A 54,711-nucleotide genomic window follows, 5' to 3' on the forward strand; every position below is an offset into this window, starting at 1 on the left:
CCAGCCTCCGGCCGGGGGGACCCCCAGAGCACGCACCTGACGCCGCGCGGCCGCCCTTCGGGCGACGACGCGAATTGTCAGACAGGCCCTAGCCGGAGCACCACCCGCACCCCGCTGCCGTTCCCCGGGCAGCGGGGTTCGCCATGTCCCGGCCACGACTGTCACAGACGTGCAACACGCGCGGCCGGCTCCGATCTTTTCCGCCGGGCCGCCCATCACACCCGACGACCACGCAGGAAGCGGCTCCACGAGGGGCCGGGACGACGGATCGGGGACGGACATGAGCGGCATCTCTCGCAGGCGGGTGCTGACGGCGGGCGCGACAGCCGGCGCCCTGGGCGCGCTGGGCGCCGTGTCGGGGTGCTCGAACGGCACGTGGACACTGGACGGCGACGGTTCCGGCGCCGGCAGCGGCGGCGGGGCGCCGACGAAACCGCTGAAGCTGATCGGGGACGGCTCCACCGCCGACACCGGCGCCCAGCCCCACCAGCCCAAGGCGACCCGCATGGCGCCCGGCACCAAGCCCCCGCAGTTCGTGGTGTTCTCCTGGGACGGCGCGGGCGAGCTCAGCAACCAGCTGTTCTCCCGCTTCCGCAAGGTGGCCGCCGACCACGGCGCGAAGATGACGTTCTTCCTCTCCGGCATCTACACGCTGCCCGAGTCCAAGAAGAACCTCTACCACCCGCCGCAGCACCAGGTCGGCGCCTCCGCGATCGGCTACCTCTCCGACCGGCACATCCACGCCACGCTCCAGCAGGTGCGCTCCGCCTGGCTGGAGGGCCACGAGATAGGCACCCACTTCAACGGCCACTTCTGCGGCAGTGACGGCGTGCGCAACTGGTCACCCGCCGAGTGGCGCAGCGAGATCGACCAGGCCGTGGACTTCGTCACCAAGTGGAAGACGAACACCGGCTTCACCGACCTGGAGCCGCTGCCCTTCGACTACCGCAAGGAACTGGTCGGCGGCCGCACCCCGTGCCTGGAGGGCCAGACCAACCTGCTGCCCACCGCGGCCGCGCTCGGCTGGAAGTACGACGCCAGCTCCCCCGGCGGCCTCCAGATCTGGCCCGGCAAGGTGCAGGGCAACCGCATCTGGGACTTCCCCCTGCAGTCCGTGCCGTTCCCCGGGCACTCCTTCCAGGTCCTGTCGATGGACTACAACATGATGTACAACCAGTCCGCCGGCAACCCGCTCGGCGACAAGACGCAGTACGACGCCTGGCGCACCCAGGCCCGGGACAGCTACCTGGCGGGGTTCGAGCGGGCCCACTCCACCAACCGGGCGCCGTTCTTCATCGGCAACCACTTCGAACGCTGGAACGGCGGCATCTACATGGACGCCGTCGAGGAGGCGATCGGCAGGATGGCCGAACACGACGACGTGCGCTTCGTGTCCTTCAAGCAGCTGGTGGCGTGGCTGGAGGCGCAGGACCCGGCGGTGCTGCGCACGTTGCGCACGCTGAATCCGGGGCAGGAGCCCACGGGCGGGTGGGCCGAGTTCCTCGGCCCGGCGGGTACCCCGTCCGCGTAACCGCGGTCTGCTTTCATGGGCGGACCGCATCTGATCACGTCCTGAGGAACACGCCCTGAACACCCCCCTCGCCGAGACCCTGTCCGTCGTCCTGCTCGCCGCCGTGCTCGCCTGGGCCGTCATCCGGCCGCACGGCTGGCCGGAGGCGGTCCTCGCCGTGCCGGCGGCGCTGGTGGTGATCGCCACCGGGGCGATCTCCCTCGACCACGCCCGGGCGGAGGCCGAACAGCTGGGCCCGGTCGTCGGCTTCCTCGCCGCCGTGCTGGTGCTCGCCCACTTCTGCGACGTCGAGGGCCTGTTCCAGGCCTGTGGGGCGTGGATGGCCCGCTGGTCGGCAGGGCGGCCGGTGCGGCTGCTGACCGCGGTGTTCGCGCTGGCGTCGGTGATCACCGCCGTACTGAGCCTGGACGCGACGGTGGTGCTGCTGACGCCGGTGGTGTTCGCGACGGCGGCCCGCTCCGGAGTCCGGGCGAAACCGCACGTCTACGCCTGCACGCACCTGTCGAACACCGCCTCGCTGCTGCTGCCGGTGTCCAACCTGACGAACCTGCTGGCGTTCGCGGCGAGCGGGCTGGGCTTCACCCGGTTCGCGGCGCTGATGGTGCTGCCCTGGCTGGTCGCGATCGGCGCCGAGTACCTGGTGTTCCGGCGGTTCTTCGCCCGTGACCTGTCCTCGGCGGCCCCGGGTTCGAAGGACACCGGCGAGCCGCCCGGGCTGCCGCTGTTCGCGCTGGTCACGGTCGGCTGCACACTCGCGGGGTTCGTGCTCACCTCGGCGGTGGGCGTCGACCCGGCGTGGGCCGCGTGCGCGGGCGCGCTGGTGCTGGCCGGGCGGGCGCTGGCACGGCGGCAGGCGACCCCGCTGACGGTCGTGAAAGCCGCGGCGCCCGCGTTCCTGGCGTTCGTGCTGGCGCTCGGGATCGTGGTGCGGGCGGTCGTCGACAACGGCCTCGCCGACGCGCTCGGGCACGTCCTGCCGAGCGGGACCGGGCTGCCGGCGCTGCTCGGGATCGCGGCGCTCGCCGCCGTACTGGCCAACCTGATCAACAACCTGCCGGCGGTGCTGGTGCTGCTGCCGCTGGCCACGGCCGACGGCCCCGGCGCGGTGCTCGCGGTGCTGCTCGGGGTGAACATCGGGCCGAACCTCACCTACGCCGGGTCGCTCGCGACGCTGCTGTGGCGCAGGATCGTGCACCAGCACGACCACGGCGTGGACATCGGCGAGTTCACCCGGCTGGGGCTGCTCGCCGTGCCGGTCGCGCTGGGCGGTGCGGTGGTGGCACTGTGGGGGGCGCTCCAGGTGATCGGCGTCTAGCCGGACTCGTCGGAGTCGTCGGATCTAGTCGGGAGCCGGTCGGAGCCTGGTCAGGACCGGTCGGTCGCTGGACGGGAGGCCATGGATGCGGGTGATCGTCTGGCTGGTCGAGGGGACCTGGCCCGCCTGTGTGGACGCGGTGCGCACGCATGCGCGGGAGGCGTCCGAGGTGACGCTGCTGCACGTGACCGAGCCGGGGACGGCCGGGCTCGCGCACGGCGCGTTCGCGGGGCTGCTGGGCCGGGCCGGCTCGGAACCGGACCCGGAGCGGCGACTGGTGGAACTCGGCGGCACGTCGGCGGCGGAGCTGCTCGACGCGGCCGGGGCGCGGCTGGGGCGGCCGTGCACCCTGCTGGAGCGGACCGGGCGGGTCGAGCGGGAGGTGGTGGCCGCCGCCGAGGGGGCCGGTCTGCTGATCGTCGCCCGGGACGGCGACCGGTCCCGGCTCGGACCGCACAGCCTGGGCCGGGCGGCGCGCTTCGTCGTCGACCACGCGCCCTGCCCGGTGCTCCTGGTGTGGCCGGAGGGGGCACCGGAGCTGACCACGATGCCGCCACCGCCACCGCACCGCCGCTGAGACCGTGGCGGCCTCAGCGGTGGTGGCCGCCGCCGTAACCGCCGCCGTAGCCGCCACCGCCACCCCAGCCGCCACCGTACTGGCCGCCGCCGTAGCAGTAGCCGGGGTACTCCTCGCACGGGTTGTAGCCGGGCGCGCCGCTCGACGGCGTCGGCTGGGCGGTCGTGGTCGACGCCGACGGGGTGGGCGCCGGCGTGGGGGTCCGCGCCGCCTTGACCGACGGGGCGGCGGTCGGGGTCGGGGTGGGCGACGGGGTGGTCTCGGCGTCCCAGTTGACGATCTGCATCTGGAGGTCGGGCTGGGAGGTGTCCATCACCCAGCGCTGCGCGCTGACGTCGGCCCGGTTCTTGACGACCAGGGAGCCGCCGCCGTCGGTCGCCGCCGGGGCGAGGGCCAGGTCCTGGTCCCAGCGGGGCACCAGGGCGCCCTGGAGGGTGAAGTCGTAGCGGATGCTCCGGCCGCCGGACCCGGTGGCCGAGCACGGCGCCAGCCGGACGGAGTAGCCGAGGTGCGAGTCCAGGCACAGGCCGGGGTCGGCGCCGTTGCGCAGCAGCCCGTCGGCGTCGTACGTCCACTGCTGGCCGGCGGCCGACGAGCACTCCGCGAGTTCGGTCTCGGCGCCCTTCACGGCCTTCTTGCCGACCACGCCGATGCACAGGCCCGAGGCGAGGTTGTGCAGGCGGCCGCGGAGGGTCCCCTGGGCGGTCTGGTTGCTGCCGGCCCAGGAGGGGCCCGAGGTGGCGCTGCCGGCGCCGGGCTTGGCGGAGGGCTTGGCGGCGGCCGTCCCGGCGTCGTCACCGGTGCCGAGCACCGCCCACAGCACCAGCGGCAGTACGACCAGACCGCTCACGGTGCCCACGGCCACCGTGAGGTTGCGGCGGCGCGCCCGGCGGGCGGCGCGCTGCTCGGCGCGCCGGGAGGCGACGGGGTGCACCACGAGGTCCTTGCCCGGCCCCGCCGGCGCGAAGGCCTCGCCGCCGGTGAACCCGCCGACGGGCACGGGCGCCGGTTCGACGGGCGCCTCGGTGAGACCGGCGCGGGACTCCAGGTAGCCGCGGGCACCCCAGCCGAGCACGGCCTCCGCCAGGGCGAGGCCGAGGCCGCCGTTGAACTGGTGGAGCTGGTCGGCGGTGAACCCGCAGTGCTTGCACCCGTTCAGGTGCTGCTGGAGGTCCCGGTCGATGTCGGAGCCGCCGCGCCGGAAGGTCACGTCGATCATCCGGACGTACCGCTGGCACTCGTCCTCGTGGGCGAGTTCACGGTGCACCTGGAGGCACTCCTCGCGCAGCCGCTCGCGAGACCGGCGCAGTTCGACCCGCGCGTCCTGCTCGTCGAGGCCCAGCAGCGCGGCGGGGGTCGACAGCGGCTCCGACTCGACCTCGATGTGCCAAAGGACGGCACGCGAGGACTGGGTCAGGCGCTGGAACGCACGGGAGAGCAGCCGTCGGTTCGCGGGCGGCAGCAGCCGGGCGGCGGCCCGTTCCCCGGTGCCGGCGCGCAGTTCGGGGTGCAGGAGTTCGCCCCGCCCGTCGTTGTCCCACTCGGCGGCGATGCGGCGGACCGTCACCAGCAGTTGGGGACGCCAGGCGGCGGTGGGGCCGGCCTGGCGCAGGGACTCGCCGAAGAGCCGGGTGAACGCGGCGGTGGTGAGCATGCCCGCGCCGCGCGTCCCGTCCGTGCACAGACGGGCATAGGCGAAGGCCGCTTCCCAGTGCCGGTCGAGCAGTTCACCGACCGGGTGCAGGGCGGGCGCGGTGCCCGTCCACTGCTTCAGCTCGGCGCTGAGCTGTTCGTCGGTGACGTCGAACGGCCGGGCGGGGGCAGGGGAATTCCCCAGGCCTGCGTCATTCACGACTGCATTCCTTCCAGACGCAACGCGGTATTCGGTCCGTACCAACGGGTATGCGACCGGCATGCGACCCGGCCGACAGCACGACCGGACGGGTCTGTTGGGGGTTCGGCGCGGAACGTCCGCCGTCGGCAGCTCTTTTGAAGCGTGGGGGGGGGCGAACGGGAGCGGCCTCGCGCATGCGGAGGGGTGAAAACAATGGCCCGCATGCCGACACGGCACACCTTTGCACAGGCCAGCAGAGCAGAACAAGGGATGCCGGGGTTTTGCGCAATACCCGTACGCGGCCTTTGTTTGACGAATCGTCAATGAGCGAGTTCGCGCTTTGTCGCCGTATCGACTTCGTAATTCCCGGGGAGATTCACAGCAGACCGCCGTGACCTCGACCCCAACCATTGAACCACGGCCCGACCTGCGCAGGTCGCCCGCCCGGCGGCGCGGGTGAACCAATGACGCCTGCTTTCAGGGGCGTTCACCGGAGCGGTAGGCACCGGGCGGGACGCCGTAGCTTTCGCGGAAAACCCGGTTGAAGTGGAACGGGCTGGGAAATCCGGACGCGGCGGCGACCCGTTCGACGGTCAGGTCGGTGCTCTCCAGCAGCCGGGCGGCGTGCCGCAGCCGTGCCTCGCGCAGCGCACGCATCGGGGGCACCCCGGTCTGGCGGGTGAAGAGGTGGGCGAACCTGGACGGCGACAGCGCGACACGCTCGGCGAGCGTGCCGACGGTGTGCGGGGCGCCCGGGTCGGCAGCGATCAGTTCCTCGGCGCGCCGCACCCGCTCGTCCCTGGCGTCCGGGCCGTCCGGGGCCCGGTGCGCGCCGGCCGCGGCGAGCAGGACGACCTCCTCCAGCGCACACAGGGCGAGTTCACGGGCCGCACTGACGTGTGCCACGGCCACCCGCTCCTCGCCCGGTACGGAGGGAGCCGCTTCGTGCGGTCCGGCTGCGGCGGTTCCGTCCGGTGCGCGGGTGGCAACTTCGTGCGCACCAGGCGTGGCGGGTTCTTCGGGCGGGGGCGGCGCGCCGGTGCCGGGCCAGCGGGAGTCGGCGAGTATGCGGTGGAAGGCCGCCTCGATCCGCGGGTGCGTGCCGTCCGGGGCACCGACGGCGTACATGCCGTCGCCCAGGGCGCACGGGCCCAGCCGGCGGACCCACGCGGGGCGGGCCTGGCAGTGGGTCCACCAGAAGCGCCAGCGGTCCAGGCCGGGTTCGACCGAGTAGCTGTGCGGGACCCCGGGACCGAGGACGACCAGGTCACCGGGGCGCGCCCGGGTCCGGGCGGCCCCCTGCCGGATCACGCCGCCGCCGTGCGTGGTCCAGATGAGCAGCCAACTGCCGGAGCCCTGGGACCGGTTGATCCGGTAGCCGGGCCCCTGGTCGTAGCGGCCGGTGACGACCATGCCCGGCGGCGGAGCCGGAACAGTGGTCTCGGGCAATCCCTCAGCGTTCATGGACATCCTCTCGGCCGGCCCGTCGGCCTAGCGTGACAGGTCCAGGACGACGGATCGAGGAGCGAGGGTATGACAGTCACAGGCATCGACGCCGGCCTGCTGCGGCGGTTCGAGGAGGACGGGTTCACCGTCGTACGCGGGTTGTTCGGGGACGACGAGATCGACCGCCTTTGTGCGGAGTTCGCGGCGCTGCACGCGGCCGGGCGGGCGGTGCCGGGGCACTTCGAGCCGGGGCCGACGGCGGATCCGCTGCACCGGTACCCGCGGGTGATGCAGCCGCACGAGATCAGCGCGCTCGCCCGGCGGTTCCTGCTGGACGCGCGGTTGCGGGTGGTCCTGGAGGGGCTGTTCGGGGAGGAGGTGCTGGCCGCGCAGAGCATGTTCTACTTCAAGCCGCCGGGCGCCCGGGGGCAGGCGCTGCATCAGGACAACTTCTATCTGCGGGTGGAGCCGGGGACCTGTGTCGCGGCGTGGATCGCCTGTGAGGCGATCGACCGGGAGAACGGCGGGCTGGAAGTGGTGCCGGGGACGCACCGGATGGACCTGTTCTGCCCGGAGGAGTCGGACGCGGACCTGTCGTTCGCCCGGGAGTACGTGGCACCGCCGCAGGGGCTCGCGGCGGTGCCGGTCGACATGGCCCCCGGGGACGTCCTGTTCTTCAACGGGAGCCTGGTGCACGGGTCACAGCCGAACAGCTCGGGTGAGCGGTTCCGGCGGTCGTTCATCGGGCACTACGTGGGGCGGTCGGCGGAGCGGATCGGCGCCTACTACCGGACGCTGACCATGAGCGGGGAGCGGGTCCCCCTGCTGGAGAGCGAGGGAGCCGGTCCCTGCGGTACCTCGCGGTTGTGACGCGCCCCGGGAACTCTCAGTGGCCGGAGATCGGATGGGGGCCGTAAGGCCGCTCCAGTTCCTCCAACTCCTTTTCGCTGAGGCGGAGTCCGACCGCGGCCACGGCGTCCTCGAGGTGGTTCGGCTTGGAGGCGCCGATGATCGGGGCCGTCACCGTGCTCTGGTGCAGGAGCCAGGACAGGGCCACCTGGGCGCGCGGGACGCCCCGGTCGTCCGCGATGCGGGTGACCGCCTCGACGATCGCGCGGTCGCCCTCCTGGTAGAGGGTGCTGCCGAAGTTGTCGGTGGAGCTGCGCCCGGTGACCGTCCCCCAGTCGCGGGTGAGGCGGCCCCGGGCCAGCGGACTCCAGGGCAGTACGCCCACGCCCTGGTCCGCGCAGAGCGGCAGCATCTCGCGCTCCTCCTCGCGGTAGAGGAGGTTGTAGTGGTCCTGCATGGAGACGAACTTGGTCCAGCCGCCCCGCTCGGCGGTGTACTGGGCCTTGGAGAACTCCCAGGCGTACATCGAACTCGCCCCGATGTAGCGGGCCTTGCCGGCCTTGACGACGTCGTGCAGGGCCTCCATCGTCTCCTCGACGGGGGTCCCGTGGTCGAAGCGGTGGATCTGGTAGAGGTCGACGTAGTCGGTGCCGAGGCGGCTGAGGCTGTGGTCGATCTCGGAGAGGATCGCCTTGCGGGACAGGCCGCCGCCGTTGGGGCCGGGGCGCATCCGGCCGTGCACCTTGGTGGCGAGGACGATCTCGTCGCGGCGTGCGAAGTCGCGCAGTGCCTTGCCGACGATCTCCTCACTGGTGCCGTCGGAGTAGACGTTCGCGGTGTCGAAGAAGTTGATGCCAGACTCCAGCGCCTGCCGGATGAGCGGGCGGGACGCCTCCTCGTCGAGGGTCCACTCGTGGTTGCCGCGGTCGGGACGGCCGTAGGTCATGCAGCCGAGGCAGATCCGGGACACGTCCAGACCGGTGCGGCCGAGCTTCACGTACTCCATCGTTGTCTCCCGCCGTCGAGATCACTCCGTACACAGGCGAGCGTACGTCGGCGGGCTGCCAGGACTCCTGCCGAGGCGGTCGGCCGGTCGCCGTCAGCCGTGCTCCAGCAGGTCGAGCACCCGCTCCCAGGCGAACTCGGGGCGCCCGCCGTCCGCTTCGGGCGCGCCGGTGTACGGATCGCCGAAGCGGACGCCCAGCCCGCGCAGCCGCGTCAGGCTTTCCTGGTAGGCGGGGTGCGCGGCCAGCGCGTCGGCGACGCACGGCAGGACCCCGATGGGCACGCCGAGGCCGAGCGCCTCGCACAGGGTGCCGACGGCGAGGGTGTCGGCGAACCCGGCGGCCCACTTGTTGACGGTGTTGAAGGTGGCGGGGGCGACGGCCACCGCGTCCGGCGGCGGGAAGGGCCGCGGGTCGGCGGGGCTGCGCCACGCCGAGCGGATCGGGCGGCCGGTGCGCGCCTCCGCCTCCGCGGTGTCGAAGAAGCCGTTCATGGCCACGGGCGTGGCGATGACACCGACCTCCCAGCCGCGCTCCCGGGCCGCGGTGATGAGCCCGCCGACGCCCGCGGCGACACCGGCGGCGCACACGACCAGGTAGAGGAAGGGCTTGCGGGGCTCGTCGGTCATCCGGGAACCCTATGCGGGGGCTACCGGAGCGGGAAGGACAGGCCCCGTTCGGCGGCCGGGCGCGGACCGTGGATGCGGCGCTCGTGCTCCTCGATCGGGACGTCGTTGATGCTCGCCTCGCGCCGGGTCATCAGCCCGTGCGCGTCGAACTCCCACAGCTCGTTGCCGTACGACCGCCACCAGCGGCCGTCCGCGTCGTGGCACTCGTACTGGAAGCGGACCGCGATGCGGTCGCCGTCGAAGGCCCACAGGTCCTTGCGGAGGGCGTAGTCGAGTTCCCTGGCCCATTTGGCGGTGAGGAACTCGACGATCTCGGCTCGGCCGGTGACGAAGGTGCCGCGGTTGCGCCAGACCGAGTCCTCGGAGTAGGCGAGCGCCACCCGCTCGGGGTCGCGGGTGTTCCAGGCGTCCTCGGCCGCCTGCACCTTCTGTACCGCGGTCTCGTGGGTGAACGGGGGCAGGGGTGGGCGGTCGGCCATGGTCTCCTCCTCAGATCGAGAACGTGCGTTCTCCGGGTCGCTGCTACCGTAGGAGAACGCTGGTTCTCACGTCAAGGAAAGGTGTGGTCCGGGAGTGGTCATGGACAGCGCGGTCGCCCGCGAGCAGGCCCTGGACGCCGCTGAGCTGCTGTTCTACGGGCGTGGGGTGCAGTCCGTCGGCATGGACGACATACGCGGCGCCTCCGGCGTCTCCCTGAAACGGCTCTACCAGCTCTTCCCGGCGAAGGAGCAGCTGGTGGTGGCCTACCTGGAGCGCCGGGACGTGCGCTGGCGGCAGCGGCTCGCCGAACACGTCGAGCGGCGGCGGGACCCGCGGGAGCGGCTGCTCGCCGTGTTCGACTGGCTGGAGACCTGGTTCGGCGAGCCGGACTTCCGGGGCTGCGCCTGGATCAACGCGTACGGCGAACTGGGCGCCACCTCGGAGCCGGTGGCGGCCCGGGTGCGGGACCACAAGCGGGCGTTCCGGGACTACCTCGCGGGGCTGGTGGCCGGCGCCGGACTGGACGCCGCACTCACCGGCCCGCTGTTCCTGCTGGCGGAGGGGGCGATGGTCACCGCCGGGATCACCGGGAGCGCGGCGCCCGCGGCCGAGGCCCGGGAGGCGGCCCGGATGCTGTTGCGGGCCGGCTGAGACCGCTCGCCCCGGACGTGCCCCGGCCGGCCGGTCCCGCGGCCCTGCCGCCGGGGATGGCGGCGGAGCCGCGGGGGCGACGGGTGGCGGCGTACGGGGTGATCGCCGGCCCGGCACGGCCACGGGGGCCGGAACCGGCGGTGCTGGACGCGCCGGTGGCTAGCCCGTCGGTTCCTTGACGGTGATGGCGTGCACCGGGCAGGCCCGGGCGGCCTCCTTGACCAGGGGGTCGCCGCCCCCGTCCTCCTTTCCGGGGAGCAGGGCGCTGAACCCGTCGTCATCCTGGGTGAACACGTTCGGGGCGGTCAACGCGCACTGGCCGGCGCCGATGCAGATGTCCGTGTCGATCTCGATGTGCATGGCAGGAGCCTCTTACCAGGTCACGGGGAGTTCCAGCATCCCCTGGATCGTGTCGCCGGGTTTGCAGGGGATCGTCTCCGGCGGCGCGGCGAGCCGCAGGCCGGGGAGCCGCTCCCACAGGGTGCGCAGGGCGATCTCCAGCTCGGTGCGGGCCAGGTTCTGGCCGAGGCACTGGTGGATGCCGAAGCCGAAGGCCACGTGGTGGCGGGCCGGGCGGTGCCAGTCGATGGTGTCGGGGTCGTCGTACACGGACTCGTCGCGGTTGATGACCGAGGTCGCGAAGAGCACGCCGTCGCCCTTGCGGATGGTGGCGCCGGCCACCTCGATGTCCTCCAGGGCGACGCGCAGCAGCCCGTCCGCGATGGACAGCATCCGCATCAGCTCCTCGACGGCGGCGGGCACCAGGGCGGGGTCGGCACGCAGTTCGGCCAGCCGCTCGGGCTGCTGGAGCAGGGTGAAGGTGCCGAGGGAGATCATGTTGGCGGTGGTCTCGTGCCCGGCGACCAGCAGGATGAGGGCCAGCGCGACCACCTCGTCGCGGTCCAGGGCGCCCTCGCGCAGCCGTTCGTGGACGAGGTCGTCGAGGACGCCGTCGCCGGGCGCCTCGTCCCGGCCCTTGCGGTCGACCAGGTCGCCCAGGTAGGCCTCCAGCCGGTCGCGCGCGTCCAGGGAGTCCGCGGGTGCCGGGCCGCGCAGCAGCCGCCTGGACTGGGCCTCGAAGAACTCGTGGTCGGCGTACGGGACGCCGAGCAGGTCGCAGATGACCATGGACGGCACGGGCAGGGCGAAGGCGCTCACCAGGTCGGCCGGCGGCCCCTGGGCGACCATCCGGTCCAGCAGACCGTCGACGATCCGTTGGATGGCCGGCCGCATCGCGGTGGCGCGTTTGAGGGTGAAGTCCGGGATCAGCATCCGGCGCTGGATCTGGTGCTCGGGGCCGTCGAGGCCGAGCAGGGCGACCCTGCGGCGCTCCCGGGCCGCCGCGAACCGCGCGTTCGGCATCGGGAAGTCGTCCCGGCGGCGGTCGCTGGAGAGCCGGGGGTCGGCGAGCAGCGTCCGGGCCGCGCCGTGGCCGGTGACCGCCCATACGGTGCGGCCGTCGTAGAGCGTGACACGGGACAGCGGGGCCCCGTCGCGCAGCGGATCGTAGCCGGTGGGTGGGTGGTAGGGGCACGTGCGGTCCTGCGGCCAGGCCACGGGTTCGGCCGGCGCCGGGGTCGTGGGTTCCGTCAGGTCCGTCAGTTCGTTCATGGAAGACCTCGCAGACGAATGTCGTACGTCGTGCCGATCTTCATTAGATGCCCGGGGCACCTATGGGGCGACCGCAAGTTCAGCCAGATCGGTGAATCCGGTGATCTGGCCGAACCGCACTGGGTCGGGGGACGGTTCCGCGCCGAAATTCGCTTGCCGGGACGACGGCGCGGGCCACAGGATCTGCGCATGAACTCTCCTGACGCCCGTATGCCGCTGACCGCCGCGACCGCCGGTGCGGTGCGGGTCCAGCAGCAGCCGCGGCGCCCCTGGAGGCCCGAGCCCGCACGCCCGTGACGGCCGCGCTCGTCGCCGGCCTGCTCGCCGGGTACGGGATCGCCGTCCCGGTCGGCGCGGTCGGCACATATCTAGTGTCCCTCACGGCCCGCACGTCACTGCGGACCGGCGCCTGCGCCGCGCTCGGCGTCGCCAGCGCGGACGGCCTGTACGCCCTGCTCGCCGCGGTCGGCGGCGCCGCGCTGACGGCCGCGCTGCTGCCGGTGCTCGGGCCGCTGCGCTGGGTCTCGGCGCTGGTCCTGGTGGCCCTCGCGGTGCGCGGGGCGGCCGTCGCCGTGCGCCAGTACCGGCAGCGGCACCTCGCGACCCGGGCCGAGCGGCCGGTACCCGGCCCCGGACGGGCGTATCTCGGCCTCCTCGGGATCACCCTGCTGAACCCCACCACGGTGATCTACTTCGCGGCCCTGGTGGTCGGCACCCGTTCGGCCGCCGCGGTACGGCCGCTCGAACAGGGCCTGTTCGTCCTCGCGGCCTTCGCCGCGTCCGCGAGCTGGCAGCTGCTGCTGGCGGGCGGCGGGGCCCTCCTCGGCAGGGGGCTGACGGGGCACCGGGGGCGGCTGGTCACGGCGCTCGTGTCGAGCTGCGTGATGCTCGGCCTCGCGGCCCGGGTGGTACTGGCGCCCGGCTGAGGAACCCGGCGCGGGTTCCCGTGGGGCGCGGGAACCCGGCGTGCGTTCCCATGGGGGCCGCGAACCCGGTGTCGTACGGATGAAACCTGGGCACTCCCGGTGTTGAATCATGACGTCAAGCGACGGAAGCGACGAGGGGACGGACCTCATGCCTCTTGAGGGCGAGTACGAGCCCAGCCCGACCGCCTGGGTGCGGGAGCAGGTCGAGTTGTACGAGAGCTCGGGCGGGAAGGAGGGCAACACGCTGATGGACACGGGCCTGCCCGTCATCGTGCTGACCACCCTGGGTGCGAAGAGCGGGAAGATCCGCAAGACCCCGCTGATGCGGGTCGAGCACGACGGGAAGTACGCCGTGGTCGCCTCGCAGGGCGGCGCGCCCAAGCACCCTGTCTGGTACTTCAACGTGAAGTCCGAGCCGCACGTCGAGCTCCAGGACGGGCAGACCAAGCAGGACATGACCGCGCGGGAGGTCACCGGCGCGGAGAAGGCCGAGTGGTGGGAGCGCGCCGTCGCGGCGTACCCGCCGTACGCGGACTACCAGGAGAAGACGGACCGGCAGATCCCGGTGTTCGTACTGGAACCGCGGTAGTCGGTCCGGGCGCCCGGCTCCCTGGCGGAGCCGGGCCGGGGAACTGACGGTTCCGGGAATCCTTTCCGGCCGGGGACCGTCGGAATTTAGAAAAATCTGTTTCCGGGAGGCATGATCCGGCTTCGGGCCGGGCAGCCGAATGTCAGGCCCCGCCGCGTTCCCCCGTCGCGGCGGGGCTTTCCCCTGCCTCCTGCGCCGAGCGGTCGGTGACGTCCAGGAAGACCTGGTCGGTCTCGGTGAACGTCTCGGCGAGCGATCCCTTGATGCGCACCAGGACCTCCTCCACCCGCTCGCTGTCCAGCCCCGGCATCAGGTCGATGCGGGCCGCGACCAGGGTGGAGTCCAGACCCAGTTGCATGGTGAAGAGGGCTTCCACGGTGTCGATCTCCGGCTCCCCCTCCAGCTGCTCCCTGATCCGGTCGCTCAGCTCCGGGTCGGCCGCCTCGCCGATCAGCCGGGCGCGGGCGTCGGCGCCGAGCCGGTAGGCCACGTACACCAGCAGGGCACCGATGGCCAGCGAGGCCGAGGCCTCCCAGGCGACCTGCCCGGTGACCATGTGCAGGACCATGCCGACGATCGCCAGGATGACGCCGATCACCGCGGTGCCGTCCTCGGCGACCACCGTGCGCAGCGCCGGGTCGCGCAGCCCGCGGTCCTCCCGGCGGGCCTGGTGCAGGGCCCGGACCAGGGACGCGCCCTCGGCGAGCAGCGCGACACCGAGCACGGTCAGGCCCGCCACATAGCCGCTCAGTTTCTCGTCGGCGCCGTCGCGCAGCGCCTCGATGCCCTGGAAGAAGGAGAAGCAGCCGCCCATGACGAAGATCCCGACGGCCGCGAGCAGGGACCAGAAGAAGCGCTCCTTGCCGTAGCCGAAGGGGTGCCGGGCGTCGGGCGGACGGCGGCTGCGCCGCAGGGCGGCCAGCAGGAACACCTCGTTGAGGCTGTCGGCGACGGAGTGCGCGGCCTCCGAGAGCAGCGCGGGCGAGCCGGCGGCCACCCCGCCCACGGCCTTGGCGGCGGCGATCACCAGGTTCGCGGCGAGCGCCACGAACACGGTCAGGCGCGTCTTGCGGTCGGACACCGGCTGCTGCTCCGACTTCTCCTGCCGACTCGGCTGATCCCGCCGACTCGGCCGATCCCGTTGACTCGACTCGTCCGGCTGACTTGACTGATCCCGCTGATTCGAATGTTCTTTCGACGAAGTCCCACTCACGACGGCCGACTGCCCCGGAGGGGGCTGATCACACCGCCCGGGCGGTGGAAAACGGGCCACAACGGGGAACGCGACCCAACGGGCTCATTCGGCCCTCGCCAGACCCCGCCGGCAAGGAGGATTCATGAGCGGTGACGGCAACAGCTCGCTCGGGCACAAGGCGTTCTCCCGGTCCCGCAGCCACTTCGCGGACCGGATCACCGCGGACGGCCGGGACGGCTGGCCGGTCGCGGCGGGACGCTACCGGCTGGTGGTCAGCCGCGCCTGCCCGTGGGCGAGCCGGTCCCTGGTGGTACGGCGGCTGCTCGGTCTCGAGGACGCCCTCTCGCTCGCCGTCGCCGACCCGATCCAGGACGACCGCAGCTGGCGCTTCACCCTCGACCCGGACGGCCGTGACCCGGTGCTCGGCATCCGGTACCTCAGCGAGGCCTACGACCGGCGGGAGACCGGCTACCCGGGCGGGGTGAGCGTGCCGGCGGTCGTGGACGTACCGAGCGGACAGCTGGTCACCAACGACTACCAGCAGCTGACCCTGGACCTGGCCACCGAGTGGACGGCGCTGCACCGGCCGGGGGCACCCGACCTGTACCCGGAGAAGCACCGGGACGAGATCGACACGGTGATGGCGGAGGTGTACGAGGACGTCAACAACGGCGTGTACCGGGCCGGGTTCGCGAACGGCCAGCAGGCCTACGAGGAGGCGTGCGCGGGGGTGTTCCGGCGGCTCGAAGTGCTCGCCGGGCGGCTGGCCCGACAGCGCTACCTGGTCGGGGACACCCTCACGGAGGCCGATGTCCGGCTGTTCACCACGCTGGTACGGTTCGACGCCGTCTACCACGGCCACTTCAAGTGCAACCGCTGGAAGCTGGCGGAGCAGCCGGTGCTCTGGGCGTACGCGAGGGACCTCTACCAGACGCCGGGATTCGGTGACACCGTCGACTTCGACCACATCAAACGGCACTACTACCAGGTCCACACCGGGATCAACCCGACCCGTGTCGTGCCGCTCGGCCCGGACACCGCCGGGTGGCTGACGCCCCATCACCGGGAGGAGCTCGGCGGCCGGCCCTTCGGGGACGGGACGCCGCCCGGCCCGGTGCCGGCGGGCGAGGAGATCCCGGTCGCGGGACGGCCCTGACAACGCGGAGGCAGACATGGCAAAGAGCAGGAAGAAGCTGAAACTCCCCCTCGTCTACGCCCCGCTCGGCTTCGTGCTGAGCTGGGCCGGCGGGGCACTGGGCGCGCTGGCCTTCCGGCGCACCTGGATGGCGGTGCGCGGCGAGGAGGACGCGCCGGACGCCCTGGACCGGGACCGCGGCTGGGGCGAGGTGCTGCTGGCCGCGGCGGTCCAGGGCGCTGTCTTCGCGGTGGTGCGCAGCGCCGTGGACCGGACCGGCGCGACGGCCATCGAGCGCTCCACCGGCGTGTGGCCGACCGCCGGCAAGGGCGGCCGGGACTGAGCGGGTTCAGCCCTGCTTGGGTGCCGCGGGGGGTACCAGGCGCAGGGTGAAGGAGTGACCGGCCGGGTCGGCGTACCCGCGTTCCTCGTACGGCCCGGCCGCGTCCTTCGTGTCGATGGGGCGGCCGCCCAGGCCGACCACCCGGAGTTCGGCCTCGTCGAGGTCCTCGACCAGGAAGTCGAGATGCGCCTGGAGCGAGTTCTCCGGTCGCGGCCAGCTCGGCGGGGTCGCGTTGACGTCACGCCGGAAGGCGATCCGAAAGCCGTCGGCGGCCCGGATCTCGACCAGGTTGGCCGAGACGTCACCGTCCTCGGCGTCGAGGAACTCCCGGTAGAACTGGGCGAGTTTCTCGGGTTCGGCGCAGTCGAGCACCACGACGGCCGCGGTCACCAGTGCCATGTTTCCTCCCTGGACGGGTCCTTGAGGTCCTTGGAGTGCGGATGTCCCCGCCCGCCGGTTTCAGTCCCCGGCGCGGAGCTCCGCGAGCCGGGTGGCGGCCGCGGTCAGCAGGAGGTCGAGGGCGGCCGGGTAGGAACTGCCGCGCATCGAGGCCACCAGGTGGCGGGCGGTGGCCGCGATGTGCGGGTGGGTGGCGGCGGACAGGCCCGCGTACGTCGTCCGCCAGACGTCCGCCTCGGCGTCGCGGGCGGGCCGGGGCAGGGCGGTGTTGGCGGAGTCGAGGGCGCCGTAGGCGAGGGCCTGGTCGACGAAGGCGTGGTAGACGCGCACCGCCTCGGCGTCCGGGAACCCGGCCCCGCGCAGCACCCCGAGGATGGTCTCCACGGCCTGGATCTCGTACGTCCGCCCGGTCACCCGGTGGGCGCTGAGCACCGCCGCCCGGGGGTGCGCGAGGGCGCCGGCGTGCATCCGCAGTCCCAGGTCGCGCAGGTCGGCGCGCCAGTGACCGGTGGGCCGCCAGGCCCGCAGGGTACGCCCGATCAGCTCGTCGGCGATGGCCAGCATCAGGTCGTCGGTGTGCCGGAAGTAGCGGTAGAGGGAGCTGGGGTCGGCGCCCAGGGCGCGGCCCAGCCGGCGCACGGACAGTGCCTCGGCGCCGTGCTCCTCGATCAGCCGGAGCGCGGTCCCGACGATCAGCTCCTCGGAGAGGACCACGCCCTCCTTGGTGGGGCGCCGGCGCCGGCGGGCGGCGGCCGGGACGACGCGTTCGCTCATGGGGACTCCTTCACGGTGTGCGGGCACCTTATGACAACACCGTTGACCTGTGAAGGCCACCGGCAGTTTCATGACCGGTCACCGGGGCCGGTCGGGCCGGCCCCCAGGTGTGAGCGGAGTGTGCCGGCCATGACCGAGCAGCCCTACCCGGCGGACCCCCCGGAGTTGCGCAGATCCCTGTCCGTCCTGGACGGCGTGGCGGTGGCCGCGTCCAGTACGGCCGCCACCACCAGCATCGGCATCGGCCTGGGCGTGACGGCCGGGGTGGTCGGGCTGCATCTGCCGGCCATCATGCTGCTGGCGTTCCTGCCCGTCCTGGGTATCGCGGGCGCCTACTCACGGCTGAACCGGGTGGAGCCGAACGCGGGCAACGGCTATGTGTGGGTGGGCCGTTCGCTCAACCCCTGGCTCGGCTTCACGGTCGGCTGGGTGAACATCGTGGCGACGGTCGCCTTCCTCGCGTACACCACCGCGGTGACCGGCTCCGCGATGCTGCAACTCGCCGGCGAGGCCGGGCTGCACCGCGTCGGCTCGCTCGCCCTCGACGCGGGTTCGACGGCGCAGACCACGGCGGTCGGCATCGTCGTCCTGGTCGCCGTCACCCTGACCGCCGTGACCGGCATCCGCACCGCCGCCCGCCTCCAGACGGGACTGCTGGTCTTCGAGTACGTGGTGCTGCTCGGGTTCTGCGGCTACGGCATCGTGGCCGGCCCGCACCCCTTCAGCCTGAGCTGGTTCGACCCGTTCGCGATCCCGTCGGCCTCCGCGCTGGCCCAGGGCCTGCTGCTCTCGGTGTTCTGCTACTGGGGCTTCGAGGCCGCGTTCAGCGTCAACGAGGAGGTGCGCGACCCCCGGGACGCCTCCCGGGCCGGGCTGATCACCCTGGTGACGATGCTGGGGCTGTTCCTGCTGGGCTCGGTGGCGTTCCAGCGGGTGCTGTCCGAGCGGGAGCTGGCCGGGCACGGGGCCGAGGGGCTGGCGTTCTTCGGCGACCGGCTCGCCGCCCAGCCGTGGGCGGCGCTGCCGCTGGTGGCGCTGATGTTCTCGGCGGTGGCCTCGCTCCAGGCGGGGGTGATCCCGACCGCCCGTGGCATGTTCGCGATGAGCCGGGACCGTACCCTCGGGCCGGTGTGGTCCAGGGTCAGCACCCGGTACGGCACCCCGGCGGCCGGCACCCTGCTGATCGGCGCCCTCGCCACGGTGGTCGCCGCGCTGGCCCTGGTGATCCCCAGGCTGGCCGACATGATCATGGCGACGGTGAACGCGGTGGGCATCGTCGTCGCCGTGTCGTACGCGCTCACCGCGCTCGCCGCCGCGGCCCGGTTCCGCTCCCTGCTGCGGAAGGACTGGCGGCAGGGCGTACGGGCCGTCGTGCTCCCGGCGCTGAGCGCCCTCGCGCTGCTGGGCCTCGGCGGCTACCTCGGCTGGTCCTTCTACACCTCCGCCGACCACTTCGAGGTCAGTGCGGACAACGGCTGGTTCCTGCTGACCACCCCGCTGGTGATGATCGCGTCCGGCTTCGTCGCGGCCGCCTGGGCGAAGTACGTGCGCCGGTCGCCGTACTTCCGCACCGGCGAGGGCACCGACGCCGACGCGCCCCAGCTGCTCACGACCCCCAACTGAGGAAAAGGAAACATGCACGCAGATCTGCTCTTCACCGGCGGGCCCGTCCTCACCCCGGAGGGCCCGACGGCGACCGCCGTGGCCGTCACCGGTGACCGCGTCACGGCCGTCGGGCACGACGAGGTGCGGGCGCTGGCGGGGCCCCGCACCGAGGTGGTCGACCTCGCCGGACGGCTGCTGCTGCCCGGGTTCCAGGACGCGCACGTCCATCCGGTGCCGGCCGGGCTGGAGCTGGCCCAGTGCGACCTCACCGGGCTGCGGACCGCCGAGGAGAGCGTGGCGGCCGTACGGGCCTATGCCGAGGCTCATCCGGAACGGGAGTGGATCCTCGGCGGCGGCTGGTCGATGGAGGCCTTCGAAGGCGGTACGCCGACGAGGGAGCTGCTGGACGCCGTCGTACCGGACCGGCCGGTGTACCTGCCCAACCGGGACCATCACGGCGCCTGGGTGAACAGCCGGGCGCTGGAGCTGGCCGGGATCGACCGCGACACGCCGGACCCGGCCGACGGGCGGATCGAGCGGGACGCCTCCGGCGCGCCGAGCGGCACCCTCCAGGAGGGGGCCATGCAGCTGGTCGGCCGCTTCGCCCCGGCGGCCACCGCGGCGGACCGGCTCGCGGCGCTGCTGCACGCCCAGCGGTATCTGCACGCGCTCGGCGTCACGGCCTGGCAGGACGCGCTGATCGGCGACTTCCTCGGCATGGACGACCCGGCCGGGGCGTATCTCGCGGCGGCCCGGGACGGTTCGCTGACCGCGCGGGTGGTCGGGGCGCTGTGGTGGGACCGGGAGCGTGGCGCCGAGCAGATTCCCGAACTCGTCGAGAAGCGGGACGCGTTCAGCCACGGCCGGTTCCGGGCGGGCACGGTGAAGCTGATGCTGGACGGGGTCGCGGAGAACGGCACGGCCGCACTGCTCGACCCCTACCTCGACGCGTGCGGCTGCGCCACCCGCAACCGGGGCAAGAGCTTCATCGATCCGAAGCGGCTTCCCGGGTACGTCACCGAGCTGGACGCGCTCGGCTTCCAGTGTCACTTCCATGCGCTGGGCGACCGGGCGGTTCGCGACGCGCTGGACGCCGTCGAGGCGGCGCGGACCGCCAACGGCCTCCGCGACACGCGGCCCCACCTGGCGCATCTCCAGGTCGTGCACCCGGCCGACGTACCGCGCTTCGCCCAACTCGGCGCCACCGCCAACATCCAGCCGCTGTGGGCCGCGCACGAGCCGCAGATGGACGAGCTGACCATTCCCTTCCTGGGCTCCGAACGGGCCGGGTGGCAGTACCCGTTCGGGTCGCTGCTGCGCTCCGGGGCGCGGCTCGCGGCCGGCAGCGACTGGCCGGTCAGCAGCCCCGACCCGCTCCAGGGCGTCCACGTGGCGGTGAACCGGGTCGAACCGGGCGGCGACGCGCCGGTGTTCCTGCCGGAGCAGCGGCTGAGCCTGGCGGCGGCGCTCACGGCGTACACGGCCGGATCGGCGTACGTGAACCACCTGGACGACACCGGCCGGGTGGTGGCCGGGGCGCTCGCGGACCTGGTGGTCCTGGACCGCGATCCGTTCGCCGGGCCCCCGGAGGACCTCGCGGACACACGTGTCGCGCACACATACGTCGGGGGCGCGCGAGTGTACTCGGCTCAGGAGGCGTGAGCAGTAACACACATCACGGTGGGGTCACGCGTAGATCATTTACGCTCTGGGCAGCCTCGTAGCGCTTCACGGCTCAACTTTCGAGCCACGAAGGCCAGTTCGAGTGCACGGGTGGCCGACAGGCCACCCGTACGCAGGGACGGGGGGACTCTGCGCTCTGTCTCCCGAAAGGAAACACATGCCTCAGGACGTCACCTTCGACCTGCCCTTCGACACCCCCGTGAGCGAGCATCTGGAGCACGCGCGCGCCCGTCACCTGCGCTGGATCTGGGACATGGACCTGGTGCGGAGCAAAGCCGGGTTCGAGGAGTACAAGTCGTGGGACCTGCCCCAGGCGGCCGCCCGGACCTATCCGCACGCCTCGGCCGAGGACATGGTCGTCCTGATGAACTGGTTCTCGCTGGCCTTCCTGTTCGACGACCAGTTCGACGCGAATCGGCCGGACCGCGCCGACCGGATCGCCGACGTCGCCCGTGAACTGATCGTCACCCCGCTGCGCCCGGCCGGGATCAGGCCCCGCGTGGTCTGCCCGATCACGCTGGCGTGGGCGGAGGTCTGGCAGCATCTCTCGGATGGCATGTCCTTGACATGGCGGACGCGGTTCGCGGCCTCCTGGGGCCGGTTCCTCGTCGCACACTGCGAGGAGGTCGACCTGGCGGCCCGCGGGCTGGCCGGAACGCTCGACCTGGACGAGTACGCGGCGTTCCGGCGCCGTACCGTCGGCATCCACCACAGCATCGACGCGGGCGAGCGCAGCCGCGGCTTCGAGGTGCCGGCCCAGGTGCAGGCGCACCCGCTGATGGAGCGGATGCGGGACCTGGCCGCGGACACCATCGGGTTCATGAACGACATCCACTCCTTCGAGCGGGAACGGCGCCGCGGCGACGGCCACAACCTGATAGCGGTGCTGCACCGGGAGCGGGGCGGCTCCTGGGAGGACGCCATGAAGGAGGCGTACCGGATGACCACCGCCTGCCTCGACGAGTACGTCGAACTGGAGGGGCGGGTGCCGCGCATGTGCGACGAACTCGGTCTCGACGAGAAGCAGCGGGACGACGTGCGGATGGGGGTGGAGGCCATCCAGCACTGGATCAACGGCAACTACGTCTGGGCGCTGACCTCGGGCCGGTACGCGGCGGCCAAGGAGGGCCCGGCGGTCGCGGCGGAGCGGGCCGGGCAGGGCTCGGTGGACGACCTGCTGGCCGTGTGAGACGCCGACGGCCTGCCGGCTTGCGAGGCGCCGAACGGCCTGGGGCCGCCGTCCCTGCGGACGGCGGCCCCGGGCCGTTCTGCTGCCGCTTCCTGACGCTCAGACCGGGAACTCCACCGGCAGGCTGTCCAGCCGGGACTCCCAGGTGGAGGCCGTCGAGGTGAGTTCGTCGGCGGGGACCGCGAGGCGCAGTCCGGGCAGCCGGTGCAGCAGGACGTCCACGGCCGTCTCGATGATGCCCTGGCCGATGTTCTGCCCCGGGCATTCGTGCGGTCCGGCGCTGAACGCCAGGTGCGACTGGTTGCCGGCCACGGAGGCCGCGAGGTCCGGACGGATCACCGGGTCCACGTTGCCGGCGGCGAGCCCGAGGAGCAGCATGTCGCCCTCCTTGATGGCCCGCCCGCCCAGCTCCAGGTCCGAGGTGGCGAACCGGCCCGGCAGCACGGCCAGCGGCGGGGTGTTCCACATGACCTCCTCCACCACGGAGGACATGTTCAGCTGGCCGCTGACCAGACCCGAGCGCAGGGCGTCGTCGGTCAGGACGATCTCCAGGACCCGGGCCAGCAGGTTGCTGGTGGTGGTGTGGGCGGTGATCAGCACCAGCCGCAGATGCTGGACGATCTCGTCGTCGTCCAGACCCGAGTGGTGGGCGATGAGCCCCGAGGCGAAGTCGGAGCCGGGCTCCGCGCGCTTGCGGGCGGCCAGTTCGGCGAGGATCGAGACGATCTTCTCGTTGTGCGCGAGGGCGTCCGCGCCGCCCTTGATGACCTGCGCGCTGGACTCGGCGAGCGTGCGCCCCTCGCTCTCGGCGAGTCCGAAGACCCGGGTGAGCACCAGCATCGGCAGGTACTCGGCGAAGTCCGTGACCAGGTCGGCCCGGCCGCTGTCGGCGAAGGCGTCGATCTGCTTGTTGGCGAAGTGCGTGACGTGGCGGCGGATGCCGCGGCCGGCCACCTTCAGCAGGTTGTCGGTGACCGCACCACGCAGCCGGCGGTGCGGTTCGCCGTCCTGGGAGACGCAGTCGGGGCGCCAGCCCACCATCTGGATCAGGGGCGAGGTCTCGGAGACCTTCCCGTCCAGCCAGTCCCGCCAGATCCGCGAGTCACGGCTGAACTGGAGCGGGTTGTCGAGGACGCGCCGGTTCTCCCGGTAGCCGAGCACCAGCCAGGCGGGCACGTCGCCCTCGACCAGGATGGGCGCGACGGCGCCGTACACGTCCCGCAGCCGCTCGTAGATGCCGTGCGGGTCCTTCTCCGCGTCGGGCCCGTACAGGCGGGTGACGCCGGTGCCGTGGGCCACCGGGCAGCCGCCCCCGGCGCCCGGATCGTGCGGCGCGCTCATCGGGACTCCAGGGCCACGGCCGAGCGCTCCTGAAGGTGCTGGATGAGCGCGACGAGCACGTCCCGGCTGGAGGCCCGGTCCCGGGCGTCGCAGGCCACGATCGGGGTGTGCGGGGAGATGTCGAGGGCGTCCCGGATCTCCTCGACGGGGTGCTGCGCGGAGTCCGGGAAGACGTTCAGGGCGATGACGAAGGGCACGTTCTGCCGCTCCATCTCCTCGATCGCCCGGAAGCTGGAGGCCAGCCGGCGGGTGTCCACCAGGACGATCGCGCCGAGCGCCCCCTTGAACAGCCCGTTCCACAGGAACCAGAACCGTTCCTGCCCGGGGGTGCCGAACAGGTACAGCATCAGGCTCTCGTTGAGGCTGATCTTGCCGAAGTCGAGGCTGACCGTGGTCTCGGCCTTGTCCGCGACACCGATGAGGTTGTCGACGCCGACGGTCGCCTGGGTGAGCGTCTCCTCGGTGGTGAGCGGCTTGATGTCGCTGACGGAGCGGACCATCGTGGTCTTCCCGGTGCCGAACCCCCCGGCGATCATCACCTTGACCGAACGGGTCCCCCCGGCACCGGGGTCGCCGGGATGGTCAAAGCCTTTCAAGTCCACTGAGTACCTCCTGGAGGAGCGCGAGGTCGGGCCCGCGTCCGGCGTGGTGCGCCGGAATGGGATCACGGGCTTCAATACGGCCTGCGTCCAGCAGATCCGCCAACAGCACCGCGAGAATGTTGAAGGGCAATCCGAGATGAGCGGTGAGTTCGGCCACCGAGAGCGGATCGCGGCAGCGCCGGACTATCTCCTCGTGCTCGTGCTGCATCCCCGGGACCGGGGCGGCGCGGGAGACGACGAGGGTGGCCACGTCGAGGCTCGACGCCGCCCCGCCCGGTCCGCTGCGCCCCCCGGTGAGGACGTAGTAACGCTCGAGACCGGAGGGGTCCGTGGGCCGGCGGGGAGCACTCATCCAGAGTGCTCCTCCAGGCGCGGAGAGGTGCCGAGCAGCTCGCCCATCCGCCGGGACAGGTCCCTCATCTGGTGGCCGAGCAGCCCCTGGTCGAGCCCTTCACGGGCGAGGACCCCGAGATACGTCTCCACACCGGCCCGCACGACGAAGAGGTGACCGCCGTCGACCTCGATCATCGCCAGCCGCAGCTGCCCCGCGTACTTGGGGAACTGCTCGGCGACCGGCTGCGCGAGCGCCTGCAGCCCTGCCACCACGGCCGCGAAGCGGTCCACGTCGTCGGGGTCCTCGGCGCCGAAGGAGGTGATGGCCTTGCCGTCGCTGGAGGCCACGAGGGCGAAGCGGATCTCCGGGATGCTCTCCACGAGATCGCGGAGCGCCCAGCTCACGTCGGTTCCCTGTTGCGTCATGTGGACTAGTCGCTCTCTTCAGTGCGGTGCTCCGTGGCCTCGCGTCCGGCGGCGGCGTCATCGGCGCCGGCCGGGGTCGCGGGTGCCACGACGTCTTGGTCTCCGGTCAACTCGGCCTCGCTGTCCGCCTCTTCGTCGGCCACGGGCGCCCGGCCCGCGGTGGCGAAGGCGGCCAGACCCGCGAAGGACTCCTCGGGCGGGACCGCGGTGAACGCGGCGCCCTCCGCACGGACCGTGCGCGCCTCGGGCTGCTCCTCCTCCGCGCGGCGCCGGCTGCGCCGCCGGGGCAGTCCGCCCGGGGTGGTGTCCAGGGCCTCGCCGGACTCCGGCTGGCTGACGGGTTCGACGACGACCGGGCCCTGTGCCTGCACCGGGGACGCGGCGGCGGGGGCGGCCGCCACGGGTGCCGGCGCGGCGGGGGCCACGGGCAGCGGGCTGAAGTACTTGTGCGGGACCACGACGACCACCGAGGTGCCGAGCCAGGGCGAGTCCGCGAAGGTGACCCGGATGCCGTAGCGGCGGGCGAGGATGCCGACGACCCGCAGGCCGATGTTGGCGTCCTCGGAGATGCCGCCGATACCGGGTCCGGCCGCGGTGCCGGCCAGGGAGTGCTCGGCCTCGCGCTTCTTCTCCTCGCTCAGGCCCTTGCCGGAGTCCTGGATCTCGATGCCGACACCGTTGGGCACCTCCTTGCCGGAGACGAGGACCGGCTCGGTGGGCGGCGAGTAGCGGGCCGCGTTGTCCAGGAGGTGCGAGAAGATCAGCGTGAGGTGGTCCACCAGACCGCCGTCGACGCCGAGTTCGGGCAGGTGCCGGACCTCGACGCGGTGGAAGTCCTTGATCCGGCCGATGCCGCCGCGCACCACGCTGAGCAGTCGCTGGGGCTCCTGCCACTGCCGTCCCGGACGGTCCGAGCCGCCGAGCACACCGATGCTCGCGGCGAGCGAGTCGGCGGGGCCGAGCTCCTGGTCGAGCTCCATGAGCCCGCGGGCCACGGCGGGCAGCCGGCCGTGCTCGCCCTGCATCTCGTGCAGCCGGCCGCGCAGCTTGCTGGTGAGGACGTGGATGCGGTTGCCGATGCTGATGACGGCCTGTTCGGCGGAGGTCGAGCGGTTGAACTCCTCCTCCACGCCGATCAGCGAGGTGCGCAGGATCCGGCGCAGGTCGGCCTGGAGGTCCTTGTCGACCTTGGCGCACTGCTCGGTCACCGGCAGCAGGTCGTCGATGGCGTCGCCGTCCCGCAGCCGCTTCAGCGCCTGGGGCAGCTGTTCGTCGGCGAGCCGGGAGATCGCGGCGCGCTGGTGCCCGGCCTGCTCCTGCCAGGCCTCGGCCTGGTCGGCGAGCCGGGCCTCGGCGGCCTTCAGCTGGTCGGCGAGCCGCTCCTCGTACCCCCGCGCCTGCTCGGCCAGTTGGGCGTCGTAGTGAGCGGTCTGCTCGCCGAGCCGGGACTCGAACGCGGCCGCCTGCTCGTTGAGCTGGCCCTCCAGCGTGGCGCGCTCGGCCGAGAACTTCCGTTCCAGACCGGAGACGTGCTGCTGCCACTGCTGGGAGTGCTCGGCCTGCGAGCTGCGGAACGACCCTTCCGCGCTGCGCAGTTGACGCTGCGAGCGGATCAGCAGTCGTACACACACGAAGCTGGCCGCGGTGGCCGCGGCGCCGGCGACGGCCGCGGTTATTCGCTCGGAGCTCATGAACGTGGCCGCGACCGTCCCTCCCCCTAAGGCCAGCGGCATCAGCCACCAGCTGTACCAGGCAACAGGGGCCCGCGCCGCCGGCGGCGGAGTGGCGAGTTCCATCTGCATCCTTCGAAGCAACACAATCGAACAACAGCGAACAAGGGCAGTGTGCGAAGGCCGCACTCATGAGCACACACAGCGGGACGGACCCTCCGTGGGGTGCGTCAACTCGCTGTGACGGAATGGAGCTTATCGGGTTTGAACCCGAAAGGATCAACCTCGGCAAGCAGAGGAAGTGAGGGTTCCGTCACGCTCCGACAGTTGGCGGCAAAGCAACAAATACCCATCCCCGCACGGGACTTGTCGACTTGTACACCCTCGGCCCCCTACTGCGGGCCCTCGGGATCCACTGGACACCTGTCCAGCTATAGTGGACACCCGTTCAAGAGTGGGGAGGGTCCGCCGATCATGGAAGTCCTGGCGAACGTGCTGGTCGGGCTGGTGGCCGCGTTGCACGCGTACATCCTGGTGATGGAGATGTTCCTGTGGCAGAAGACGCCCGGGATGCGTTTCCACGGCTTCGACGCGGAGCTGGCCCGGCGGACCGCGCCGCTGGCCGCCAACCAGGGGCTCTACAACGGCTTCCTGGCGGCCGGCCTGGTGTGGGGACTGGTGGCGGCCGACCCGACGGGCTTCGCGGCGCAGGTGTTCTTCCTGTCGTGCGTGGTGGTCGCGGGGGTGTACGGCGCGGCCACGGCCAGCCGGCGGATCCTGTTCGCGCAGGCGCTGCCCGGCGCGCTCGCCCTGGCCGCCGTGCTCGCCGCCCGGTGACCGGCCGGCCGGCCGCGGAGGACCCGCGGGCCGCCCGCACCCGGGCACGGCTGCGGGCGGCCCTCCTCGCGGAGTGCGCCGAACGGCCGCTCGCGGAGGTGGGCGTGGCCGCGCTGGTACGCCGGGCCGGCGTCGGGCGGGCCACGTTCTACGTCCACTACGACGGCCTGGAGGCGCTGGCGGTCGACGCCTGCGCCGACGTCGTACGGGAGGCCGTGGACGCGCTGCACGCCTGGCGGGGGCGGCCCGATCCGGTGCACGCTCCCCCGGCGCTGCGGGAGTTCTTCGCGGGACTGGTCCCGCACGCGGCGCTGTACCGGGAGCTGCTCGCGCCCGGTGGCGGCGGCCCGCTCGGCCGGGTGCTGCACCGGGACCTGCGGGCGCGCAGCCTGGCCGAGCGGGAACTGGTGGGGGCGGCGGACGCCCCGCTGGTGGCGTCGGCGGTGGCCGCCACCTTCGCCGGGGTGCTGGCCGACTGGCTGCACGGCCTGCTGGAGGCCGGTCCCGGCGAGGTGGCTGACCAGGTGTGGCAGTTGCTGGTGGCCCTGCACATGAGCCGTTGACCGGCACCGGGGCCCGCGGCCGGCTGGCCCCGGCGGCCCGTGGGACGGTGGACCGGGTCAGGACGGTGGAGCGGGTCGGTGGACCGGGTCGGTGGACCGGGTCAGAAGGTGAGCACGGGCTTGATCGCCTTGCCCGTGGTCATGTCCTGGACGGCCCGGTCGATCTCGGCGAACGGGTAGGTGCTGATCAGCCGGTGCAGCGGCAGCCGCCCCTCGCCGACCAGGCGGACCAGGGCCGGGATGAACGCCTGGGTCTCGCTGTCGCCCAGGGTCAGGCCGACGATCCGCTTGCCGGCCAGCAACCCGTTGACGTCCAGGGCCACTTCGGTGCCGAAGGGCGGGGCGCCCACGACGACCAGGGTGCCGCGGGCGGCGAGGGCGTCGACGCCCTGGCGGAGCACGCCGGTGTTGCCGGTGGTCTCCACGACGCCGTCGGCGCCCGCACCGTCCGAGATCCGCCGGACGGCGTCCGGGATGTCCTCCCGGGTGGCGTCGACGGTGTGGGTGGCGCCCAGCTCCCTCGCGAGTTCGAGCCGTTCGGCCACGCGGTCGACGGCGACGATCGTGGTGGCGGGGGTGAGCGCGGCCGCCATGACCGCCGAGAGGCCCACCGCCCCGGCGCCGAGTACGACGACCGTGCTGCCGGTGGCCGGCTCCAGCACGTTCCACACGGCGCCGACCCCGGTCTGCACCCCGCAGCCGAGCGGGGCGACCGACTCCAGCGGGACGTCCGGGTCGACCTTGACGAGGCTGCGCTCGTCCGCCAACGCCCGTTCGGCGAAGGAGGACTGGCCGAAGAAGTGGCCGCCGAGCGACTCGCCGTCCCGGCTGACGGTGGCGGTGCCGTCCGCACGCCGGCCGCCGATCAGGTTGAGCGGCAGCCAGGTGGCGCAGTAGGCGGGATGGCCGCCGCGACAGTTGCGGCAGTCGCCGCAGGAGGTGAAGGACAGCACCACGTGGTCGCCGGGGGCGACGGAGGTGACGGCCGAGCCGACGGCCTCCACGACACCGGCGCCCTCGTGACCGAGGACTCCCGGCAGCGGGAAGGGCAGTCCGCCGCTCGCCAGGCCGAGGTCGGTGTGGCACAGACCGGTGGCCACCATCCGGACCAGCGCCTCGCGGGGCCCGGGTGCGTCGAGTTCGACGTCGGTGAGGGTGAAGGGTGCGCCGCCGGACTCGACCACGGCGGCTCGGGTGGTGATGGGCATCGTACGAACTCCTGGTCCCCGGGGCTCAGTCGAGCGAGACGACGACGGACTTGACCTTGGTGTAGGCCGCCAGGGCCTCGGGGCCGTACTCACGGCCGAAGCCGGAGGCCTTGACGCCGCCGAAGGGGACGGCGGGGTCGAGCATCGCCCAGTCGTTCACCCAGACGATCCCGGCCTGGAGACGGGCGGCGACCCGGTGGGCGCGGCCGAGGCTGCCGGTCTGGATGCCCGAGGCCAGGCCGTACGGTGTGGAGTTGGCGAGGGCGACGGCCTCGTCCTCGGTGTCGAAGGGCTGCACCGTGAGGACCGGGCCGAAGATCTCGTCCTGGATCACCCTGGAGTCGTTCGGCAGGTCGGCGACGACGGTCGGCCGGTAGTAGAAACCGCCGTCCAGGTCGAGGCGTTCGCCGCCGCAGACGATCCGGCCGCCCTCCTTGCGGGCGAGTTCGACGTACTCCTCGACCTTGCGCAGGTGCTTCTCCCCCGCCATCGGGCCGACCACGGTGGCCGGGTCGCGCGGGTCGCCGACCGGGACGCCGGGGACGGCCTCGGCGAGGATGCCGAGCAGGGTGGCGTAGACCGGGCGGGCGACCAGGAGCCGGGGGCCGCCCATGCAGAACTGGCCGGTGTTGAAGACGAAGGCCTTGATCACCGCGCCGACGGCCTTCTCCAGGTCGGCGTCCTCGAAGACCAGGTGGGCCGCGTTGCCGCCGAGTTCCACGGTGACCGGCTTGAGGGCCTCGCCCGCCGTGCCCGCCACGTGCCGGCCGATGGCGGTGGAGCCGGTGAAGGCCACCTTGTCGACGCCCGGGTGGCGCAGCAGGGCCTCGCCCGCGACCGGTCCGGTGCCGGTGACGACGTTGACCACCCCGTCCGGGACGCCCGCCTCCTTGAACAGGCGGGCCATGTACAGGGCGCTCAGCGGGGTCTCGTCGGCCGGCTTGTGGACCACCGTGTTGCCGGCGGCGAGGGCCGGGCCGATCTTCGAACCGGCCAGGATCAGCGGGAAGTTGAAGGGGGTGATGGCCGCGACCACGCCGACCGGTTCGCGCCGGGTGTACGCGAGGGCGTTGAGCGGGACGTCGCGGACGGCGCCGTCGAGGGAGTGTGCGAGGGCCGCGAAGTGCTCGTAGTCGTTGGCCGCGTTGGTGACGTCGACGGCCCTGGCCAGGGTGATCGGCTTGCCGACGTCCAGGCTCTCCAGGGCCGCGATGTCCTCGGCGTTCTCCCGGATCAGCTCGGCGATCCGGTGCAGCACCCGGCCGCGCTCCCGGCCGCTGAGCCCCGGCCACTCCCCCGCGTCGAAGGTCTCCCGCGCGGCGCGCACGGCGGCGTCGACGTCGGCGGCGCCCGCCTCCGCGACCGTGGTGACCACGCGGCCGGTGGCGGGGTCGGTCACCTCCGTCCGGCCCCCGTCGGCGGCCTCCCGCCACTGTCCGCCGATGAACAGCCGCCCCGGTCCGGTCTCGAAGGTGGTCGTCATTGCCCACTCCCAGCGTTGATCGCTTAGCCTTCAACAAACAGGATTCCTGTTGGTCCGCAGTCTGATTACAGACAGGATTCCTGTCAATGGTCTAGGGTGCACGCATGGTCGGTACAAAGACACGCCCCTCGCTGCTGTACATGGTCAAGCAGGTGGAGCTGGTGGTGCGCTCACACCTCGACGAGCTGGTGCGGCCCGCCGGGATCACGGCGTTGCAGTACACGGCCCTGACCGTCCTGGAGCGTCATGACGGCCTCTCGGCCGCCCAGCTGGCCCGGGACTCCTTCGTGACCGCCCAGTCGATGGCCGACCTCGTACGGTCACTGGAGGGCCGGGGGCTCGTCCGGCGGGAACGCAATCCGCGCAACCGGCGGGAGCTGCTGATCCTGCTCACCGACGCCGGGCGCGAACTGCTCGCCGGGGTCGCCGGGCAGGTGCGGGAGCTGGAGGAGCGGATGGTCCGGGACCTCACCGCGCATCAGGAGGAGCAGTTCCGCCAGGCGCTCGGCAAGGCGTGGCACGCGCTCTCGTAGCCGAGGCGGCCGGACCGCACCGCCTCGCCCTGCGGTCCGCCGGCCCCGCGGTACCGCTCCCACGTGCGGGTTCTCCGACTGTCGCGCACGCCACAGAAAATGGCATGCCGAAGCGGCAGACATATGTCAATCGAACATGCTCAAATTCCCTCCATCGAGGGTAACTTGCAAGGCGGGGAACGGAATTGACCGGCAGGGGTGGGAGGTGATGCCGTCGTGCGCCAGGAACCCCGGCAGGATCCCGCGCCGCTCACCCGGCACCTGCGCGTCCACCAGGAGCACGGCCACACGGTGCTGGAGTTCCGGGGCGAGATCGACATCGCGGCGGCCACGGAGATCGCGCCCCACCTGGACCGGGTGACCGCGCGGAACGGTTCCCGGGTGGTGATCGACCTGCGGCACGTCGAGTTCTTCGACTGCTCCGGGCTGCGACTGCTGTACCGGGCCCGCAGCCGGGTGCTGGAGCGCGGCGGACAGCTCCGGCTGGTGTGCACGCACCCGCTGACCCTGCGGGTGCTGAAGGTGACGGGCCTGTCCGGGCTGCTGCCGCCGCTGGCGACGCTGGACGCGGCCCTGGGCCTGCCCGAGGCCACGTCCGGCACCCTGTGAGACCGCCTGCGGCCACTGCTGCCGGCGGCTGCTGCTACTTGAGGATCCTCTGCTACTGCTACTTGAGGATCCTCGTGACCTGACCGGCGCCGACCGTCCGGCCGCCCTCGCGGATCGCGAACTTCAGGCCCTCCTCCATGGCGATCGGCTGGATCAGCTGGACGTTCATGGTGGTGTTGTCACCCGGCATGACCATCTCGGTGCCCGGCGGCAGGGTGACGATCCCGGTCACGTCGGTGGTGCGGAAGTAGAACTGGGGGCGGTAGTTCTGGAAGAACGGGGTGTGCCGGCCGCCCTCATCCTTGGCGAGGATGTACGCCCGGGCCTCGAACTCCGTGTGCGGGGTGACCGACCCGGGTTTGATGACGACCTGCCCGCGCTCGACCTCGTCCCGCTTCACCCCGCGCAGCAGCAGCCCCACGTTCTCCCCGGCCCGGCCCTCGTCCAGCAGCTTGCGGAACATCTCGACGCCGGTGACCGTGGTCCTCGTCTTCTGCGGGTGGATGCCGATGATCTCGATCTCGCTGTTGACCCGCAGCACCCCGCGCTCGATCCGGCCGGTGACGACCGTGCCCCGGCCGGTGATGGTGAACACGTCCTCGATCGGCATCAGGAACGGCCGGTCCACGTCCCGCACCGGCTCCGGTACGAACTCGTCCACGGCGTCCAGGAGTTCGAGCAGGGCCGCGGTCCACTGCGGATCGCCCTCCAGGGCCCGGAGCGCGGAGACCTTGACCACCGGGACGTCGTCGCCGGGGAACTCGTACTCGGTGAGCAGTTCGCGCACCTCCAGCTCCACGAGCTCCAGGATCTCCTCGTCGTCCACCATGTCGGTCTTGTTCAGGGCGACGACGATGTACGGCACGCCCACCTGCCGGGCCAGCAGGACGTGTTCCTTGGTCTGGGGCATCGGCCCGTCGGTGGCCGCGACCACCAGGATCGCCCCGTCCATCTGGGCGGCCCCGGTGATCATGTTCTTGATGTAGTCGGCGTGGCCCGGGCAGTCGACGTGCGCGTAGTGCCGGCGCTCGGTCTGGTACTCGACGTGGGCGATGGAGATGGTGATGCCGCGCTGCCGCTCCTCGGGCGCCTTGTCGATCTGGTCGAACGGCGTGAACGGGTTGAGCTGGGGGTACTTGTCGTGCAGCACCTTGGTGATGGCCGCGGTGAGTGTGGTCTTGCCGTGGTCGATGTGCCCGATGGTGCCGATGTTCACATGCGGTTTGGTCCGCTCGAACCTGGCCTTCGCCACTGGGGGCCTCCTGATCGCCTCGGTGCCGCCGAGCGCGGGTCAGCGCTACAACTCCTCCTTCCTGTCTAGAGGCTGCGCGGCTCTTCGAACAGGGCGCTCACGGACTCGCCGTTGTGAATACGGCGTACGGCCTCGGCCAGCGCCGGGGCGATGGACAGGATCCGCAGCTTGTCGGTGTGCTCTTCGACGGGCACCGGCACCGTGTTGGTGCAGACGATCTCCAGCACGTCGGGCTGCTCGGTCAGCCGCTTCAGGGCGCCCGCCGCGAACAGCCCGTGCGTGCAGGCGATCCGGATCGACCGCGGCGGGCCCAGCTCCCGCAGCCGCTCCAGGAGTTCGATGACCGTGCTGCCCTTGGCGATCTCGTCGTCGAGCACGATCACGTCCCGGTCCGCGACCTCGCCGATGACCGAGCTGATGACGACCCGGTCGTCGGCGAACCGCTGCTTGGCGCCGGCCGCCACCTGCGCGCCGATCAGCCGGGCGAAGGCGGCGGCCTCCTTGGCGTTGCCGAGGTCCGGCGAGACGACGGTGGTGCGGGTGAGGTCGTACCGCCGGAAGTGCGCGGCCAGCTCCCGCAGCGCGTGCAGATGGTCGACCGGCACCGAGAAGAACCCGTGCACCTGCGGGGCGTGCAGGGTCATGGCGAGCACCCGGCTCGCACCCGCGGCCACCATCAGGTCGGCGACCAGCCGGCCGCCGAGCGAGATGCGCGGGGCGTCCTTCTTGTCGGAGCGGGCGTAGGAGTAGTGCGGCATGACGACGGTGATCCGGCCCGCCGAGGCGCCCCGGGCCGCGTCGCACATCAGCAGCAGCTCCACCAGGTGCTCCTGCACCGGCCGGACCAGGGGCTGGATCAGGAAGACGTCCCGCTCCCGGCAGTTGGCCTGGAGCTGTACCTCCAGACAGTCGTTGGCGAACCTGCTGACCCGGGTCGGGCTGAGCGGCACCCCGAGGTGCGCGCAGACCTCCTCGGCCAGCTCGGGGTGGGCGCTGCCGCTGAAGACGGCGATGTCTCGCACGATCCGCTCCTCGCATGATCAATACGGGCCTACGGCCTCATGCTACGGACCGTGCCGCTCTCACCACGGCACGGGTGTGCCGTCCCAGGAGAAGAACCCGCCGGTCGGACCGTCGTCGGGCAGCAGCGCCAGCCGTACGGCACCACGGGCGCCCTCGGCCGGATCGCCGCCCCGGCCGGCCAGACCGGGGACCAGGTCGGTGGCCCGCGCCCCCGGGGCCAGGGCGTTGACCTTGATGCCGTCCGCGGCCAGTTCCTGGGCGTACAGCACGGTCAGCGCGTTGAGGGCGGCCTTGGCGGAGCGGTAGGCGGCGGACCTGGGGCTGCCGGGCTCGAACTGCGGATTGGGGTGGGTACTCCAGGTGAGGGAGGCGGCGCCACTGGAGACGTTGACGACGCGCGGGTGGGCGGAGCGGCGCAGGGCGGGCAGGAAGGCGTTGGTGACCGCGACGACGCCGAAGACGTCGGTCTCGTACGTCCGCCGGAAGTCGGCGACGGCGGTCTCGCCGGGCGGGCCGACCACCGGCTGCACGCCCGCGTTGTTGACCAGGACGTCCAGGCGGTCCACGGCGGCCGCGGCCCGCTCGACGCTGCCGGGATCGGTGACGTCGAGGACGAGGAGCCGCGCGCCGGAACCCACCTCGGCGACGGCCCGCGCGCCCCGTCCGGCGTCCCGCGAACCCAGGTGGACTAGGAAGCCCTCCGCCGCGAGCAGCCGGGCCACATGGAAGCCGATGCCCTTGTTGGCACCGGTGACGAGTGCTGTGCGATCGTTCATGACAGCCACGGTTCCCCGGCCGCGTCCGCCCTGCCAGGGACCACCTGTACCAGGCGGACCGGGAAGGCGGCGCTCGGTGGCGCGGCAGGAACTGGCCCGCTTCCTGCGGGAGCGCCGGGCGGGTCTGCGCCCGCAGACGGTGGGTCTGCCGGCCGGCACCGCCCCGCGCCGCACTCCGGGGCTGCGGCGCGAGGAGGTCGCCGAACTGGCCCACATGTCGGTCGACTACTACACCCGTCTCGAACAGGCCCGTGGTCCCCGCCCCTCCCCGCGCGTGCTGGACGCCCTGGCCGGCGCGCTGCGGCTGGCCCCCGCCGAGCGCAGCCACCTCTTCCGGCTGGCCGGCTCGGCGGCGCCGCCGACGGGCGCCCCGACGGTGGGGCGGGTGCGCCCGCACGTGGCCGGGCTGCTGGAACGGCTGCCCGGCACCGCGGCGATCGTCACCGACGCGGCCTACGGACTGGTGGCCTGGAACCCCCTCGCCCAGCTGCTGCTCGGCGGTGACCTGGGACGCGGGACGACCAACCTGGCCCGGCGCCGCTTCCTCGGCCAGGGCCGGATGCCCGTGAGCTCCACCGCCGAGGAGTTCGGCCACGTGGTGGTGGCCCGGCTCCGGCGGGCCGCCGACCGCTATCCGAACGACGCGCGGCTGGCCGCGCTGCTCGCCGAACTGCACAGGGACAGTGAGGAGTTCCGGTCGATCTGGGTGACGCACCCGGTGCACGCCCCGGGTCACCGCGCCAAGGTCCTGGACCATCCGGAGCTGGGGCGGCTGCGGCTGAACTGCGATGTGCTGCTGGTACCGGAGGACGACCAGGAGGTCGTCCTCGTGACGGCCGACCCGGGCTCGCCGTCGGCGCGCCGGGTCGCGGAGCTGGCGGCACGCGCAGGGGTGCGGTGACGTCCGTCCGGTCACTTCACGCACACGCGTGTACCAGTACTGCGTCAGCTGTCTCAATCAGCCAACAACACGGTCTGGCAAGGTGTTTGGCGGGCATTCGTGTCCTTGGAAAGGAGGACCGTCACATGGCGAGTTCCACCAAGGAGAGCAAGGCGAGCTCCACGCAGGAGACGCCCGTCAAGGCCCGGCCCCGGCGCATGCCCGGCTGGGCGAAGCTGCTGAGCGCGTTCGTGCTGGTGCTTGTGGTGCTGTTCGCCGGGATCAAACTGGCGGTGCTGCCGGGCATCAAGGACCTGTTCGGCACGGAGACCCGCGACAACACGGGGCCCGCGCTCCTGAAGTCCATCCAGGACATGAACCGTTACGACGCCGCCTCGGGCAACTTCCAGGTCGTGGTGGACCTGGAGAAGGACGCGAAGTACCTGCCCAGCGCGATCCGCGGCACCCGCACCCTGTACGTCGGCGCGGGCACCGTCGACGCCTACGTCGACCTCGGGCAGCTCGGCCAGAAGGACGTGACGGTCAACGGCGACCGTACCGAGGCCACCATCCGGCTGCCGCACGCGCAGCTCGGCAAGGCCGCGCTGGACGCCGACCACTCCTACGCCGTGTCCAAGCAGCGCGGTCTGCTGGACCGGCTGGGCGACCTGTTCTCGGACAACCCCAACAGCGAACAGGCGGTGCAGAAGCTCGCGGTGAAGCACATCTCGGCGGCGGCCAAGGACAGCGGTCTGACCAAGCGCGCCGAGACCAACACCACCGGCATGCTGGAGGGGCTGCTGCACTCGCTCGGGTTCACGGAGGTGCACGTGTCCTACGGGACGGTGTGACGGTCCGTCCGGCACCCCCGGCTCAGCCGCCCAGCACCCCCGGCAGGGCCAGGGCGCCGAGCACCGTGGCGCCGACCAGCAGCCAGGCCACGTAGTCCCCGACGTGCCCGGACTGGAGCCGGCGCAGCGGCAGCGCCCAGTTCGGGGCCGCCAGGAGTCCGGGGCGGACGACGGCGACCGCGGCGAGGCCCACGGCGAGGAGGCTGGAGAGGCAGCCCAGCAGGACCCCGGTGGACGTCCAGTGGACGTCCACCGGGGTCCTGCCCGTTCCGGCCGCCGCGACCGCGCGGGACACCACCGCGGGGAATCCGGGGGCGACACCGACGGCGAGGGCGCCGGCCAGCAGGACGGCGGGTACGAGGATCATGGTGACCGGGATCCGGTCCAGCCTGCCCGCCGTCTCCGGCTCCTCGTCGGCGCCGGTGGTCTCGTACGCGGTGCCCTTGGGCGGCGGGGCGCCGAGGCCGAGGAAGACCCGGGCGGCCACCCGCAGCACCGCGCCCGCCGTGACCGCCGACGCCAGCACGAACAGCACCGTGAGCGGCCCGCCGACCGCCTCCTCGGAGACCGCTTTGCCGATCCCGGTGCCGAACGGCGGCAGGCCCGCGAGGGCCAGCCCTCCGATGCCGAACAGGACACCCACCGTGCGCAGGTCGCGGCCGCGTCCGTGCAGCGCGCGTTCGTCGACGTTGCCGTAGCGGTCCAGCAGGATGCCGGTGCAGGCGAACAGGGCGGCCTTCACCCCCGCGTGCCCGAGGAGGTAGAGGGCGGCCCCGTCGTCGCCCTCCGGGGTGAGGACGCCCAGGGCGGCGAGGAACAGCCCGGTGTGGGCGATGGTGGAGTTGGCCAGCAGCCGTTTGATGTGCCGCTGGTGCCAGCACATGACCGCGCCGACCACGGCCGTGAGCACCCCGAGGACGACGAGGGCCCGCTCCAGGTCGGCCGCCGGGATGCCGCCGGGTCCGGCGAAGATCGTGCCGTACACCCGCCACACGCCGTACGCGCCGAGTTCCACCATGACCCCGGAGAGCAGCATGCACACCGGGGTGGGGGCGACGGCGTGGGCGTCGGGGAGCCAGAGGTGGAAGGGGACGGCGGCGGCCTTGACCAGCAGCGCGGTGAGCACCAGCACGAACGCGGCGAGGACCAGCGCGTCGGGGCGGCCGTGCGCGTCCAGACCGCGGCCGATCCTCGACATGGCCAGTTCGCCGGTGCGGGCGTAGAGCAGTCCGATGCCCGTCAGCATCGCGTACGCGCCCAGGGAGTTGACCACGCCGAAGGTCAGCGCGCCCTGCACCGCCTTCGCCTCGTCGATGCGGAAGCCGGTCAGCACGTAGGCGACCACGCTCATCAGCTCGAAGAACACGAACATGTTGAACAGGTCGCCGGCGATCGCGAACCCGCACATGCCGGCCTGGAAGGCCAGCATCAGCGCCGGGTAGGAGCCGGCGTGGCCGCGTGGCGGCTCCTCGAAGTAGTGCCAGGAGTACACCAGGGCGGCGAGCGTCAGCAGGGAGACGAGCGCGGCCATGCCGAGGGACGGCCCGTCGCCGATCACCACGATCCCGACGCTCTGCCCGTGGACCGGCCGCCAGCCGCCCACCCACTCGGTCAGCGGGGGCGAGGAGTTCAGCAGCAGGACCAGGGCGAGGACAGCGGTGGCCGCGCAGACCGCGCAGGCGAAGCTCTCGGCGACGACCCTGGGCAGCCGGCGGCCGGCCGCCACCAGCAGGGTGGCGCCGAGCAGTGGACCGGCCGCGAGCAGCGGAAGCAGGTGGTGCATCAGCCGCGCAGCTCCGTCAGTTCGTCGGGGTCGACCGTGCCGTGCCGCTTGGCGATCTGGAGGACGAGCGCGAGCAGCAGCGCGGTGACGGTCGCGCCCACCACCACGTCGGTGAGGGCGAGGGCCTGCACGACCGGGTCGACCAGCGGCCGGGCGCCCGGCTTCAGGTCGGAGAAGACGGGCGCGGTGCCGCCGTCGCGGTAGCCGACGGCGAGCAGCAGGACGTACGTCGACGACTGGACGACGGCCAGACAGCCGACGGCATGGATCAGGTTCCGGCTGGTGGCAAGGCCGTAACAACCCGTCAGGAAGATCCAGACGGCGATCAGGTACGGGAAGACGTGCATCACGGAGTGCGTCACTGCGGGCTCAACTCCCCTTCTCCTCCTCGATCTCGACGGCCTGGTCGAGGAAGCGGGCGAGCAGCACCACGACCGCGCTCGCCACCTCCATGCCGATGGCCGCGTTCAGCAGGGGGACCGTGCCGCCGGACGACAGCGTGTTGAAGGTGCCGTACGGCAGCAGGGTGTTGGCGAGGAAGGCGGTGCCGGCCAGCACCCCGGCGAGGCCGAGGACCAGGTAGGAGCAGGCCGCGAGGGAGTCGGTGACCTCGAAGACGCCGATGGGCCGGACGCGTTCCAGGGCGCCGTAGTCGGCGCCGAGGTACAGCAGGTGCAGCGCGGTCGCGGCGACGACCCCGCCCTGGAAGCCGCCGCCGGGGCTGAGCTGGCCGTGCGCGATGACGTACAGGCCGGTGACCAGGGCGACGGGCAGCACCAGCAGGGCGTACCTGCGGACCGGCAGGGCCACTTCGGTGGGCTCCGGGCGGTCCCGGTGTTCGTCCCGGTTCTGGCGGAGCAGGACCACGCAGCCGAGGACGGCGGCGAAGAGGATGCTCATCTCGCCGAGGGTGTCGTAGGCGCGCTGGTCGAAGTTGACGGAGGAGATGACGTTGGCGGTCCGCCGGGCGAGGGAGGCGCGCACGGCGCGGTCCCCGTACGGATGGCTGCCGCCGCCGAAGCCGGGCAGGTCGAAGCAGGCGGCGACCAGCAGCGCCGCCAGCCCCGCCCCGCCGACCGCCAGCACCCAGAGCCTGCAGGAGCGGCTCACTTCCCGCCTTCCTTCCCGCGCCGTCGCACCTTGCGCACCGACAGCATGATCAGCAGCGGGGTCAGCGCCGAGCCGACGGCGAGCTGGGAGAGGCCCACGTCCGGGGCCTGGAGCACGGTGAACACGACGCCGAGGAACAGGCCGAGCAGGGACAGGACCAGAGCCTGGCGAGCCGGGTCGCGGACCGCCACGGCCGCGGTCGCCGCGCCCGCGGTCAGCAGCAGTGCGACGACGATCACCGCGTCAGCCACCGCGCACCCCCTGGAAACCGCCGGACAGCGCCCGGGAGGCGACCAGGTTCCCACCGATCAGCAGCGCCCCGACGACCAGGAGTTTCACCATCGCCCGGCTCGGCCCGGCCGCCACGCACAGGGCGACCACGACGGCCGCGTCCACGCCGACCGTCGTCCAGGTCAGGCCCCAGGCAGCGGCCCGGTCGCCCGCCAGGTCGTCGGCGAGCAGCCGGGCGAAGACGAGGGTGCCGACCGGGCCCAGCACGGCCAGCAGCAGGCCGAGGTCGACGTAGGACGTACGGTCGTAGCCCTGGGCGAGCAGCAGCAGGCTGGCGCAGACCACCGAGGTGGACAGGTTCTGGGCGACCACGCGGCGGCTCAGCGGTCCGGTGGCCACCCCCCACAGGGCGGTACCCGCTCCCCCGGCCAGCAGCACGGTCGCCGCGAGGATCCAGCCGTTCACCGCCAGGTCACCGCCCGCCGGCCGGCCCGCGCCACCAGCGCGCCGATCGCCGCCACGCTCGCACCGACGATCCGCTCCAGGGTGTCGACGGTGCTGATGAACACCAGCCAGAGCAGGGCCAGCGCCACCCACCAGGCCAGTAGTTCGGCCGCGGCGGCGAGCGCCGTACGTCCGGTCATACGCCGCCTCCTCGCCGGCCGTGCGACGCGATGTCCGATTCGTCGCTTCTTCGCCGCTTGTGCATCCAAGCATCGTGACCGTCGCCGACCACGGCGGCACGCGGGAACGCACCCGGAGTGCCCAGGGAGCGCACCCGGAAACCAGCGGACTGCTCCGGCCGCCGCCGGGTACCCGGCATCGCCGGGCGTTTCGGGGGTAACTGGCTTAGCACCCCGGAAGGTTGGAGAGTGGAGGACTGATGGCCAGCGCCGCCTCGCGCCTGCGCGGTACCAAGGGCGAGATGACCGAGGAGACGAAGAAGAACGGGGACACGGGCACGAGGGCGGGGCTGTTCACCAGGGCCGCACGCGTCGTCGGCGGCCACGGCACCGGGCCGGGCGCAGCCTCGAAGGGGGCCGCCCCCGCCGAGGCGGCGAGCCCCGGGAAGCGGACGTTCCTCGACAGACTGCGCGGTCCCGGCCCAGCGGCGGGCAGCGCCGGGGCCGCCGGGTCCACCAGGAAGACCACCGCGGCCGGGAAGGGTGCGGCGACCGGGAAGACCGCCGCGGACAAGAAGACGACGGCCGGCTGGAGGGGCGCGTTCGGCCGGAAGGGCGCCGGCGAGAAGGCCGGCGCCGGGAAGACCACCGCCGGGAAGGGCGCCGCCGCCGCCAAGGCCGGTACCGAGCGTCGTCCCCTTCCTCTCCCCCTGCGGCTGCTGGCCATGGCGTTGGCCTTCGCCGCGATGGTGGCGTTCGCCGTCGTACTGGCCGACCTGACGCTGGATCCGTCCCCGGCGTCCGTGTCGATCGCCCACACCAATCTGCACCCCGGCGCGACCCTCAAGCTCTATCTGGAGCAGCCCGCGTTCCGTGACGCCGTCAAGCAGATCGGTGGGAACGTCCTGCTCGGCGTCCCGTTCGGGATCCTCGTGCCGGTGCTCGCGCCGGGCGCCCGGGGCGTCCTGAAGGTGCTGCTGCTGACCGCCGTCGTGATGCTGCTGGTGGAGCTGGCGCAGGGCGCGCTGGTCACCGGACGGGCCTTCGACGTGGACGACGTCATCCTCAACACCGCCGGGGCGCTGCTGGGTTGGCTGCTCCTCGGCCGGCTGCTCGGTCGCGCGGTGCATGCCCGCAAGCGCAAGGCGTGACGACATCCCGATCATTCGGTACCGGCGGCCACGGCCGCCGGTACCGGTCTGTACCAAGGTATTGACGCCCACTTATCTCACTTCTTAAATCAAGAGGCGACGCCTTCACCCCCCACCCCCGGCCGGCCGCCTTACCGCGCCCGGCCGCCGTACGGAAGGAAGAGCCGTGGCCTCCCCACGCCTGCTCCGCAGATGTCTCTTCGCCGCGCTGTCCGCGGCACTGGTCGCGACGGCCGCCGTCGGGCCCGCGCGGGCCGCGTCCGCGTCCGCCGACGCCGGCGCGGCCGCCGTGACCTTCTCCGACAACTTCGACGGCGCCGCCGGTTCGGCGGTCGACTCCTCGAAGTGGACGCAGGAGACCGGCGACAACGTCAACAACCACGAACGGGAGTACTACACCTCGGGCACCAACAACGCGGCTCTCGACGGCCAGGGGCACCTGGTCATCACGGCCAAGAAGGAGAACCCCGCCAACTACCAGTGCTGGTACGGCACCTGCCAGTACACCTCGGCCCGGCTGAACACCTCGGGGAAGTTCAGCGCCCAGTACGGGCACGTCGAGGCCCGGATGAAGATCCCGCGCGGGCAGGGCATGTGGCCGGCGTTCTGGATGCTCGGCACCGACATCGGCTCGGTCGGCTGGCCCAACTCCGGCGAGATCGACGTGATGGAGAACGTCGGCTTCGAGCCCTCGACCGTGCACGGCACCATCCACGGCCCCGGCTACTCGGGTTCGAACGGCATCGGCGCGGCCTACTCGCTGCCCAACGGCCAGGCCTTCGCGGACGCCTTCCACACCTTCGCGGTCGACTGGGCGCCCAACTCGATCAAGTGGTCCGTCGACGGCACCGTCTACGAGACGCGGACGCCGGCCGACGTGGGCGGCAACACCTGGGCGTTCAACAAGCCGTTCTTTCTGATCCTGAACCTCGCCGTGGGCGGGTACTGGCCGGGCGACCCGAACAGTTCCACGGCCTTCCCGGCCCAGCTGGTGGTGGACTCGGTGTCGGTGACCACGAGCGACACGGCCACCGGCGTGGCGATCAAGGGCCTGGCCGGCAAGTGCGTGGACGTCGCCGGGGCGAACTCCGCCAACGGGACGCCCGTACAGCTCTACGACTGCAACGGCTCCACGGCCCAGCAGTGGACCGTGGGCTCGGACGGCACGATCCGCGCGCTCGGCAAGTGCCTGGACGTGACCAGCGGCGGCACCGCGGACGGCACCCCGGTCCAGCTCTACGACTGCAACGGCTCCGCAGCCCAGAAGTGGGCCGTCAGCTCGGCCCACGACATCGTCAACCCACAGGCGAACAAGTGCCTGGACGTCACCGGCAACAACTCGGCCAACGGCACCCGGCTCCAGATATGGACCTGCTCGGGCGGCGCCAACCAGAAGTGGACAGTCGGCTGAGCACCCGGCCCACCGGCTAGCGGCGCGGTGGGCGAGGGGTCCAGGTGAACTTGTCCCCGCCCACCCAGCACACCACGCCGGGGTCGTCGAGGTCGTGGACCGTGATGCCGTGGGCCGCGGCGACCGACAGCACCTCGGTGATGTCCCTCGCCTCGGCGACCACCTCGCCGTCGATCTCCACGATGCGGAAGGGCAAGGTGCCCGGCCTGCCGGTCATGACCCCGAGCACCAGGATCCGTGGCTGGGAGATGTGAGGGCTCGCTATCTCGGTCATGCAATCGAGGGTAGATCTCCGCGGGCGGAAGTGACCTGCCTGAGTCACCCTGTCGGTGGAGGTGGCCATGGACCCCGTCGAGGCGCTGGAACGGATCGCCTTCCTGCTGGAACGGGCGTCGGCCCCGACCTACCGGGTCCGTGCCTTCCGCACCGCTGCCCAGGTGCTGGGGGCCCTGCCCGCCGGGGAGACGGCCGCACGGGCGCGGGCCGGGACCCTGGAATCACTCAAGGGCGTGGGCCCGAAGACCGCCCAGGTGGTCCGGGAAGCGCTGGCCGGAGATTTGCCCGGATATTTGCGCCGGCTTGAGGAAGCGGCGGGTGAGCCTTTGACCGGCCCTGGCGCCGGGCTGCGCGCGTTGCTGCGCGGCGACTGCCATCTGCACTCGGACTGGTCCGACGGGGGCAGCCCGATCGGGGAGATGGGGCGTACCGCGGCCGCGCTCGGCCACGAGTGGGCGGTGCTCACCGACCACTCCCCGCGGCTCACGGTGGCCCGCGGGCTGTCCCCGGAGCGGCTGCGCGAGCAGCTGGAGGTGGTGGCCGGGCTCAACGCGGGGTGGGCGCCGTTCCGGCTGCTCACCGGCATCGAGTGCGACATCCTGGAGGACGGCTCGCTGGACCAGGAGCCGGAGTTGCTGGCGCGCCTCGACGTGGTCGTCGTCTCGGTCCACTCCAAGCTGCGGATGGACGCGCGCTCGATGACCCGGCGGATGGTGCGGGCGGTCCGCGATCCGCACGCCGACGTGCTCGGTCACTGCACGGGCCGCCTGGTCACGGGGCGCGGCCGTCCGGAGTCCGACTTCGACGCGGACGAGGTGTTCGCCGCGTGCGCCGCCTCGGGTACGGCCGTGGAGATCAACAGCCGTCCCGAGCGTCTCGACCCGCCCCGCCGGCTGCTGCGCCGGGCCGTGGACGCGGGGGTGCTGTTCTCGGTCGACACCGACGCCCATGCCCCCGGCCAGCTGGACTGGCAGATCCGCGGCTGCGCCCGGGCGGAGGAGTGCGGGGTGCCGGCCGAGCGCGTGGTGACCACCTGGTCCGCCGACGAACTGCTGGCCTGGACCCGGGAGGGGCGGCTGCCGGACCGGGTGGCCGACGGCCCGGCCACCGGCGGGTGACACGCATCACGTACCACCCCGGAACAGCGGGGAGAGGTTGCCCGTTGAACCATCCGTGGGAGCGGACGGGACAGTGTCCCCGGGCCTCACCTTCCGCCCACAGGGACGATCGTTCGGCTGAAGCCCTGTGGAGCGTCTCGCCGAGAGGCGACCGCCGTCCGCGCCCACCACCTGGCCGCCCCGGCCGCGAATCCCCCGTCGCGGCCGGGGCTTTCCGCTGTCCGGAGATGGTCCGCGGACGTCCGGAGCGGGCGGCGGGTCGTCGCTTGACTTCGAGCGCACTCGAATTCGTAGCGTGCGGTCCATGAGCACTACGACTCCTCAGCACAAGATCGGTTCCGGCTTCGGCGCGCACAGCACGGCCGACGACGTCCTCGCGGGCCTGGACCTCGACGGCAGGCTCGCGATCGTCACCGGCGGCTACTCCGGGCTCGGCCTGGAGACCACCAGGGCCCTCACCAAGGCGGGCGCCCGTGTCGTGGTGCCCGCGCGGCGCGCCGCGACCGCCCGCGAGGCGCTGGCCGGCCTGGAGCGCGTCGAGGTGGACGAGCTGGACCTCGGCGACCTGGACAGCGTGCGCGGCTTCGCCGAGCGGTTCCTCGTCTCCGGCCGGACCGTCGATTTCATGATCGACAACGCCGGGATCATGGCCTGCCCGGAGACCCGGGTCGGGCCCGGCTGGGAGGCCCAGTTCGCCACCAACCACCTCGGGCACTTCGCGCTCGTCAACCGGCTCTGGCCGGCCCTGGCGCCCGGCGGCGCCCGGGTCGTGTCGGTCTCCTCGCGCGCCCACCACTTCTCCGGGATCCGCTGGGACGACGTCCAGTGGGAGCGCGGCTACGACAAGTGGGAGGCGTACGGCCAGGCCAAGACGGCCAACGTGCTGTTCGCGGTGCACCTGGACCGGCTCGGCCGGGACGCCGGCGTACGGGCCTTCGCACTGCACCCCGGCGGCATCATGACCCCGCTCCAGCGGCACATCCCCCGCGCGGAGATGGTCGAGCGCGGCTGGATCGACGAGCAGGGCACCGTGCTGAACCCGCAGGGCTTCAAGTCGCCCGCGCAGGGTGCGGCGACCCAGACCTGGGCGGCGACCTCCCCGCAGCTGGACGGCATGGGCGGGGTGTACCTGGAGGACTGCGACATCGCCGACCCCGCCGTGGCGGGCGAACCGACCGGCGTGCGGGACTGGGCGGTCGACCCGGACCAGGCGGCCCGCCTCTGGGACCTCTCGGCCCGCCTCACCGGCGTCAACGCGTTCGCCTGAGACACCGGCCCGATCCGTGGGCGGTCAGTCCGCGGGCTCGTCGGGGGGCGGGGCATCGGGGTGCACCGACCCCGCGCTCGGGGCGCCCCTGGGGCCGGTGCCGGCCTCGTCGGTGTCGGGGACGGCGGTGTCGTCGGCCTCCTGGTCGGGGTCGCGGCCCTCGGCCGCCTCCCACGGGTCCCGGCCGGAGCCGGCCTGCTGGTCCGGCATGTCCCGGGGCACCGGCCTGCCGCCCTGCTGCTCTCCCACGGCGTACTCCCCTCACGGCGTCGTTCCGGGCATCCGGCGAGTACCTCGGCCGGGCGCGGCGAAACGCCGGGTCAGCGCGGAGTCCGCTCCTCCAGCGCGGTGCGCCAGGCGGGGAGGCGGTCCTCGCTCACCGGTTCCGCGCGACGCCCGCCACGGCTGAAGAAGTCGGCGAGGGGCAGGATGGCCGCGCCGACGGTGACCGCGTCAGGACCGAGCCGGCCCAGGTCGATGGTGACCTGCTCGGCCGGGTGGCGCAGCGCGTACGTGGTCGCGTACCGGCGTACGGCGGGCAGGAAGCGGGCGCCGAGCTGGAGGCCGGCCCAGCCACCGATCAGGATCCGCTCCGGCTGGAAGAGGTTGATCAGGTCGGAGAGGCCGGCGCCCAGGTACTCCGCGGTCTCCTCCAGGACGGCGAGCGCGACCGGGTCGGGCTCGGTGCCCTCGGACGGGTAGGCGGCGGCCAGCATGGCGGTGAGCGCGGTCTCCTCGTCGGTGCCCTCGGCGGGCCGGCCGCCCTCCTCGCGCCAGCGGGCGAGCAGCGACTCGGCGCCGGCGTACGCCTCCAGGCAGCCGAGCGCGCCGCAACGGCACCGGCGGCCCCGCACCCTTACCGTCAGATGCCCCCACTCCACCGCCCGGCCGTGCTCCACCTCCGCGGAGACCAGACAGGCACCGACGCCGGAGCCGAACAGCACCACGACCGCGTTGTCCGCGCCGCGGCCGGCCCCGAACCACATCTCGGCCTGGCCCAGGGTCTTGGCGCCGTTGTCGATGAAGTAGCGCACGGAATCCGGGAGTTGACTGCCGGAGCGAAGCAGCTCCTCCAACGGTACGGCGTCCCAGCCGATGGTCTGGCCGTGCACGACGGCGCCCCGGTCCGCGGTGTGCTCCACGATGCCGGGGACACCGACCCCGACGCCGAGCAGCAGTTCGGGCGAGGCTCCCTCGGTGGCGAGCACCTCGGCGATGCCGTCCCGGATGTGGCCGACGATCACCTCGACGTCGTAGCCCTGCTGTTCCAGGGGTCGCTCGGCACGGGCGAGTTCGGTGAGGGTGAGGTCGAACAGCTCGACGCGCACCCTGGTCTCGCCGACGTCCACGCCGATCATGTGGCCGCTGTGCGGGGCCACGCGGAGCAGCGTGCGGGGGCGGCCGCCGTCGGAGTCGACGCTGCCGGCCTCCTCGACCAGGCCGTCCGCGACCAGGTCGGCGACCACGTTGCTCACCGAGCCCGAGCTCAGGCCGGTGGCCGGGCCGAGCTCGAAGCGGCTGAGCGGGCCGTCGAAATAGAGACGCTGCAGTACGGCCGTGCGGTTGGCCCTCCTGAGGTCGCGTACCGTGCGCCCGTTCCGCCCCGCCATGTGGCTCCGCTCCCTTCACGAACCCTGCCCGACCTGCAACATACTCCTTCGGGGGGTGAGAAAGCGATATTTTCCCAACCCTTAGTTCACGATGTGAGCTAAGGGATTCGGGAACCATGGGCACGGGGCGTGCGGTGCGCCGCCGGCCGGTGGGGGCCGGCCGCGCGGTACCCCGCGCCCCTGACGGGGCGCTTCACCCCAGGGCGCCGATCAGGACGAGACGTACACATCCTCCAGGTAACGGCCGTCCCGCACCAAGGAATTCAGCCATTCCTCGGCGTTTCCCCCCGGTGTGCGGTCGCGGTAGATCGTACGGAACGCCTCCCGGGCGCCGGGGGCCATCCTGCCGCCGTCGCCGCAGACGTACACCTTCGCGCCCGCTGCCAGCAGGGCCCACACCTCGTCGGCCTCGGCCGTGACCCGGTGCTGGACGAAGGTGCCTGCCGTGCTGAAGGCCGGGCGCACCGAGACGGCACCGGCGGCCTCCGCCGTGCGCAGCTCCTCGGCGTGCAGGAAGTCCGCTTCAGGTGCGTCGCAGCCGAAGTAGCAGAGCGCGGGCGGGAGTTCGGCGCCCGAGGCGAGGGCCGCCGTGCGGTCGGCGACGGCGCCGCGGAAGGGGGCCAGACCGGTGCCCGCGGCGATCATGATCACTGGGACGGTGTGGTCGACCCGGAAGGCCTCCCGGCAGGGCTGGACGCGGGCGAGCAGGGTGTCGCCGGGGCGGAGCGACGTCAGGTGGCCGGAGCCGGTGCCCCGGTAGCGGCCCGCGCCGGACCTGGCGGGGGCGTCCAGGAGGGAGACCATCAGGTCGGCGTGGCCGGGGTCGGCGGCCGGGGACGAGGAGATCGAGTAGTGGCGCGGCTTCAGCGGGGTCAGAACGTCCAGGAGGCGGGGCCAGTCGAGGGCGCCGCGCAGCGCCGGGTGGTCCTCGACGATCTCGACCAGGGTGCGCGGGTCGCCGCCCTCTGAAGCCCCTGAGGCCAGGGCGGCCAGGGCGGCCCGCTCCGGCGGGCAGGGGTTGGCCTCGGAGAGCAGGGACAGCTGTCCGGCGTTCGGGCGCTCCTGCAACTCGACGTGCCGGGTGAGCAGTTCGTGCACCGTCAGCGGCCGGTCGACCGCCAGGCCGTCGCGCCGGGGGCGGGTGGCCCGGATGTCGAGGACGGTCTCCGGATCGACGCCGAGAGCGGTGGCCGCGCGCGTGACGAGCGCCGGGTCGTTGGCGGGGAGCACGGTCAGGTGGTCGGCGGTGCGGTAGGTGACGCCGGCCGGCAGGGCCACGCGCAGGAAACGCTTGGTGCGGGGGTGCCCGGCGGCGGTGAGGTCGTACGCCTCGGTGACCGTCATCGGGACGAGTCCGTGGCGTTCGGCGAGGGCGTCGAGGGGACCGCCGGTCAGCGCTCGGACCTGGTACGCGCTGGTGGGCTCCGGGGCCGCCGACGGAGCGGCGTCGGGGTCGCCGTACCGCTCCAGCAGGGCGGTGCGCAGCCCGGCGGTGAAGTCGCGGACCGTGCCGGTCAGGTCGCCGGAGGCGTCGGCGGCGACGCGGCCGGTGAGGCGGGTGGCGCCGAGTTCGGCCAGTCGGGTGTCGATCCGGGTCGGGAAGTGCTGGTAGGTGGCGGCCCAGTTGCGGTCGCCGACGCCGAGCACCGCGTAGGTCACGCCGGTGAGGTCGGGGGTGCCGTCGAGCCAGGCGGCGAAGGCGGTGGCGTCGTCGGTGGGACGCCCGTTGTAGGAGGCGGCGGTGATGACCACCGGCCGGTCGGTGGGCAGCCCGGCGGCGTACGCGTCCAGCGCCGCCACCTCGGTGTCGCAGCCGAGGCCGGCCGTCTCGTCGGCGAGCCGGGCGGCGAGGTCCCGGCAGGTGCCGTAGTTGCTGCCGTGCAGCAGGAGGGCGCCGGTGCCGGTGCGGACCCTGGCCGGGAGGGCGGCCGTCCGCCGCGGGTCCTGCACGGCCGCCGGCCGGGCACCGGGCAGCGGCGGGTGGAGGCGGTCGGCGGGGGTGCGCGGGGCCAGGGTCAGGGTGAAGCCCTCGGGCTTGAGGGTGAGGGTCTCCTTGACCGTGAGCGCGTACCGGTCGTGGTCCTGGATCCGGTAGCGGTGCACCAGCATGGCCAGCAGCATGGTTGCCTCGTGCAGGGCGAACTGCCTTCCGATGCAGGCGCGTTCACCGGTACCGAAGGGCTTGAAGGCGTGCACGGGGCGGGCCGCCTCGGCCTCCGGCGTGAACCGGGAGGGGTCGAAGAGCTCGGGGTTGTCGCCCCAGACCGGCTGCCGGTGCAGCATCGGCGCGAGCACCGTGACGGACTGTCCGGCCGTCAGCGGCACCCGTCCGCCGAGCAGGGTGTCGTCGAGGGCGTGCCGGCTGAACGCGGCCGCGGTCGGCCACAGCCGCAGTGCCTCGTTGAGCACCTGCCGGGTGTAGGTGAGGCGGCCGACCTCGTCGTAGCTTGGCTCCGGGTCGGGCGTGTCGCCCCAGAGCGCGTCCGTCTCGCGCTGTACGAGCCGGAGCGCGGTGGGGTGCTTGGCCAGGTAGTACAGGGCGAAGGACATCGCGCCGGAGGTGGTCTCGTGGCCGGCGATGAGGAAGGTGATGACCTGGTTGCGGATGTTGGCCCGGTCCAGGGTGGTGCCGTCGTCGGGGTGCCGGGCGGACAGCATCAGGCCGAGCAGGTCCTGCGCCGCGCTCTGGTCGGTGCCGGTGCGGGAGGCGATGACGTCGTCCACGACCCGGGCGAGGTGGTCGGCGTCGGCCCGGAAGGCGGCGTCCGCCGCCGAGTGGTCGGTGCCGGGCCTGCGGGCCAGGCGGGTCATGCTCCACTCCAGGCAGCGGACCATGGACTCGACGAAGGGGTGGGGTTCGGTGCGCCCGAAGGAGCCGAAGTCGTATCCGAAGCCCGCGAGGCCGATGGTGTCGAGGGTCATCCGGGTCATGTCGTCCGGTACGTCCACCGGCCGGCCGTCGCGGGCGGCCCGGTCCCAGGACGCGATCAGCCGGCGGGCGACCCGCAGCATCACCGGGTGGTAGGTGCGCATCGAGCCGAGCGCGAAGGCGGGCATCAGGATGTCGTGCGCCTTGGCCCAGTTGGGCTCGTCGTTGTAGGCGGTGAACAGTCCGTCGGCGGCGAACGCGCGGACGTTCTCCAGGGCGGGCCCGACGTGCTTGGCGAACCGCTGCTCGTCGGCGAGGTCGGCGACCAGGTCGGTGTCGGCGACGAACAGGGTGTCCCGTCCGTGCAGCCGTCGTACCAGGACCGGACCGTGTTCCCGCATCAGGCCCATGACCTGCTGGATCGGGGTGCGGCCGGGTCCGGTGGCGGTGATGTCCACGACGGGGACGCCGGTCAGGGGCTCAGCGGTGTCGGGGTGCGGCGCGGTGGGGGGCATGGCGCGACAACTGCCTTTCGCGGTACGGAAGTCCTGCGTTCCAGCGTGGTCCTCGGGGAACGCGGCAGGACGCCGTCGCACTACACGAACGTGCAGTCGGAAATCGCCTCCGGGTCTTGCGCGGCGCCGGTGAAGTTGCCTCTGACCTGGCTGGTCGCCTTGGATGAGGGAGAGAGGAGCGGTGGTGGACATGGCGACGGGCGGGCTCGACGGCGTGGTGTGGCGCAACCGCGCCCTGACCCTGTTCGACCGGGTGTCGGTACCGGTCGCGGTGTGCGACGTGTACGGGCTGGTGGTGCTGGCCAACCCGGCGATGGCCGCCGAGTGCGGTACGACGCCGGGGCGGCTGCGCGGCCGGGACGTGCTGGACCTGTTCCGGCCGCAGGAGGAGGCCCAGGTGGAGCGGATCGCCGAGGCGCTGCGGCTGCGGCACCGCTCGCGCTACCAGGTGTCGGTACGGTGGCGGGCGCCCGAGGGGGCCGAGCGGTACGGGGAGTTGACGGCTGATCCGGTGAGCGAGTCCGTGGGCGGGACGCCGTCGCTGCTGGTGATGCTGCGGGTGGCCGGCGAGCGCACGGCGTCCGGGTCGGAGCCCGCGCCGGTCAGCGCGGTCGAGGGCCGGGTCCTGGCGCTGCTGGCCCGGGGCGCCACCACCGCCCAGGCCGCCCGCGAGCTGGGCCTGACCCGGGACGGCGTCACCTACCACCTGCGTCGGCTGTCGGCCCGCTGGGCCGCGGCCAACCGCACCGAACTGGTGGCCCGCGCCTACGCCCTGGGCGTACTGAGTCCGGACGTCTGGCCACCGGCCCCGGCCGGTTCGTGGGCCGCGGCCGAGCCGCGGGCCGCAGGCGAGTCGCGGGCCGCGGCCGGTTCACAAGCCTCGACCGAGCCGCGAGCCTCGACCGAGCCGCGGGCCGCCGCCGGATCACGCGCCTCGACCGAGCCGCGAGCCTCGGCCGAGCCGCGGGCCGCGGGCGAGTAGGCCGTGCCGGCGCCCTCCGGAGCGCCGAAGCGGGCCAGGGTGTGCCACACCATCTTCAGGTCCTGGATCGCGTACCGGCCGGTGCGGGCCGCGTCGCCGATGATCCGCGGGTCGACCACGCCCTTCTCGGCGATCCGGGCGCCGAGTTCGGCGTACTCCGGGCCCCGGTAGTCGCCGTGGCGGCGCAGCTCCGGCACGGTGAGCCGGTAGCCGGGGTGCCATTCGACCGGGAACGGCAGCAGGCGGGCCGCCGTCTCCACGTCGGTGCCCCGGTAGGCGGCGTCCAGGACCAGGGCCTCCACGTCCCGGTCCAGCCGGACCCCGCCGTGCACCTGGGCCTCGATGTAGTCGTTCAGCGCGTCCTGCTCGTCGGCCTCGGCCAGGGCGAGCAGGTGCGTGCCGGCGGCGACTCCGAAGTCCGTCGGCTCGGCCGCGCTGTCGGGGTAGCAGAAGGTGGCCCGGTCCAGGGCCGGCCCGGTCAGCCTCAGGTGTGCGGAGCCGAACCGCGGAGCGGCGCCGACGACCTGCCGGCGGAAGTTCAGCGCGCCGTACACGGGCCGCTCGGCCGGGGCGGCGTCGTCGTAGCGGCCGCCGAAGATCCGGCTCTCCCAGCGCCAGCGGTCGCCGCCCGGGTGCGCGGTGAGCCCGCCGTTGCCGGTACCCGTGACGAACTGCGAGTGGTAGACGCCGTCGCGGGCCAGCGCCCGGAGGATCGGCCGGCCGGCGGACAGCCGGTCGGGGTGGAAGTTCAGGGTGATCCGCAGACCGGGGTCCAGGACCGGTCCCGAGGACAGCGCGGCCACATGGCGCAGCGCCGCCACGGCCCGCCCCGACCCGACCTCCGCGAACCCCATCAGATCGCCCTCCCCTACCGCTGAACCCCGACGTCCGCCGACCGTATCCGATCACCTCCAGCCGGGTCGTACCGATTTCGAAGACGACGACCGAGGACGCTTCCCCGGCACGGGGCCGGCCAAGGACGCACCGTCTGTGTATCGGTCACCTGTCGCGGATCCACCGGACCCGGGCCCAGCGCGGCGGCTCCGACATGAGCGGCTCGGCCGGACGGCAGGGCGGCGCCCGAGCCGAGCGGCACGGCGGGGGCGCCCAGAGGCGAGATCTCCGGCGTCGGAGCGGCCGCGGGGAAGGCGGATCTTCGGTGTGGGGTGGGTGGCGGTGGGGTTTCGGTGTGGGAGCGGTACCGGCGCGGCAAGTCCTTCGGTGGTCGGCCCCCGGGGGCCCGGTCTCCGGGCACCCTCCGTAATCCGCTCTGGTCATCCAGCCACTAGCGCGCGTGAGTGATCTGCGGAGAATACGTTCGACGTGTCGTGCGAGTGGGAACAGGCCAAGGGATGCAAGACGTACAGAAGTGGGCCGAGAGCCTGCCGCGAGTGCTGCGGCGGCATCGGGACCCGGTGGTCGTCCAGACGCTGCGATCGGCCACCGCGGCCACGATCGCCTACGTCGTCGCGCTCCGCCTGAGTCCGGAACCGGCGCCCCTCACCGCCCCGCTGACCGCGCTGCTGGTCGTACAGGTCACCCTCTACGCCACGCTGACCAACGGCTTCCGCCGGGTGAACGCGGTGGTGGCCGGTGTGCTGGTCGCCATCGCCTTCAGCCAGCTGGTCGGGCTGACCTGGTGGAGCCTCGCGCTGCTGATCGTGGCCTCGCTGGGGGTGGGGCACCTGGTGCGCGTCGACGAGTACATCCCCGAGGTGGCGATCAGCGCCATGCTGGTGCTCGGGGTCACCACGATCAGCAGTACCGCCTGGGCCCGGATCGTGGAGACCCTGATCGGCGCGGTCGTCGGCATGGCCTGCAACCTGCTGCTCCCACCCCCGGTGTGGGTGGACGAGGCCGGTGAGTCCATCGAGGGGCTGGCCCGCCGGCTCCGGCAGCTGATGCTGCGCATGGGCGACGAGGCCGCGGAACTCACCCCGTGGCAGCGGGCCGCCGAACGGCTGCACGAGGCCCGTCGGCTCGACCACGCGATCGTGGAGGTGGACGCGGCGCTGCGGCAGGCCGAGGACAGTCTGCGGCTCAATCCCCGGGTCAGGGAGGGTCTGCTGCACCGGGTGGTGCTGCGCACCGGCCTGGACACCCTGGAGATCTGCACGGTCGTGCTGCGTGTGCTCGCGCGGACCTTCACCGACCTGGCCAAGGCGCGTGAACCCGAACCGCTGTTCGCGTCGGACGCGGGGGTGGCCGTCGAACAGCTGCTGTCCCAGATCGCCGACGCCGTGGTCAGCTTCGCGGTGCTGGTGACGACCAGCATCAGCGAGAACGCGGAGTCGGCCGAGGCCCGGCTGGCCGCCGAGCTGCACACCGCGACGGGCACCCGTGACAAGCTCGCCGAACTGCTCCGGGACGAGATCCGCACCGACGACCGCGACTGGCAGCTGCTGGGTGCCGTCCTGACCGAGGTGAACCGGATGATCGACGAGCTGGACACCGAGCACCGCACCCGGCGGCTGCTGGAGGAGCTGGACCGGGTCTCCAGCGAGCAGCGCGCCAAGCGGCCGCCGTGGCTGACCTGGCTGCGGGAGCGGGTGGGCGTGCCGGAGCAGCTGCGCCGGAACCGGGGCAGGGGTCCGGGGCGTTCTCTGTGAGGGACGGGAAGGCACGAAACGGGAATGTCCGGGACGGGGAAGGGGGCACGCCGATGACCGACACGGCGGTGCGGATCGACGGGAACACGCTGCGGCTGCCCGGCGGCGCGGCGGTGCGGTTCGTCCGCACGCTGCGGCTGCCGGAGACGGGCACGCACGCGCTGCCGCCGGGGCTCGGCGAGTTCCCGGTCCGGCGGGTGGCGGACTACCCGGCCACGGCGCCCGCCGAGTGGCGGGCGCGGGGCGGTGTGATGCTGCCGGTGTACCTGCGCGAGGCGATGTGGCTGAGCTTCGCGGGCACGGCCGAACCGGCCGCCCTCCAGGTGGGCGTCGGCAAGGTGTGCGCGGTCTCCGGGGAGCCGTGGAGCGACCGGCTGTCCCGGGACCCGCAGAACTACCTGGTGCTGCCCCGGCAGCCCTGGCTGGACGGCATCAACTCCGGGAAGGGCACGGTCCGCCAGTTCGTGGCGGTGCCGCTGGGCCTCGGTGCCACGGTGGAGGGGCAGGTCACCGGCGAGGAGGTGTGGGGCGGTGTGCAGCTCCGCTCCTTCGCGCTCCGGGACGAGCCGCTCGCCGCCTGGCGGCACGCGGAGCGGCTGCGGCAGGAGCGGCTGCGCCGGAAGCGGACCCGCGGGGCCGGTGCGACGGGCGGCCCCGGCCCGGCCGGCGGCTACGGCGCGGCGCTGCCGATGATGTCCGCGGCCCCCGCCGCGCCCGCGCCCGGCGCCGCGCCCTCCCCGAGGATGGGTCTCGGCGTCGGCGGCACGATGCACCAGGAGGTCTACGAGGACGACCGGCCGCTGCGGGACTGGTCCGATACCCCGGCCGGCCGGGTCTTCGTGCACCTGGTCACGCCCCCCGAGTGGCGCCGCATCACGGGCGAGGCGCCCCCGCCGTCGCCGGTGGACCGGGCTGCCTACACCCGCGCCGGGCTGCCCTGGTACGACTACTACGACGAGGACGCCCGGGATCTGGCCCCCGCCGACACCCTGGAGGCGGTGAAG

General features: G+C 72.8%; 55 protein-coding genes and 1 pseudogene (1 of these 56 cut by a window edge). 25 read left to right on the plus strand and 31 right to left on the minus strand.

The features are described from left to right. Positions 1-280: 280 nt before the first annotated feature. From MB828_RS35830 to MB828_RS35840, 3 genes are all read left to right on the plus strand, one after another. Positions 281-1,531 (plus strand): hypothetical protein, encoded by a 1,251-nt coding sequence (locus tag MB828_RS35830; protein ID WP_301651821.1) that lies wholly within the window; start codon positions 281-283, stop codon positions 1,529-1,531. Between the two features lie 55 nt (positions 1,532-1,586). Beyond that, entirely contained in the window at positions 1,587-2,846 is a 1,260-nt protein-coding gene (locus MB828_RS35835; RefSeq protein WP_301651946.1) for an arsenic transporter, read from the plus strand. 85 nt (positions 2,847-2,931) lie between these two features. Further along, on the plus strand, positions 2,932-3,423 hold the full coding sequence (locus tag MB828_RS35840; protein ID WP_301651822.1) for a universal stress protein: 492 nt from the start codon (positions 2,932-2,934) through the stop codon (positions 3,421-3,423). A gap of 13 nt (positions 3,424-3,436) precedes the next feature. Here MB828_RS35840 and MB828_RS35845 read toward each other — a convergent pair whose 3' ends face one another. Both MB828_RS35845 and MB828_RS35850 read right to left on the minus strand, forming a co-directional pair. Further along, positions 3,437-5,275 (minus strand): RICIN domain-containing protein, encoded by a 1,839-nt coding sequence (locus MB828_RS35845; protein ID WP_301651823.1) that lies wholly within the window; start codon positions 5,273-5,275, stop codon positions 3,437-3,439. Positions 5,276-5,734: 459 nt separating this feature from the next. After that, positions 5,735-6,727: a helix-turn-helix domain-containing protein gene (locus MB828_RS35850; RefSeq protein ID WP_430381478.1), complete on the minus strand. Its 993-nt coding sequence runs from the start codon at positions 6,725-6,727 to the stop codon at positions 5,735-5,737. A gap of 63 nt (positions 6,728-6,790) precedes the next feature. Between MB828_RS35850 and MB828_RS35855 the strand changes: the two genes are divergently transcribed. After that, entirely contained in the window at positions 6,791-7,573 is a 783-nt protein-coding gene (locus MB828_RS35855; protein ID WP_301651825.1) for a phytanoyl-CoA dioxygenase family protein, read from the plus strand. A gap of 16 nt (positions 7,574-7,589) precedes the next feature. On the opposite strand, the gene MB828_RS35860 is transcribed toward MB828_RS35855, so the two are convergent. From MB828_RS35860 to MB828_RS35870, 3 genes are all read right to left on the minus strand, one after another. Beyond that, on the minus strand, positions 7,590-8,558 hold the full coding sequence (locus MB828_RS35860; RefSeq protein WP_301651826.1) for an aldo/keto reductase: 969 nt from the start codon (positions 8,556-8,558) through the stop codon (positions 7,590-7,592). 93 nt (positions 8,559-8,651) lie between these two features. Continuing rightward, positions 8,652-9,185, minus strand: a complete 534-nt coding sequence (locus MB828_RS35865) for a flavoprotein (protein WP_133022759.1) — start codon at positions 9,183-9,185, stop codon at positions 8,652-8,654. 20 nt (positions 9,186-9,205) lie between these two features. Further along, entirely contained in the window at positions 9,206-9,664 is a 459-nt protein-coding gene (locus tag MB828_RS35870) for a nuclear transport factor 2 family protein (protein WP_301651827.1), read from the minus strand. 100 nt (positions 9,665-9,764) lie between these two features. Between MB828_RS35870 and MB828_RS35875 the strand changes: the two genes are divergently transcribed. Next, on the plus strand, positions 9,765-10,316 hold the full coding sequence (locus tag MB828_RS35875; protein WP_301651828.1) for a TetR/AcrR family transcriptional regulator: 552 nt from the start codon (positions 9,765-9,767) through the stop codon (positions 10,314-10,316). A 159-nt stretch (positions 10,317-10,475) separates the two neighbouring features. Here MB828_RS35875 and MB828_RS35880 read toward each other — a convergent pair whose 3' ends face one another. Both MB828_RS35880 and MB828_RS35885 read right to left on the minus strand, forming a co-directional pair. Beyond that, positions 10,476-10,676, minus strand: a complete 201-nt coding sequence (locus MB828_RS35880; protein WP_301651829.1) for a ferredoxin — start codon at positions 10,674-10,676, stop codon at positions 10,476-10,478. A gap of 12 nt (positions 10,677-10,688) precedes the next feature. Further along, on the minus strand, positions 10,689-11,927 hold the full coding sequence (locus MB828_RS35885; RefSeq protein WP_301651830.1) for a cytochrome P450: 1,239 nt from the start codon (positions 11,925-11,927) through the stop codon (positions 10,689-10,691). A 293-nt stretch (positions 11,928-12,220) separates the two neighbouring features. Between MB828_RS35885 and MB828_RS35890 the strand changes: the two genes are divergently transcribed. Together MB828_RS35890 and MB828_RS35895 are read left to right on the plus strand one after the other, a co-directional pair. Next, positions 12,221-12,853 carry a LysE family transporter gene (locus tag MB828_RS35890; RefSeq protein ID WP_301651831.1) on the plus strand — a complete coding sequence of 211 codons (633 nt, stop codon included), beginning with the start codon at positions 12,221-12,223 and terminating at the stop codon, positions 12,851-12,853. Between the two features lie 148 nt (positions 12,854-13,001). Beyond that, entirely contained in the window at positions 13,002-13,442 is a 441-nt protein-coding gene (locus tag MB828_RS35895) for a nitroreductase family deazaflavin-dependent oxidoreductase (protein ID WP_301651947.1), read from the plus strand. A gap of 142 nt (positions 13,443-13,584) precedes the next feature. Here MB828_RS35895 and MB828_RS35900 read toward each other — a convergent pair whose 3' ends face one another. Further along, entirely contained in the window at positions 13,585-14,523 is a 939-nt protein-coding gene (locus tag MB828_RS35900) for a cation diffusion facilitator family transporter (RefSeq protein WP_301651832.1), read from the minus strand. 256 nt (positions 14,524-14,779) lie between these two features. On the opposite strand from MB828_RS35900, the gene MB828_RS35905 reads away from it, so the two are divergent. After that, positions 14,780-15,793, plus strand: coding sequence for a glutathione S-transferase family protein (locus MB828_RS35905; protein ID WP_301651833.1), 1,014 nt, complete (start codon positions 14,780-14,782; stop codon positions 15,791-15,793). Between the two features lie 16 nt (positions 15,794-15,809). Next, on the plus strand, positions 15,810-16,115 hold the full coding sequence (locus MB828_RS35910) for a DUF4235 domain-containing protein (protein WP_301651834.1): 306 nt from the start codon (positions 15,810-15,812) through the stop codon (positions 16,113-16,115). Positions 16,116-16,121: 6 nt separating this feature from the next. On the opposite strand, the gene MB828_RS35915 is transcribed toward MB828_RS35910, so the two are convergent. Together MB828_RS35915 and MB828_RS35920 are read right to left on the minus strand one after the other, a co-directional pair. After that, positions 16,122-16,514, minus strand: coding sequence for a VOC family protein (locus MB828_RS35915; protein WP_133022750.1), 393 nt, complete (start codon positions 16,512-16,514; stop codon positions 16,122-16,124). A 60-nt stretch (positions 16,515-16,574) separates the two neighbouring features. Then, the gene (locus tag MB828_RS35920; RefSeq protein WP_133022749.1) at positions 16,575-17,288 is read right to left on the minus strand and encodes a TetR/AcrR family transcriptional regulator; all 714 of its coding nucleotides are present in this window, start codon (positions 17,286-17,288) and stop codon (positions 16,575-16,577) included. Positions 17,289-17,417: 129 nt separating this feature from the next. Between MB828_RS35920 and MB828_RS35925 the strand changes: the two genes are divergently transcribed. The 3 genes from MB828_RS35925 to MB828_RS35935 all read left to right on the plus strand — a co-directional run bounded on the left by MB828_RS35925 (position 17,418) and on the right by MB828_RS35935 (position 21,765). Then, entirely contained in the window at positions 17,418-18,911 is a 1,494-nt protein-coding gene (locus MB828_RS35925) for an APC family permease (RefSeq protein WP_301651835.1), read from the plus strand. 12 nt (positions 18,912-18,923) lie between these two features. Continuing rightward, entirely contained in the window at positions 18,924-20,555 is a 1,632-nt protein-coding gene (locus MB828_RS35930; RefSeq protein ID WP_301651836.1) for an amidohydrolase, read from the plus strand. Between the two features lie 178 nt (positions 20,556-20,733). Then, entirely contained in the window at positions 20,734-21,765 is a 1,032-nt protein-coding gene (locus MB828_RS35935; protein WP_046733902.1) for a 7-epi-alpha-eudesmol synthase, read from the plus strand. A 99-nt stretch (positions 21,766-21,864) separates the two neighbouring features. Here MB828_RS35935 and MB828_RS35940 read toward each other — a convergent pair whose 3' ends face one another. The 5 genes from MB828_RS35940 to MB828_RS35960 are packed head-to-tail and all read right to left on the minus strand — an operon-like array spanning position 21,865 to position 26,263. Next, positions 21,865-23,106 (minus strand): cytochrome P450, encoded by a 1,242-nt coding sequence (locus MB828_RS35940; RefSeq protein WP_301651837.1) that lies wholly within the window; start codon positions 23,104-23,106, stop codon positions 21,865-21,867. After that, complete coding sequence (locus MB828_RS35945) at positions 23,103-23,708, minus strand: GTP-binding protein (RefSeq protein ID WP_046733904.1); 606 nt, start codon at positions 23,706-23,708, stop codon at positions 23,103-23,105. Before MB828_RS35945 ends, MB828_RS35940 begins: the two co-directional genes overlap by 4 nt. Continuing rightward, on the minus strand, positions 23,689-24,060 hold the full coding sequence (locus tag MB828_RS35950; protein WP_046733905.1) for a DUF742 domain-containing protein: 372 nt from the start codon (positions 24,058-24,060) through the stop codon (positions 23,689-23,691). The genes MB828_RS35945 and MB828_RS35950 overlap by 20 nt, the downstream gene beginning before the upstream one ends. Continuing rightward, a complete protein-coding gene (locus MB828_RS35955; RefSeq protein WP_046733906.1) occupies positions 24,057-24,467 on the minus strand; it encodes a roadblock/LC7 domain-containing protein in 411 nt (136 codons plus the stop codon). The genes MB828_RS35950 and MB828_RS35955 overlap by 4 nt, the downstream gene beginning before the upstream one ends. Positions 24,468-24,472: 5 nt before the next feature. Beyond that, positions 24,473-26,263, minus strand: a complete 1,791-nt coding sequence (locus tag MB828_RS35960) for a sensor histidine kinase (protein ID WP_301651838.1) — start codon at positions 26,261-26,263, stop codon at positions 24,473-24,475. 348 nt (positions 26,264-26,611) lie between these two features. Between MB828_RS35960 and MB828_RS35965 the strand changes: the two genes are divergently transcribed. After that, positions 26,612-26,974, plus strand: a complete 363-nt coding sequence (locus tag MB828_RS35965) for a DUF1304 domain-containing protein (protein ID WP_046733908.1) — start codon at positions 26,612-26,614, stop codon at positions 26,972-26,974. Further along, positions 26,971-27,537 carry a TetR/AcrR family transcriptional regulator gene (locus MB828_RS35970; protein WP_301651839.1) on the plus strand — a complete coding sequence of 189 codons (567 nt, stop codon included), beginning with the start codon at positions 26,971-26,973 and terminating at the stop codon, positions 27,535-27,537. The genes MB828_RS35965 and MB828_RS35970 overlap by 4 nt, the downstream gene beginning before the upstream one ends. Before the next feature lie 101 nt (positions 27,538-27,638). Here the strand turns inward: MB828_RS35970 and MB828_RS35975 are convergent, their stop codons facing one another. Then, on the minus strand, positions 27,639-28,745 hold the full coding sequence (locus MB828_RS35975) for an NAD(P)-dependent alcohol dehydrogenase (RefSeq protein WP_301651840.1): 1,107 nt from the start codon (positions 28,743-28,745) through the stop codon (positions 27,639-27,641). A gap of 25 nt (positions 28,746-28,770) precedes the next feature. Next, entirely contained in the window at positions 28,771-30,228 is a 1,458-nt protein-coding gene (locus tag MB828_RS35980) for an aldehyde dehydrogenase family protein (protein ID WP_301651841.1), read from the minus strand. 104 nt (positions 30,229-30,332) lie between these two features. Between MB828_RS35980 and MB828_RS35985 the strand changes: the two genes are divergently transcribed. Together MB828_RS35985 and MB828_RS35990 are read left to right on the plus strand one after the other, a co-directional pair. Beyond that, a complete protein-coding gene (locus MB828_RS35985; protein WP_301651842.1) occupies positions 30,333-30,761 on the plus strand; it encodes a MarR family winged helix-turn-helix transcriptional regulator in 429 nt (142 codons plus the stop codon). Positions 30,762-30,977: 216 nt separating this feature from the next. Then, positions 30,978-31,370, plus strand: a complete 393-nt coding sequence (locus MB828_RS35990) for an anti-sigma factor antagonist (RefSeq protein ID WP_301651843.1) — start codon at positions 30,978-30,980, stop codon at positions 31,368-31,370. Between the two features lie 58 nt (positions 31,371-31,428). Here MB828_RS35990 and tuf read toward each other — a convergent pair whose 3' ends face one another. From tuf to MB828_RS36005, 3 genes are all read right to left on the minus strand, one after another. Next, on the minus strand, positions 31,429-32,622 hold the full coding sequence (gene tuf / locus MB828_RS35995) for an elongation factor Tu (RefSeq protein ID WP_046733914.1): 1,194 nt from the start codon (positions 32,620-32,622) through the stop codon (positions 31,429-31,431). Positions 32,623-32,687: 65 nt separating this feature from the next. Then, the gene (locus tag MB828_RS36000; protein WP_301651844.1) at positions 32,688-33,644 is read right to left on the minus strand and encodes a ribose-phosphate diphosphokinase; all 957 of its coding nucleotides are present in this window, start codon (positions 33,642-33,644) and stop codon (positions 32,688-32,690) included. 60 nt (positions 33,645-33,704) lie between these two features. Beyond that, a complete protein-coding gene (locus tag MB828_RS36005) occupies positions 33,705-34,421 on the minus strand; it encodes an SDR family oxidoreductase (protein WP_301651845.1) in 717 nt (238 codons plus the stop codon). A 76-nt stretch (positions 34,422-34,497) separates the two neighbouring features. On the opposite strand from MB828_RS36005, the gene MB828_RS36010 reads away from it, so the two are divergent. Continuing rightward, positions 34,498-35,322, plus strand: a complete 825-nt coding sequence (locus MB828_RS36010; RefSeq protein WP_301651846.1) for a helix-turn-helix transcriptional regulator — start codon at positions 34,498-34,500, stop codon at positions 35,320-35,322. Between the two features lie 197 nt (positions 35,323-35,519). Beyond that, a complete protein-coding gene (locus MB828_RS36015) occupies positions 35,520-36,152 on the plus strand; it encodes a DUF4230 domain-containing protein (RefSeq protein ID WP_420855427.1) in 633 nt (210 codons plus the stop codon). Positions 36,153-36,174: 22 nt separating this feature from the next. Here the strand turns inward: MB828_RS36015 and MB828_RS36020 are convergent, their stop codons facing one another. Genes MB828_RS36020 through MB828_RS36045 form a run of 6 tightly spaced genes read right to left on the minus strand, consistent with a single transcriptional unit; the run spans position 36,175 to position 39,920 of the window. Beyond that, positions 36,175-37,935 (minus strand): complex I subunit 5 family protein, encoded by a 1,761-nt coding sequence (locus MB828_RS36020; RefSeq protein WP_301651847.1) that lies wholly within the window; start codon positions 37,933-37,935, stop codon positions 36,175-36,177. Continuing rightward, complete coding sequence (locus tag MB828_RS36025; protein ID WP_301651948.1) at positions 37,935-38,282, minus strand: sodium:proton antiporter; 348 nt, start codon at positions 38,280-38,282, stop codon at positions 37,935-37,937. The genes MB828_RS36020 and MB828_RS36025 overlap by 1 nt, the downstream gene beginning before the upstream one ends. 22 nt (positions 38,283-38,304) lie before the next feature. Beyond that, the gene (locus MB828_RS36030; RefSeq protein WP_301651848.1) at positions 38,305-39,045 is read right to left on the minus strand and encodes an MnhB domain-containing protein; all 741 of its coding nucleotides are present in this window, start codon (positions 39,043-39,045) and stop codon (positions 38,305-38,307) included. After that, positions 39,042-39,296 carry a Na(+)/H(+) antiporter subunit B gene (locus tag MB828_RS36035; protein WP_046733921.1) on the minus strand — a complete coding sequence of 85 codons (255 nt, stop codon included), beginning with the start codon at positions 39,294-39,296 and terminating at the stop codon, positions 39,042-39,044. The genes MB828_RS36030 and MB828_RS36035 overlap by 4 nt, the downstream gene beginning before the upstream one ends. After that, entirely contained in the window at positions 39,289-39,741 is a 453-nt protein-coding gene (locus MB828_RS36040) for a monovalent cation/H+ antiporter complex subunit F (protein WP_133022733.1), read from the minus strand. The genes MB828_RS36035 and MB828_RS36040 overlap by 8 nt, the downstream gene beginning before the upstream one ends. Beyond that, entirely contained in the window at positions 39,738-39,920 is a 183-nt protein-coding gene (locus MB828_RS36045; RefSeq protein ID WP_046733923.1) for a hypothetical protein, read from the minus strand. The genes MB828_RS36040 and MB828_RS36045 overlap by 4 nt, the downstream gene beginning before the upstream one ends. A 239-nt stretch (positions 39,921-40,159) precedes the next feature. Here MB828_RS36045 and MB828_RS47015 point away from each other — a divergent pair, with 239 nt between their 5' ends. Beyond that, positions 40,160-41,050, plus strand: coding sequence for a VanZ family protein (locus MB828_RS47015; RefSeq protein ID WP_430381479.1), 891 nt, complete (start codon positions 40,160-40,162; stop codon positions 41,048-41,050). A 166-nt stretch (positions 41,051-41,216) separates the two neighbouring features. Further along, entirely contained in the window at positions 41,217-42,461 is a 1,245-nt protein-coding gene (locus tag MB828_RS36055) for a ricin-type beta-trefoil lectin domain protein (RefSeq protein WP_133022732.1), read from the plus strand. A 16-nt stretch (positions 42,462-42,477) separates the two neighbouring features. On the opposite strand, the gene MB828_RS36060 is transcribed toward MB828_RS36055, so the two are convergent. Continuing rightward, the gene (locus MB828_RS36060; protein WP_133022731.1) at positions 42,478-42,735 is read right to left on the minus strand and encodes a hypothetical protein; all 258 of its coding nucleotides are present in this window, start codon (positions 42,733-42,735) and stop codon (positions 42,478-42,480) included. A gap of 67 nt (positions 42,736-42,802) precedes the next feature. Between MB828_RS36060 and MB828_RS36065 the strand changes: the two genes are divergently transcribed. After that, positions 42,803-43,855, plus strand: coding sequence for a PHP domain-containing protein (locus tag MB828_RS36065; RefSeq protein ID WP_301651849.1), 1,053 nt, complete (start codon positions 42,803-42,805; stop codon positions 43,853-43,855). Positions 43,856-44,159: 304 nt separating this feature from the next. After that, the gene (locus tag MB828_RS36070) at positions 44,160-45,122 is read left to right on the plus strand and encodes an SDR family NAD(P)-dependent oxidoreductase (RefSeq protein ID WP_301651850.1); all 963 of its coding nucleotides are present in this window, start codon (positions 44,160-44,162) and stop codon (positions 45,120-45,122) included. A 24-nt stretch (positions 45,123-45,146) separates the two neighbouring features. On the opposite strand, the gene MB828_RS36075 is transcribed toward MB828_RS36070, so the two are convergent. From MB828_RS36075 to MB828_RS36085, 3 genes are all read right to left on the minus strand, one after another. Then, on the minus strand, positions 45,147-45,371 hold the full coding sequence (locus MB828_RS36075) for a hypothetical protein (protein WP_430381480.1): 225 nt from the start codon (positions 45,369-45,371) through the stop codon (positions 45,147-45,149). A gap of 71 nt (positions 45,372-45,442) precedes the next feature. Then, positions 45,443-46,732 (minus strand): ROK family transcriptional regulator, encoded by a 1,290-nt coding sequence (locus MB828_RS36080; RefSeq protein ID WP_133022728.1) that lies wholly within the window; start codon positions 46,730-46,732, stop codon positions 45,443-45,445. Between the two features lie 210 nt (positions 46,733-46,942). Beyond that, entirely contained in the window at positions 46,943-50,116 is a 3,174-nt protein-coding gene (locus MB828_RS36085; protein ID WP_301651851.1) for a bifunctional cytochrome P450/NADPH--P450 reductase, read from the minus strand. A 190-nt stretch (positions 50,117-50,306) separates the two neighbouring features. On the opposite strand from MB828_RS36085, the pseudogene MB828_RS36090 reads away from it, so the two are divergent. Further along, positions 50,307-50,927, plus strand: a pseudogene (locus MB828_RS36090) (PAS domain S-box protein); the annotation flags it as partial. On the opposite strand, the gene MB828_RS36095 reads toward MB828_RS36090, so the two are convergent. Further along, entirely contained in the window at positions 50,882-51,952 is a 1,071-nt protein-coding gene (locus MB828_RS36095; protein WP_430381481.1) for a DUF3626 domain-containing protein, read from the minus strand. The pseudogene MB828_RS36090 and the gene MB828_RS36095 overlap by 46 nt on opposite strands. A 498-nt stretch (positions 51,953-52,450) precedes the next feature. Here MB828_RS36095 and MB828_RS36100 point away from each other — a divergent pair, with 498 nt between their 5' ends. Further along, a complete protein-coding gene (locus MB828_RS36100) occupies positions 52,451-53,707 on the plus strand; it encodes an FUSC family protein (protein ID WP_301651852.1) in 1,257 nt (418 codons plus the stop codon). Positions 53,708-53,760: 53 nt separating this feature from the next. Beyond that, positions 53,761-54,711 carry the 5' portion of a hypothetical protein gene (locus MB828_RS36105; protein WP_301651853.1) on the plus strand. Its footprint extends 114 nt past the window's final position, so 951 of the gene's 1,065 nt are visible here — the first part of the coding sequence; its start codon is at positions 53,761-53,763; the stop codon falls past the right edge of the window.

Origin of the sequence: Streptomyces arenae, assembly GCF_022343545.1 — a bacterium.
GTDB lineage: Bacteria > Actinomycetota > Actinomycetes > Streptomycetales > Streptomycetaceae > Streptomyces > Streptomyces humi.

Excerpts from the sequence above, each read along its gene's own strand:
- MB828_RS35830 (WP_301651821.1), top strand. The coding sequence starts at position 281 with ATGAGCGGCATCTCTCGCAGGCGGGTGCTGACGGCGGGCGCGACAGCC.
- MB828_RS35840 (WP_301651822.1), top strand. The coding sequence starts at position 2,932 with ATGCGGGTGATCGTCTGGCTGGTCGAGGGGACCTGGCCCGCCTGTGTG.
- MB828_RS35850 (WP_430381478.1), bottom strand. The coding sequence starts at position 6,727 with ATGTCCATGAACGCTGAGGGATTGCCCGAGACCACTGTTCCGGCTCCG.
- MB828_RS35855 (WP_301651825.1), top strand. The coding sequence starts at position 6,791 with ATGACAGTCACAGGCATCGACGCCGGCCTGCTGCGGCGGTTCGAGGAG.
- MB828_RS35860 (WP_301651826.1), bottom strand. The coding sequence starts at position 8,558 with ATGGAGTACGTGAAGCTCGGCCGCACCGGTCTGGACGTGTCCCGGATC.
- MB828_RS35865 (WP_133022759.1), bottom strand. The coding sequence starts at position 9,185 with ATGACCGACGAGCCCCGCAAGCCCTTCCTCTACCTGGTCGTGTGCGCC.
- MB828_RS35870 (WP_301651827.1), bottom strand. The coding sequence starts at position 9,664 with ATGGCCGACCGCCCACCCCTGCCCCCGTTCACCCACGAGACCGCGGTA.
- MB828_RS35875 (WP_301651828.1), top strand. The coding sequence starts at position 9,765 with ATGGACAGCGCGGTCGCCCGCGAGCAGGCCCTGGACGCCGCTGAGCTG.
- MB828_RS35880 (WP_301651829.1), bottom strand. The coding sequence starts at position 10,676 with ATGCACATCGAGATCGACACGGACATCTGCATCGGCGCCGGCCAGTGC.
- MB828_RS35885 (WP_301651830.1), bottom strand. The coding sequence starts at position 11,927 with ATGAACGAACTGACGGACCTGACGGAACCCACGACCCCGGCGCCGGCC.
- MB828_RS35895 (WP_301651947.1), top strand. The coding sequence starts at position 13,002 with ATGCCTCTTGAGGGCGAGTACGAGCCCAGCCCGACCGCCTGGGTGCGG.
- MB828_RS35905 (WP_301651833.1), top strand. The coding sequence starts at position 14,780 with ATGAGCGGTGACGGCAACAGCTCGCTCGGGCACAAGGCGTTCTCCCGG.
- MB828_RS35910 (WP_301651834.1), top strand. The coding sequence starts at position 15,810 with ATGGCAAAGAGCAGGAAGAAGCTGAAACTCCCCCTCGTCTACGCCCCG.
- MB828_RS35915 (WP_133022750.1), bottom strand. The coding sequence starts at position 16,514 with ATGGCACTGGTGACCGCGGCCGTCGTGGTGCTCGACTGCGCCGAACCC.
- MB828_RS35920 (WP_133022749.1), bottom strand. The coding sequence starts at position 17,288 with ATGAGCGAACGCGTCGTCCCGGCCGCCGCCCGCCGGCGCCGGCGCCCC.
- MB828_RS35925 (WP_301651835.1), top strand. The coding sequence starts at position 17,418 with ATGACCGAGCAGCCCTACCCGGCGGACCCCCCGGAGTTGCGCAGATCC.
- MB828_RS35930 (WP_301651836.1), top strand. The coding sequence starts at position 18,924 with ATGCACGCAGATCTGCTCTTCACCGGCGGGCCCGTCCTCACCCCGGAG.
- MB828_RS35935 (WP_046733902.1), top strand. The coding sequence starts at position 20,734 with ATGCCTCAGGACGTCACCTTCGACCTGCCCTTCGACACCCCCGTGAGC.
- MB828_RS35940 (WP_301651837.1), bottom strand. The coding sequence starts at position 23,106 with ATGAGCGCGCCGCACGATCCGGGCGCCGGGGGCGGCTGCCCGGTGGCC.
- MB828_RS35950 (WP_046733905.1), bottom strand. The coding sequence starts at position 24,060 with ATGAGTGCTCCCCGCCGGCCCACGGACCCCTCCGGTCTCGAGCGTTAC.
- MB828_RS35955 (WP_046733906.1), bottom strand. The coding sequence starts at position 24,467 with ATGACGCAACAGGGAACCGACGTGAGCTGGGCGCTCCGCGATCTCGTG.
- MB828_RS35960 (WP_301651838.1), bottom strand. The coding sequence starts at position 26,263 with ATGGAACTCGCCACTCCGCCGCCGGCGGCGCGGGCCCCTGTTGCCTGG.
- MB828_RS35965 (WP_046733908.1), top strand. The coding sequence starts at position 26,612 with ATGGAAGTCCTGGCGAACGTGCTGGTCGGGCTGGTGGCCGCGTTGCAC.
- MB828_RS35975 (WP_301651840.1), bottom strand. The coding sequence starts at position 28,745 with ATGCCCATCACCACCCGAGCCGCCGTGGTCGAGTCCGGCGGCGCACCC.
- MB828_RS35980 (WP_301651841.1), bottom strand. The coding sequence starts at position 30,228 with ATGACGACCACCTTCGAGACCGGACCGGGGCGGCTGTTCATCGGCGGA.
- MB828_RS35985 (WP_301651842.1), top strand. The coding sequence starts at position 30,333 with ATGGTCGGTACAAAGACACGCCCCTCGCTGCTGTACATGGTCAAGCAG.
- MB828_RS36005 (WP_301651845.1), bottom strand. The coding sequence starts at position 34,421 with ATGAACGATCGCACAGCACTCGTCACCGGTGCCAACAAGGGCATCGGC.
- MB828_RS36015 (WP_420855427.1), top strand. The coding sequence starts at position 35,520 with ATGCCCGGCTGGGCGAAGCTGCTGAGCGCGTTCGTGCTGGTGCTTGTG.
- MB828_RS36020 (WP_301651847.1), bottom strand. The coding sequence starts at position 37,935 with ATGCACCACCTGCTTCCGCTGCTCGCGGCCGGTCCACTGCTCGGCGCC.
- MB828_RS36025 (WP_301651948.1), bottom strand. The coding sequence starts at position 38,282 with ATGCACGTCTTCCCGTACCTGATCGCCGTCTGGATCTTCCTGACGGGT.
- MB828_RS36045 (WP_046733923.1), bottom strand. The coding sequence starts at position 39,920 with ATGACCGGACGTACGGCGCTCGCCGCCGCGGCCGAACTACTGGCCTGG.
- MB828_RS47015 (WP_430381479.1), top strand. The coding sequence starts at position 40,160 with ATGGCCAGCGCCGCCTCGCGCCTGCGCGGTACCAAGGGCGAGATGACC.
- MB828_RS36060 (WP_133022731.1), bottom strand. The coding sequence starts at position 42,735 with ATGACCGAGATAGCGAGCCCTCACATCTCCCAGCCACGGATCCTGGTG.
- MB828_RS36065 (WP_301651849.1), top strand. The coding sequence starts at position 42,803 with ATGGACCCCGTCGAGGCGCTGGAACGGATCGCCTTCCTGCTGGAACGG.
- MB828_RS36070 (WP_301651850.1), top strand. The coding sequence starts at position 44,160 with ATGAGCACTACGACTCCTCAGCACAAGATCGGTTCCGGCTTCGGCGCG.
- MB828_RS36080 (WP_133022728.1), bottom strand. The coding sequence starts at position 46,732 with ATGGCGGGGCGGAACGGGCGCACGGTACGCGACCTCAGGAGGGCCAAC.
- MB828_RS36085 (WP_301651851.1), bottom strand. The coding sequence starts at position 50,116 with ATGCCCCCCACCGCGCCGCACCCCGACACCGCTGAGCCCCTGACCGGC.
- MB828_RS36095 (WP_430381481.1), bottom strand. The coding sequence starts at position 51,952 with ATGGGGTTCGCGGAGGTCGGGTCGGGGCGGGCCGTGGCGGCGCTGCGC.
- MB828_RS36100 (WP_301651852.1), top strand. The coding sequence starts at position 52,451 with ATGCAAGACGTACAGAAGTGGGCCGAGAGCCTGCCGCGAGTGCTGCGG.